General features: G+C 64.5%; 48 protein-coding genes (2 of these 48 cut by a window edge). 32 read left to right on the forward strand and 16 right to left on the reverse strand.

Translation table 11 applies throughout. The features are described 5' to 3' along the window. On the reverse strand, positions 1-141 hold the start of the coding sequence (locus ACIGJG_RS26815; protein WP_011300611.1) for a ParA family protein. It extends 627 nt beyond the left edge of the window; the window shows 141 of its 768 coding nt (coding positions 1-141); its start codon is at positions 139-141; the stop codon falls past the left edge of the window. Positions 142-303: 162 nt separating this feature from the next. After that, positions 304-1,215, reverse strand: coding sequence for a LysR family transcriptional regulator (locus ACIGJG_RS26820; protein WP_483673348.1), 912 nt, complete (start codon positions 1,213-1,215; stop codon positions 304-306). Between the two features lie 419 nt (positions 1,216-1,634). Here ACIGJG_RS26820 and ACIGJG_RS26825 point away from each other — a divergent pair, with 419 nt between their 5' ends. The 3 genes from ACIGJG_RS26825 (at position 1,635) to ACIGJG_RS26835 (ending at position 4,550) form a co-directional block, all read left to right on the forward strand. Continuing rightward, entirely contained in the window at positions 1,635-1,832 is a 198-nt protein-coding gene (locus ACIGJG_RS26825) for a DUF3311 domain-containing protein (RefSeq protein ID WP_041680228.1), read from the forward strand. Continuing rightward, the gene (mctP, locus tag ACIGJG_RS26830) at positions 1,829-3,331 is read left to right on the forward strand and encodes a monocarboxylate uptake permease MctP (protein WP_011300608.1); all 1,503 of its coding nucleotides are present in this window, start codon (positions 1,829-1,831) and stop codon (positions 3,329-3,331) included. Before ACIGJG_RS26825 ends, mctP begins: the two co-directional genes overlap by 4 nt. Before the next feature lie 142 nt (positions 3,332-3,473). Continuing rightward, entirely contained in the window at positions 3,474-4,550 is a 1,077-nt protein-coding gene (locus tag ACIGJG_RS26835; protein WP_483674046.1) for a porin, read from the forward strand. A gap of 126 nt (positions 4,551-4,676) precedes the next feature. Here the strand turns inward: ACIGJG_RS26835 and ilvB are convergent, their stop codons facing one another. Then, positions 4,677-6,542, reverse strand: coding sequence for a biosynthetic-type acetolactate synthase large subunit (gene ilvB / locus ACIGJG_RS26840; RefSeq protein ID WP_483673349.1), 1,866 nt, complete (start codon positions 6,540-6,542; stop codon positions 4,677-4,679). A 605-nt stretch (positions 6,543-7,147) separates the two neighbouring features. Between ilvB and ACIGJG_RS26845 the strand changes: the two genes are divergently transcribed. The 5 genes from ACIGJG_RS26845 to ACIGJG_RS26865 all read left to right on the forward strand — a co-directional run bounded on the left by ACIGJG_RS26845 (position 7,148) and on the right by ACIGJG_RS26865 (position 13,306). Then, positions 7,148-7,822 (forward strand): antibiotic biosynthesis monooxygenase family protein, encoded by a 675-nt coding sequence (locus ACIGJG_RS26845; protein WP_483674047.1) that lies wholly within the window; start codon positions 7,148-7,150, stop codon positions 7,820-7,822. Between the two features lie 96 nt (positions 7,823-7,918). After that, positions 7,919-9,544 carry an MFS transporter gene (locus ACIGJG_RS26850; protein WP_483673350.1) on the forward strand — a complete coding sequence of 542 codons (1,626 nt, stop codon included), beginning with the start codon at positions 7,919-7,921 and terminating at the stop codon, positions 9,542-9,544. Between the two features lie 12 nt (positions 9,545-9,556). Then, complete coding sequence (locus ACIGJG_RS26855; protein WP_483673351.1) at positions 9,557-10,633, forward strand: HlyD family secretion protein; 1,077 nt, start codon at positions 9,557-9,559, stop codon at positions 10,631-10,633. Next, positions 10,630-12,168 (forward strand): efflux transporter outer membrane subunit, encoded by a 1,539-nt coding sequence (locus ACIGJG_RS26860; RefSeq protein WP_483673352.1) that lies wholly within the window; start codon positions 10,630-10,632, stop codon positions 12,166-12,168. The genes ACIGJG_RS26855 and ACIGJG_RS26860 overlap by 4 nt, the downstream gene beginning before the upstream one ends. A 142-nt stretch (positions 12,169-12,310) precedes the next feature. Beyond that, on the forward strand, positions 12,311-13,306 hold the full coding sequence (locus tag ACIGJG_RS26865) for an SLAC1 anion channel family protein (RefSeq protein ID WP_011300601.1): 996 nt from the start codon (positions 12,311-12,313) through the stop codon (positions 13,304-13,306). A 77-nt stretch (positions 13,307-13,383) separates the two neighbouring features. On the opposite strand, the gene ACIGJG_RS26870 is transcribed toward ACIGJG_RS26865, so the two are convergent. From ACIGJG_RS26870 to mug, 3 genes are all read right to left on the reverse strand, one after another. Beyond that, positions 13,384-14,463 (reverse strand): GlxA family transcriptional regulator, encoded by a 1,080-nt coding sequence (locus tag ACIGJG_RS26870; RefSeq protein WP_245001858.1) that lies wholly within the window; start codon positions 14,461-14,463, stop codon positions 13,384-13,386. Between the two features lie 407 nt (positions 14,464-14,870). Continuing rightward, positions 14,871-15,449 (reverse strand): 3-oxoacid CoA-transferase subunit B, encoded by a 579-nt coding sequence (locus tag ACIGJG_RS26875; protein ID WP_011300599.1) that lies wholly within the window; start codon positions 15,447-15,449, stop codon positions 14,871-14,873. Between the two features lie 16 nt (positions 15,450-15,465). Next, positions 15,466-16,137: a G/U mismatch-specific DNA glycosylase gene (gene mug / locus ACIGJG_RS26880; protein WP_308813416.1), complete on the reverse strand. Its 672-nt coding sequence runs from the start codon at positions 16,135-16,137 to the stop codon at positions 15,466-15,468. A 359-nt stretch (positions 16,138-16,496) separates the two neighbouring features. Between mug and ACIGJG_RS26885 the strand changes: the two genes are divergently transcribed. Beyond that, complete coding sequence (locus tag ACIGJG_RS26885; protein ID WP_140950620.1) at positions 16,497-19,331, forward strand: 2-oxoglutarate dehydrogenase E1 component; 2,835 nt, start codon at positions 16,497-16,499, stop codon at positions 19,329-19,331. A 58-nt stretch (positions 19,332-19,389) separates the two neighbouring features. Here the strand turns inward: ACIGJG_RS26885 and ACIGJG_RS26890 are convergent, their stop codons facing one another. Beyond that, the gene (locus ACIGJG_RS26890; RefSeq protein WP_011300596.1) at positions 19,390-20,451 is read right to left on the reverse strand and encodes a VWA domain-containing protein; all 1,062 of its coding nucleotides are present in this window, start codon (positions 20,449-20,451) and stop codon (positions 19,390-19,392) included. 75 nt (positions 20,452-20,526) lie between these two features. Here ACIGJG_RS26890 and ACIGJG_RS26895 point away from each other — a divergent pair, with 75 nt between their 5' ends. The 4 genes from ACIGJG_RS26895 to ACIGJG_RS26910 are packed head-to-tail and all read left to right on the forward strand — an operon-like array spanning position 20,527 to position 24,588. Continuing rightward, positions 20,527-21,450 carry a S1C family serine protease gene (locus tag ACIGJG_RS26895; RefSeq protein ID WP_140950618.1) on the forward strand — a complete coding sequence of 308 codons (924 nt, stop codon included), beginning with the start codon at positions 20,527-20,529 and terminating at the stop codon, positions 21,448-21,450. Positions 21,451-21,462: 12 nt separating this feature from the next. Next, positions 21,463-22,476, forward strand: coding sequence for an AAA family ATPase (locus ACIGJG_RS26900; RefSeq protein ID WP_011300594.1), 1,014 nt, complete (start codon positions 21,463-21,465; stop codon positions 22,474-22,476). Beyond that, the gene (locus tag ACIGJG_RS26905) at positions 22,454-23,515 is read left to right on the forward strand and encodes a DUF58 domain-containing protein (protein ID WP_011300593.1); all 1,062 of its coding nucleotides are present in this window, start codon (positions 22,454-22,456) and stop codon (positions 23,513-23,515) included. The genes ACIGJG_RS26900 and ACIGJG_RS26905 overlap by 23 nt, the downstream gene beginning before the upstream one ends. Continuing rightward, positions 23,512-24,588, forward strand: a complete 1,077-nt coding sequence (locus tag ACIGJG_RS26910; protein WP_011300592.1) for a VWA domain-containing protein — start codon at positions 23,512-23,514, stop codon at positions 24,586-24,588. The genes ACIGJG_RS26905 and ACIGJG_RS26910 overlap by 4 nt, the downstream gene beginning before the upstream one ends. A 53-nt stretch (positions 24,589-24,641) precedes the next feature. On the opposite strand, the gene ACIGJG_RS26915 is transcribed toward ACIGJG_RS26910, so the two are convergent. Both ACIGJG_RS26915 and ACIGJG_RS26920 read right to left on the reverse strand, forming a co-directional pair. Continuing rightward, positions 24,642-25,124, reverse strand: coding sequence for a BON domain-containing protein (locus tag ACIGJG_RS26915; RefSeq protein WP_011300591.1), 483 nt, complete (start codon positions 25,122-25,124; stop codon positions 24,642-24,644). A gap of 241 nt (positions 25,125-25,365) precedes the next feature. Next, positions 25,366-26,250, reverse strand: a complete 885-nt coding sequence (locus ACIGJG_RS26920) for an isocitrate lyase/PEP mutase family protein (protein WP_011300590.1) — start codon at positions 26,248-26,250, stop codon at positions 25,366-25,368. 210 nt (positions 26,251-26,460) lie between these two features. Here ACIGJG_RS26920 and ACIGJG_RS26925 point away from each other — a divergent pair, with 210 nt between their 5' ends. After that, positions 26,461-26,682 carry a DUF3820 family protein gene (locus ACIGJG_RS26925; protein ID WP_041680510.1) on the forward strand — a complete coding sequence of 74 codons (222 nt, stop codon included), beginning with the start codon at positions 26,461-26,463 and terminating at the stop codon, positions 26,680-26,682. 142 nt (positions 26,683-26,824) lie between these two features. Here the strand turns inward: ACIGJG_RS26925 and ACIGJG_RS26930 are convergent, their stop codons facing one another. Beyond that, the gene (locus tag ACIGJG_RS26930) at positions 26,825-28,666 is read right to left on the reverse strand and encodes an ATP-binding protein (protein ID WP_483673353.1); all 1,842 of its coding nucleotides are present in this window, start codon (positions 28,664-28,666) and stop codon (positions 26,825-26,827) included. 260 nt (positions 28,667-28,926) lie between these two features. Here ACIGJG_RS26930 and ACIGJG_RS26935 point away from each other — a divergent pair, with 260 nt between their 5' ends. The 5 genes from ACIGJG_RS26935 (at position 28,927) to ACIGJG_RS26955 (ending at position 34,178) form a co-directional block, all read left to right on the forward strand. Beyond that, positions 28,927-30,963, forward strand: a complete 2,037-nt coding sequence (locus ACIGJG_RS26935) for a hybrid sensor histidine kinase/response regulator (protein WP_011300587.1) — start codon at positions 28,927-28,929, stop codon at positions 30,961-30,963. A 226-nt stretch (positions 30,964-31,189) separates the two neighbouring features. Further along, positions 31,190-31,813 carry a response regulator transcription factor gene (locus tag ACIGJG_RS26940; RefSeq protein ID WP_140950616.1) on the forward strand — a complete coding sequence of 208 codons (624 nt, stop codon included), beginning with the start codon at positions 31,190-31,192 and terminating at the stop codon, positions 31,811-31,813. 11 nt (positions 31,814-31,824) lie between these two features. Beyond that, positions 31,825-32,496 carry a hypothetical protein gene (locus ACIGJG_RS26945; protein WP_011300585.1) on the forward strand — a complete coding sequence of 224 codons (672 nt, stop codon included), beginning with the start codon at positions 31,825-31,827 and terminating at the stop codon, positions 32,494-32,496. 197 nt (positions 32,497-32,693) lie between these two features. Next, entirely contained in the window at positions 32,694-33,200 is a 507-nt protein-coding gene (locus ACIGJG_RS26950) for a hypothetical protein (protein WP_140950615.1), read from the forward strand. A 111-nt stretch (positions 33,201-33,311) separates the two neighbouring features. Next, positions 33,312-34,178 (forward strand): helix-turn-helix domain-containing protein, encoded by an 867-nt coding sequence (locus ACIGJG_RS26955; RefSeq protein WP_140950614.1) that lies wholly within the window; start codon positions 33,312-33,314, stop codon positions 34,176-34,178. Here ACIGJG_RS26955 and ACIGJG_RS26960 read toward each other — a convergent pair. The 3 genes from ACIGJG_RS26960 to ACIGJG_RS26970 form a co-directional block, all read right to left on the reverse strand. Beyond that, a complete protein-coding gene (locus ACIGJG_RS26960) occupies positions 34,175-35,458 on the reverse strand; it encodes a cytochrome-c peroxidase (RefSeq protein WP_140950613.1) in 1,284 nt (427 codons plus the stop codon). The two genes, ACIGJG_RS26955 and ACIGJG_RS26960, sit on opposite strands and share 4 nt — an antisense overlap. Then, a complete protein-coding gene (locus ACIGJG_RS26965; RefSeq protein ID WP_483673355.1) occupies positions 35,458-35,868 on the reverse strand; it encodes a FixH family protein in 411 nt (136 codons plus the stop codon). Before ACIGJG_RS26965 ends, ACIGJG_RS26960 begins: the two co-directional genes overlap by 1 nt. Positions 35,869-35,998: 130 nt before the next feature. Then, positions 35,999-36,742 (reverse strand): IclR family transcriptional regulator, encoded by a 744-nt coding sequence (locus ACIGJG_RS26970; RefSeq protein ID WP_011300580.1) that lies wholly within the window; start codon positions 36,740-36,742, stop codon positions 35,999-36,001. 128 nt (positions 36,743-36,870) lie between these two features. On the opposite strand from ACIGJG_RS26970, the gene ACIGJG_RS26975 reads away from it, so the two are divergent. From ACIGJG_RS26975 to ACIGJG_RS27000, 6 genes are read left to right on the forward strand one after another with little or no spacing between them, the layout of a single operon-like run. After that, on the forward strand, positions 36,871-38,490 hold the full coding sequence (locus ACIGJG_RS26975; protein ID WP_041680224.1) for an acyl-CoA carboxylase subunit beta: 1,620 nt from the start codon (positions 36,871-36,873) through the stop codon (positions 38,488-38,490). Positions 38,491-38,542: 52 nt separating this feature from the next. Beyond that, on the forward strand, positions 38,543-39,703 hold the full coding sequence (locus ACIGJG_RS26980; protein ID WP_224009247.1) for an acyl-CoA dehydrogenase family protein: 1,161 nt from the start codon (positions 38,543-38,545) through the stop codon (positions 39,701-39,703). 36 nt (positions 39,704-39,739) lie between these two features. Then, on the forward strand, positions 39,740-40,585 hold the full coding sequence (locus ACIGJG_RS26985; protein ID WP_483673357.1) for an enoyl-CoA hydratase/isomerase family protein: 846 nt from the start codon (positions 39,740-39,742) through the stop codon (positions 40,583-40,585). Between the two features lie 37 nt (positions 40,586-40,622). Continuing rightward, entirely contained in the window at positions 40,623-42,626 is a 2,004-nt protein-coding gene (locus ACIGJG_RS26990; protein WP_483673358.1) for an acetyl/propionyl/methylcrotonyl-CoA carboxylase subunit alpha, read from the forward strand. After that, complete coding sequence (locus tag ACIGJG_RS26995) at positions 42,623-44,422, forward strand: acyclic terpene utilization AtuA family protein (protein ID WP_011300575.1); 1,800 nt, start codon at positions 42,623-42,625, stop codon at positions 44,420-44,422. The genes ACIGJG_RS26990 and ACIGJG_RS26995 overlap by 4 nt, the downstream gene beginning before the upstream one ends. 52 nt (positions 44,423-44,474) lie before the next feature. Then, positions 44,475-45,473 carry a tripartite tricarboxylate transporter substrate binding protein gene (locus tag ACIGJG_RS27000; protein WP_011300574.1) on the forward strand — a complete coding sequence of 333 codons (999 nt, stop codon included), beginning with the start codon at positions 44,475-44,477 and terminating at the stop codon, positions 45,471-45,473. Between the two features lie 39 nt (positions 45,474-45,512). On the opposite strand, the gene ACIGJG_RS27005 is transcribed toward ACIGJG_RS27000, so the two are convergent. Next, the gene (locus ACIGJG_RS27005; protein WP_011300573.1) at positions 45,513-46,451 is read right to left on the reverse strand and encodes a patatin-like phospholipase family protein; all 939 of its coding nucleotides are present in this window, start codon (positions 46,449-46,451) and stop codon (positions 45,513-45,515) included. Between the two features lie 488 nt (positions 46,452-46,939). Here ACIGJG_RS27005 and fliD point away from each other — a divergent pair, with 488 nt between their 5' ends. Then, a complete protein-coding gene (fliD, locus tag ACIGJG_RS27010; RefSeq protein WP_483673359.1) occupies positions 46,940-48,406 on the forward strand; it encodes a flagellar filament capping protein FliD in 1,467 nt (488 codons plus the stop codon). Positions 48,407-48,473: 67 nt separating this feature from the next. On the opposite strand, the gene ACIGJG_RS27015 is transcribed toward fliD, so the two are convergent. Beyond that, positions 48,474-49,178: a YceH family protein gene (locus ACIGJG_RS27015; RefSeq protein ID WP_011300571.1), complete on the reverse strand. Its 705-nt coding sequence runs from the start codon at positions 49,176-49,178 to the stop codon at positions 48,474-48,476. A 216-nt stretch (positions 49,179-49,394) separates the two neighbouring features. On the opposite strand from ACIGJG_RS27015, the gene ACIGJG_RS27020 reads away from it, so the two are divergent. Next, positions 49,395-51,128 (forward strand): FAD-dependent oxidoreductase, encoded by a 1,734-nt coding sequence (locus tag ACIGJG_RS27020; protein ID WP_483673360.1) that lies wholly within the window; start codon positions 49,395-49,397, stop codon positions 51,126-51,128. Between the two features lie 46 nt (positions 51,129-51,174). Here the strand turns inward: ACIGJG_RS27020 and ACIGJG_RS27025 are convergent, their stop codons facing one another. Next, positions 51,175-52,911 carry a dipeptidase gene (locus tag ACIGJG_RS27025; RefSeq protein ID WP_483673361.1) on the reverse strand — a complete coding sequence of 579 codons (1,737 nt, stop codon included), beginning with the start codon at positions 52,909-52,911 and terminating at the stop codon, positions 51,175-51,177. 253 nt (positions 52,912-53,164) lie between these two features. On the opposite strand from ACIGJG_RS27025, the gene ACIGJG_RS27030 reads away from it, so the two are divergent. The 5 genes from ACIGJG_RS27030 to ACIGJG_RS27050 form a co-directional block, all read left to right on the forward strand. Then, positions 53,165-53,896, forward strand: coding sequence for a glutathione peroxidase (locus ACIGJG_RS27030; protein WP_483673362.1), 732 nt, complete (start codon positions 53,165-53,167; stop codon positions 53,894-53,896). 138 nt (positions 53,897-54,034) lie between these two features. Then, positions 54,035-55,435 carry a dihydrolipoyl dehydrogenase gene (locus ACIGJG_RS27035; RefSeq protein ID WP_011300567.1) on the forward strand — a complete coding sequence of 467 codons (1,401 nt, stop codon included), beginning with the start codon at positions 54,035-54,037 and terminating at the stop codon, positions 55,433-55,435. 274 nt (positions 55,436-55,709) lie between these two features. Next, positions 55,710-56,063 (forward strand): hypothetical protein, encoded by a 354-nt coding sequence (locus tag ACIGJG_RS27040; RefSeq protein WP_220630259.1) that lies wholly within the window; start codon positions 55,710-55,712, stop codon positions 56,061-56,063. A 23-nt stretch (positions 56,064-56,086) separates the two neighbouring features. Further along, positions 56,087-57,025 carry a hypothetical protein gene (locus ACIGJG_RS27045; protein ID WP_483673364.1) on the forward strand — a complete coding sequence of 313 codons (939 nt, stop codon included), beginning with the start codon at positions 56,087-56,089 and terminating at the stop codon, positions 57,023-57,025. Positions 57,026-57,217: 192 nt separating this feature from the next. Further along, positions 57,218-57,485 carry the 5' portion of a multidrug effflux MFS transporter gene (locus ACIGJG_RS27050; protein ID WP_483673366.1) on the forward strand. 1,001 nt of this gene lie beyond the right edge of the window, so only the first 268 of its 1,269 coding nucleotides appear in the window; its start codon is at positions 57,218-57,220; its stop codon lies beyond the right edge, outside the window.

Raw genomic sequence — 57,485 nt, forward strand, 5'->3', positions numbered from 1 at the left:
CAGGTACTGGGTCGAATTGCCTTGCGCGTCCAGATCGACGACAAGCGTGCGCAACCCTTCGCTGGCGCTGATCGCCGCGAGATTGCATACGATGGTCGACTTGCCCACGCCACCCTTCTGATTGAACACGACGCGCCGCATTTGCCCCTCTGGAGAAGATCGTTTCGGAGGCGAAAGCATACCTTAACAAGGTAGGGTGCGGGGGCAGCGGGACGGGGCTGTGGTTCGCACTTGCGCAGGCTGGCGATCACTGGTACTCGAGTGGACAGTTATCAAGGACGCCGGGACCGGCTAGCGGAGCGGTCACGCGTCAGTCTCCCGGATTTCGAATGCATTCAGCAATGCTCTTACCTTGGGTGGTACAAGCCTTCGGGCCGGAGTCAGCGCATATACCCTGAGCGGAGACGAAAGAAGTGCAGGGAACAACCGCACCAGTTCTCCTCGCTTGACCTGATCTTCGATGTATGCCGGCATCAGCCGTACGACGCCAAGACCTTCGATGGCGGTGCGCACGCGAATCTCAACATTCGGCGTCCGGATGGCCGGGCATACGGCTACCCGCCCGACTTCCCGCCCGTTTTCAAACAGATCCCAATAAGTATCGTCACCGTCCACGATCATGGGCCACGACCCGATATCGGGGAGTTGCCGCGGGAGCCCGCGCCTGGCAATCATCTCCGGCGCTGCGTAGAAAGCGCGTTCCATTGCCACAACGTGTTTGCTGACCAGCGAACTGTCGGGCAGTCTTGCATCGGTCTTGACGAACGCAATGTCGTATCGGTGCTCCAGCAGGTCGGGAATCCTCCGCGTATCGTCAATCTCGACCTTCAAATCCGGATGCGCCCTGAGCAGCTTCACCAGTGCCGGCGCCAGATGAATCCTGCCTGTTTCATACGGCGCTGCCAGTCGTAGCGTGCCTGATACCTGCTGCCGTGTTGACCGCGCATCGTTATCCGCTTCCCGAAGTTCATTCAGCAAAGGCGTGATCCGGTCATATAGCGTCTGACCCAGATCCGTTACGCGAATCTTGCGCGTGGTCCGGTCAAGCAGCCGATTGCCCAGCCGGGCTTCCAGGCGGGCCAGCGACAGGCTGATCGACGACTTCGGAACGCCGCTACGGTCACTCGCGGCAGTAAAGCCCCCGGCCTCGACGACCCGGCAGAAATTGTCCCAGTCGCCCCAGTCCACGATCTCATCAGGTTTCTTGTGCAGCATGGCCCCGTGCGGCACAGAGGGCCGCTCTAACTCCGACACATCCCGGAGGCATCACCCTCCGGTATTCCATGAATCCTATGAAGCGTCGCGCCTTTTCTGAAGGGGAACCAGTGCATGGATTGGGCCATTTTATTCGTGAATCTTGCCAAGGTTGCCGCGGGAAATCCTCCGCCTTGCCGAGTCCGTCGATTGGCCCGTATCTCGCAAACATTGGCCAGAGACTGGCCCATTTGCGTCGACCTGCGCGCGCTCGCTTCACTACCATTTGGATCAGCGATGCACGGTTGTGATGCATTGCATCGCGATCGAACTTGCGCGTGCCATCCCGTCAGGAAGGCATCGGATCGACGCCGTCGATTCCGATTCCCATCCCCCGTGCGCGCATCCGTGTCCGCTCAAGGAACTTCAGGAGAGCAACATTGAATACGCCAGATAAAGGAGGCCGCAGCTGGATCTGGGCGCTCCTGTTTGCCCCCTACATCGGCCTCTTGTGGCTGCCGTTTTATAACAGCGCTCAACCGGAATGGCTGGGCTTTCCATTCTTCTACTGGTATCAGTTCCTCTGGGTGCCGATTACCTCCTTGTTGCTGTACGTCGTCTATCGGAGGATGAAATGAGCGAGACACCCGCAGTCAATAGCGTGGCAATGGCGGTGTTCATTGCTTTCTTCGTCCTCGTCACAGTGCTGGGATTCGTCGCGGCGCGGTGGAAGCGGGGGGATTTGTCACAGCTTCATGAATGGGGACTTGGCGGCCGGCAATTCGGCACGGTGATCTCATGGTTCCTTGTAGGCGGGGACTTCTATACGGCCTATACCGTCATCGCGGTCCCTGCGCTGGTCTATTCGGTGGGCGCGTACGGCTTCTTCGCGATGCCCTATACGATCATCGTCTATCCGTTCGTGTTTGCAGTCATGCCCAGGCTGTGGGAGGTGTGCCATCGCAAGAACCACATCACGGCTGCCGACTATGTGCAGGGCGAGATCGGAGGACGATGGCTTCCGGCGGCAGTAGCGATCACCGGGATCATCGCCACGCTGCCTTATATCGCGCTGCAGCTGATTGGCATGCAAGTGGTGATCAAGGGGCTGGGCGTCGATGGCGAACTGCCGCTGATCGTTGCCTTCGCCATTCTCGCCGTGTACACCTATTCGAGCGGGCTTCGTGCGCCCGCGATGATTGCCTTCGTGAAGGACATCATGATCTATATCGTGGTCATTGCCGCGATCTCGGTCATTCCCAGCAAGCTTGGCGGCTACGGTGCGTTGTTCCATGCTGCCGACACCTACTTCAACGCCAAGGGCGGCGCCACCGGCATCATCCTCAAGCCATCGCAATTCACGGCGTACGCGACGCTGGCACTCGGGTCGGCGCTGGCGGGGTTCATGTATCCCCACACCATGACGGGGATACTGTCTTCGGGTTCCGCAAACACTGTGCGCAAGAATGCCATCGCGCTGCCGGCGTACACATTGTTGCTGGGCCTGATTGCCGTGCTCGGCTATATGGCGATTGCCGCCGGCGTGCATGTGTCATCCGCTTCGGATGTGGTGCCGGTGCTGTTCCTCAAGTTGTTTCCGTCCTGGTTCGTGGGTTTTTGCGCAGCCGCGATCGCCATCAGTGCGCTCGTGCCGGCGGCAATCATGTCGATCGGCGCGGCAAACCTGTTCACGCGCAATCTGTACAAGCCGCTGGTCGCGCCGAATGTGAGCCCCGAAAAAGAGGCTAAGAGTGCCAAGCTGTTTTCGCTGGTCGTGAAGTTCGGCGCATTGCTCTTCATCATCGTGCTGCCCACACAATACGCGATCGACCTGCAACTGCTCGGTGGCGTCTGGATTCTTCAGATCTTTCCAGCGGTGGTGTTCACGCTATACACACGACGCCTGACCGCGACCGGGCTGCTTGCCGGCTGGTTTGTCGGCATCGTCACCGGAACGGGACTCGCCATTTCCCTGGGCCTGAAGCCGGTGTATGCGCTGCATATTGGCGATGGTGTGTATCCGACCTACGTTGGCGTGATTGCGCTGCTGGTCAACATCGTCGTGTCGGTAGCCGTGTCGGCGCTGACACAAGCGCGTCGTGTTGCAGGCGAAGTTGGCACTGTTACGACGAGGTAGAGCATTTGCTTATGAGTCTGGATTGAAGTGAAGGCATGCCTTGGGCAGCGCCGTTCTGTTTCCTGTGGAACAGGGCTCAGGCAACCGGCGCTGCTCTTTTCGAGTTTTTCTGCGGTGTTTCGATAAAACGAAGTGGGGTTTGATGAAGAAGGTCTTTGCGGTACTGGCAGCATCCTTTGCCGCCAACGTCGTCTATGCCGAGTCCGGCGTGGCGCTCTATGGGCTGGCGGACGCGGGTGTCGAGTACGTCGACAATACCGGGCGTAACGGCAGTGGTCTCTTGCGGGTGACATCGGGAAATCTCTCAGGCTCGCGCTGGGGCCTGCGCGGCGTTGAGGACCTCGGCGGCGGGCTGAGAGCTGTACTCCAGCTGGAAAGTGGCTTTGATATCGATACCGGAAACTCCGGACAGAGCGGGCGCCTGTTCGGCCGTGACGCGCATGTGGGCCTGGAAAGCCGGTATGGCGCGGTGCATCTTGGGCGACAGCAGACATCCATGCGCGAGTTCGGCATTGTCTACGATCCCAATGTCATCGCCGACCGCTATGGCATGCTTTCGATTGCTCCTGAGTTCGGCGCGCGCGCCGACAATGCCATCAAGTATGTGGGCGCATTCGGAGGGCTGACCGCCCAGGCCTTCTATGCTTTCCAATCCAATGGCACCGAGGTGGCGGGCAGCAACGTCTACGGCCGTGATTTCGGCGCGTTCGTGAACTATGCCATCGGACCTTTCTCGGTTGGCGTGGCCTATGATGACGCCCATGTCGGCACGCCGGCAAACCAGGCGCCACTCATCAGGCGCGCTTCCGTGGCTGGCACCTATGCCGCTGGCGCCGCCAGGTTGTATGCGGGATATCGCCTGGCAAAGGCGTACGGCGGTGCGGCACTGCCTGGCGCGCAGACGGCCAACGCCGGCTCGAACTTGTATTGGCTGGGCATCGTGTACAAGCTGACGCCCGCCTTTTCGCTGACCGGTACCGCTTACTACCAGGACTTCCGGAAGACCGGATCGGACCCGTGGCAGTTCGCGCTGAATGGGGACTATTCGCTGTCCAAACGCACAGACCTGTACGTGTCGATGTCCTACGCGCTCAACAAGGAAAACTCGCAACTGGGCGTCAATGGCTTTAACAGTGGCACCGGCGCGAACGCGGTCTTCAATGTGCAACCAGGCAAGGACCAGTTCGGTGCGGTGATGGGTATTCGTCACCGGTTCTGACGTGCCTCGCCCCGACAGCGGGGCGTGTCCACGGCCAGTGCTTTCTGGGGAGTGGCTGACGGACGGGCAGGTGGCAAGTTCCTGCGGGTTCCGTTCTGTTCCACTTCCAATGGTCCGCGCAGGCGGCTAGAACATATCGGCGGCAGGGAGATGCGGCGCCCCATGTTCCGCCCCTTCCGGCCCGGATCGTGAAGGGATGAATGGTCCGGTGATCATGCTTGCGTAACTCTGGCCGGGTCCCACCATCGGGAATACGTCAGCGTTCTCGTCAACCATCACCTCCAGCAGGGCAGGGCCATCGAACTCGACGAAGGCCCTGAGCGCCGCCTCGACCTTGTCGGCGTCTTCCACGCGGCACGCAAACTCGAAGCCATCCGCCTGCGCCGCGAGGACAAAATCCTTGCGGTGGAGTGCCTTGTCGCTAACACAAAAGCGCCCCTCGAAGTACAGTCGCTGCCACTGCCGGATCATCCCGTCACCGCGATTGTTGAGCAGAAGAACCTTGACGGGTACCCCGTACGTCGTCGCGGTCTCCAGTTCCCCGAGGTTCATGCGGATGCTGCCGTCGCCGTCGATATCGATGACCAGCGCGTCGGGCCGCGCCAGTTGCGCGCCGATTGCCGCGGGCAGTCCGAAGCCCATGGTCCCCATGCTGCCGGATGTCAGGAAGCTTCTGGGTTCGCTGAACCGGAAGTACTGTGCCGCCCACATCTGGTGCTGGCCAACCCCAGTGCTGACAATCGCGCGCCCTCCGGTGATCTGGCCGAGCACCTCCACGACAGACTGTGGCTGGATCGCGGGACTGGTCCGGTCGTAATTCATGCGGTAAATCCGCTTCAGTTCGGCGACGTGATCGAGCCAGTCCGAATGCGACCGCTCGATCGGGCCATGTTCCGCCAGCGACGCCAACGCGCGCCTGGCATCGCCGACATGGCTCCAGTGCGCCCGCTTGATCTTGTTGATCTCCGCTTCATCGATGTCGATATGCGCAACGTATCGCGCACCGGGAGCAAACGCGTCGGGTCGTCCACCGGCAACCCGATCATCAAATCGGGCACCGACAGCAATCAGGAAGTCGCAATCCTCAACGGCATAGTTCGCACACGCGGCACCGTGCATGCCAAGCATGCCAAGATACAGTTCGTGATCCGCGGGCATTGCACCGAGTCCCATGAGCGTCGTCACGATGGGGATGCCATAGCGCTCGCTGAACTGACGCAATTCGGCCGTGGCACCGGCCGCTATGACGCCACCACCGACATACAGCAGTGGCCGCCTGCTTTGTCCGAGAAGATCGAAGAAGCGGGCGCGCTTCTTTTCGTCCAGGCGAGCGCCGTGCGCCACCTTGCGAAGACGTTCAGAGTAGCCGCGGAACTGCAAGGTGCCGGAACCGTGAAAGGTACCGGTCCAGTTCTGGACATCCTTCGGCACATCGACGACCACGGGACCGGGGCGCCCCGTGCGGGCAATCTCGAATGCCGTCCGCAGGGTGTGCTCGAGCTTTTCAGGATCCGTCACGAGGAAGACCTGCTTGGCGCAGGCGGACATGATGTTGAAGACGGGGGCTTCCTGAAAGGCATCGCTACCGATGGCTGCGCGCGGCACCTGGCCACATATCAGCACCACCGGGACGGAATCGCCATTGCAGTCGGCAATTGGCGTGACCGCATTCGTCGCGCCGGGCCCGGATGTCACCATGAACACGCCGACTTTCCCGCTGGCACGCGCATAACCGGCGGCCATGAAGCCGGCAGCCTGCTCGTTGGCGGGAACAACGAGCCTGATCTGGCGCGCGGGATCTTCCGCGTGCATGGCATTGAAGCGGAAAACGGCGTCATACGTCGGCAGGATGGCGCCTCCGCTATAGCCAAATACGGTATCGACGCCCTGTTCGCTAAGGACGCGCAGGATGATATCGGCGCCCGACAAGCGCTCGCGCGATGGCGCAGGCGTCAGGGGAAGTGAGGGGGCAAGTTCTGGATTTCGGGTCACGGCCGGATCGCATGGAAATTGGTGCTGGCAACATCAGCAGCCAGGATTTAACGGACAATTTCCCTTCCAACTCGAGAACAGCTTATGTTCGGCACCAGCTCGTGGACCATGGCTTCGACGGGTTCTCCGTACCTGCGCCTGCCCACCTGGCACGTTCCTGGTGTGCGCCTGGAAGAATTGTGAGGGTGACGTGCGTCATTGTGGCAACGACGGCGGCGCCGCGCTGGCCGAAGAAGTTCAGTTACTGGCCAAAAGTGACCGGATCCAGGCCATATGGGGACACGCCGGTCCCCGCCTCTTGCCAGCGAGTACGCCACTCGCGCACCACCACTCCGGGTCTGAATATCCAGCTATTCATGTCTTTTAACCCGGCGGAAAAAGACTATTGCATGCAGAGGTGGTTAAGAAGGATTTCAAACATCTGCTGGCAAGATTATCGAATAAGTTGGCCAGATACGGACTCGCTTCCTCCGCAAGAAAATCATTCCATCTCGTACATTGAATGCACCAACACCAGCGCGCTGCAATGCGCCGGAGAGGCGCAACGGAATGCAGGCGCACCCGCTGCGTCGTATCGTCCAGCCAACGAATTGAAGGAGTCGGCCGTGTTCTCTGCAATGCTTGAAGTCAATCCCATCCCCGAGCAATTCGATGCCTATCTTGGCATGGCGAAAATGCTCAGGCCCGAACTTGAGAAGATCGAAGGGTTTATCGACAACGAGCGCTATGAAAGCCTGACGCGTCCAGGATGGCTGCTCTCGCTGTCGAATTGGCGTGACGAAAAGTCGTTGATCCGCTGGCGTACCACAACCAAGCACCACAAGGTCCAGCAGGCGGCCCGTGACCGGATCTTTGCCGACTACCGCCTGCGCATCGGAGAGGTCGACACCGACACCCATCTGCCCATCGGCGAGCCCTTGCATCAGCAGCGTCTGGACGTGACCGAAGCAGGTGAAGGCAAGGCTGTGACACTGCTCGATGCCGATCGGTCGCGCTACTGGCTCAACGGGGCGAGCGCGGAGGCCGTTGCAAAATCGCTTGGGCTGGATGCGCAAGCGCGCGGGCTGCTTGCCTGGGATGTGTTCAAGGCACTGTTGTCACCCGAAGAAGTGATTGTCGTGCTGACGTGGCGCGACGAGGCCGCGGCCCTGGCGTTCGGGAAGAACGCCAGGCTGCCAGGCGACGTGCGTCTGAGGAGCATCCGCATCGTGCGGGAGTACGGCATGTTCGACCGACGCGAAGCGCCCCAATACTTCGAAGAGGTGCCACGCAAAGCTTGAAGTCGCCCACCGCTTCTTCCAGAGATTGCCGGCGTGACCCGCCGCAGAAAGTGGAATCTCCGGAGCCAAGACCCATCAAGTCGTCAGGGGACATTTATGACCACAGCGAATCCTTCAACCACTGCAACGGATGTGCCGCCCGTCGAGCAACAGACGCGCCCGGTCTCCGTGCAGGAGGAGGGGATCCCTTCGCATCCAAAGCCCGCGGGTGCCGCACTGTCGCTGCGCCTGGCGACCGGCCTGATCGGCGTCTTGCTCGCATCGTTGCTGGCCATCCTCAATGAGCAGGTGACCGCGCTGGCTTTGGCCGATGTACAGGGCGTGTTCTCGATCGGCCGTGACGACGGGACGTGGCTCACGACGCTGTTCGAAGCGGCCAATGTCGCAACGATGGTATTTGCACCCTGGTTCGGCATTACCTTTACGCTGAAGCGATTCACGATCGGCGCCGTGCTGGCCACGATGCTGCTTGGCGTTCTTTGCCCGTTTGCGCCGAGCCTCCAGGCGCTCTACCTGCTTCGCGTCCTGCAGGGTGTCGCGGGCGGCTGCCTGCCACCGATGCTGATCATCGTGGCATTGCGCTATCTTCCCCCGAAGATCAAGCTGTATGGACTCGCCGGCTACGCGTTGACTGCGACCTTCGGCCCCGCAGTCGGTACGCCACTTGCCGCGTTGTGGACGGAGTACGTCAGCTGGGAGATGGTCTTCTGGCAGATCGTGCCACTCGGTATTGCGAGCTGTGTGGCCGTCCGGTGGGGCCTGCCGGATGATCCGTACAAGCTTGAGCGGCTCAGTGCATTCAACTGGACCGGGTTGCTGACCGGATTCCCCGCAGTCGCCATGCTCGTAACCGGCCTCCTGCAGGGGGACCGTCTCGACTGGCTGAGCTCCGAGTTCATCCGCGTGATGTTCGGCGGCGGCGTAGTCCTTCTCATTGTGTTTCTCTTCAACGAGTGGTTTCACCCGCTTCCCTTCTTCAAGCTTCAGTTGCTCGCCCGCAGGAACTTCGCGCATGGGCTCATGACGCTGGCGGGTGCCGTGATCCTGCTGGTCGGCGTGGCAGCCATTCCCGGCCAATACCTCGCCAGGGTTCACGCATACAGGCCGCTGCAAACGGCACCGCTGTCGTTACTGCTTGCGCTTCCGCTGTTGATCACACTGCCGCTGACGGCGGCCGTGCTGAACCTTCGGCGCGTGGATTCCCGGTGGGTGATGACGGCTGGGCTGCTGCTCATGATTGCCACGTGCGCGCTGGGAAGTCTTATGACTTCCGAATGGATACGCGTCAATTTCTACTGGCTTCAGGCGCTGCAGATCATGGCCCAGCCAATGGTGATCCTGTCGATCCTGATGGGCGTCACCACGGGATTGCCTCCCACGGAGGGCCCGTTCGCCTCGGCCATGTTCAACTCGCTCAAGACGTTTTCTGCTGCCGTGGCAACGGCCCTGATCGAGGGGCTGGGTACCGGTCGCGAACGCTTTCATTCGAACATGCTGGTGGACCAGCTTGGCAACAATGCCGTCGTGGCAGGCCGGGGCGTCGATTCGGTGCACACCCTGGCTCAGCTCGCCCATCGTGTCCACGAGCAAGCGCTCGTACTGACCTCGGCCGATCTGTACCGCGTGATGGCCTGCGTTGCCATTGCCTTGCTGTTTCTCGTTCCGATATTGCCCGTGCGCATCTATCCGCCCTGGAGCACTACGCCACCCTCTTCACACTAAGGGAAGATCATCATGTCATCCGCTACCCGCCCGCCAATCAGGAATATCCGCCTTGCAGCGATCATCATCGCGGTCGGCATCGTTGCGTGGGCCTGCGCAACCCTCGTTCCAGGCTCAAGTGCGCAGTCCACCAATGATGCCTATGTAACGGCAGACTTCACGCTCGTAGCCCCACGTATCGCTGGCCAGATTTCCGAGGTGCTTGTGGATGACAACCAATGGGTCAAGGCCGGGCAGGTCCTGGTCCGTATCGATGACCGCGACTTCAGGGCGGCGCTGCAAAGTGCGCAGGCAGACGTTCTGGCGGCCAAAGCCATGGTGGCGAACTATGACGCGGAGATCGCCCGGCATCCGTCCCTGGTCGAGCAGGCACGGGCGAAGCTCCGGTCCGACGAAGCATCGGTCGAGTTTGCCCGCGCCAACGCGTCGCGCTACCGGAATCTTTCGGAAGCCGGAGCCGGCACCGAGCAGGAGCAGCAACGTGCGTCCAGTACGCTTGCCGAGCAGGTAGCGCAGCAGTCCCGCGACCGCGCCGCGCTGAGCACCACCGAACAGAACCTCATGGTCCTGAACACGCAGCGCGACAAGGCCGCGGGAGCCCTGGCGCGTGCCGAAGCCGCACTGGAACAGGCAAGGCTCAATCTGTCGTATGCGGAAATCCACGCGCCGGTGGATGGCAAGATCGGCAGGCGTTCGGCGCGTGTCGGTGCATACGTGACGGCAGGCGCTTCGGTCCTTGCCATCGTGCCGGTGTCGGACGCGTACGTGGTGGCCAATTTCCAGGAGAACCAGATTGCCGGCATGCGGCCGGGACAGAGCGCGCGCATCAAGGTTGACAGCCTGCCTGGCGTCGAGATCCAGGGCCATATCCACAGCCTGGCGCCCGCTACGGGAGTGAGCTTCGCGCCCATTGCCCCGGATAACGCCACGGGCAACTTCACCAAGATCGTCCAACGCGTGCCGGTCAAGATCACCATCGATCGCGGGCAGAAGGCCGCATCCGGATTGAGCGTGGGTCTTTCGGTAGAGGTGGACGTCGCCATTGCCCGTCGTGAAGATGTGCTGCCCCAGGGAGGTAACAGAGGATGAACGCCGCCGATTTCTCCATGCGGGCCTCGATCCTGGCGATACTGGCCTGTCTTGCACTGGCGGGGTGTGCCGTGGGGCCCGATTTCGATCGCCCGACGCCTTCTGCGCCAGATGTCTTCCATCGCATCCAGTCCGCCCAGGCAAGCAGCAAGGCTGTTGACGCGGAGTTCAACGTGGAGTGGTGGACGCTGCTGAACGATCCCCTGCTGAACAATCTCGAGAGCCGGCTGGTCGACGCGAATCTCGACGTGGCCGCGGCATCGGCGCGTTTGCGGCAAAGCCGCTCGACCCAACAGGTTGTCGGCGCGGCCCAGCTTCCGCGGCTTGACGGCGCCGCATCCTATTATCGCGAGCGCGGGAGTCCGAACGGCATTGTCTCGCTGTTGGGGGTCAGCCCAACGGGGAGCCCGCCGCAACCGGCGTCGGGTTCGTCGCCGCTCGGGGTTGCGCCGGTGCCAGGATCGAGCGGTTCCCCGCCCTTTGACCTGTACCAGTTTGGCTTCGATGCGTCCTGGGAAATCGACATCTGGGGCCGGGTGCGGCGCAGTGTCGAAGCTGCCGGCGCATTGACGGAAGCTTCGTTCGAGGACAGGAACGCCATCCTCTTGTCTGCCCGCGCCGAACTTGCACGGGACTATGTGGAACTTCGCGACCTCCAGTCGCTGCTGGAAATCACGAAGCAGAACCTTGAGATTGCTCGTGACACCGCCAGGCTGACGCAGGTCCGTGCACGCGAGGGCGTGACAACGGATCTCGATGTAGCCAATGCCGCAGCCCAGGTGGCGTCGATCGAAAGCCTGATGCCGACGCTGGAAGCGCGGCTCGAAGCTGCCATCAACGCCATCGGCTTGCTGCTGGCCGAGGAGCCTGGCGCGTTGCGGCAGGAACTTGCGGAACGGCGTGAAGTGCCAGAGCTGCCGGAGCGCGTGCCGGTCGGCTTCCCGTCGGAGATCGTGCAGCGCAGGCCTGACATCAGGCGAGCCGAGGCGCAGTTGCACGCGGCCACGGCATCGATCGGGATGGCCAAGGCCGACTTCTATCCGCGGATTTCGCTGAACGGAAGCGCCGGATTCCAGAGTCTGCAGCTTTCCAGCCTTGCCGACTGGGCCTCGCGCCAGTTTGTGGTCGGGCCGTCGATCACGTTTCCGATCTTCGAGGGCGGTCGACTCAAGGGAACGCTGCATCTGCGCGAGGCCCAGCAACAGGAGGCCGCTATCGCGTACAAGCGCACCGTGCTCGACGCATGGCGCGAGGTTGACGACGCGCTGGTCGCCTACGATGCCGAGCAGCGGCGGCGCGACCGGCTCGTGACGGTCGTGAGCGAGAACCAGCGTGCTCTCGCGATTGCGCAGCGGCGGTACAAGGCCGGAGCAGTCGATTATCTCGACGTGCTGAACGTGCAGAGACAGCTCCTGCGGTCGCAAAGCAATCTCGAGCAAAGCCGCGCAACGGCGGCCACGAACCTCATAACCCTGTGCAAGGTCCTCGGCGGAGGCTGGGAATCTGCGTACGCCAGGACCCCGACTGCGAACTGAGCGCGCGAGTGGCCAGAAACACGCAGAATCTGGCCACAATCCTGATCAAGTCGTTGGATCGGCACGCGATGTCCAAACCTATACTTGCCCGGGCAGTGCATGGCAACAGGTCCATGGCATGGACATTCGCTGAGGAAAATCGATGCATACCTTCCCATCACCCTCTGAACAGACGATTGAGAAAAACGAAATATCGGTGAAGAACCTTCCTGTGAACCTGTTTGCTTCGGTCATGGGAATTTCCGGGCTTGCCCTTGCATGGAGACAGACGGCAAGCCAGTTTGGCGTGAGTCCGATCATTTCCGATGTGATCAGCGTGGTGGCGGTGATCGCATTCCTGGTATTGACAGTCTCGTACGCTGCAAAGATCGCAAAACATCCCGATGCGGTAGTGAAGGAATTTTGCCACCCGATCGCTGGCAATTTCTTCGGGACGGTGCCGATCGCAATCCTTCTGATTTCTTCTCTTATCGGTCCATCGAATGAAGCCATCGCGGAAGTCGTCTGGACGGTGGGAGCGGTTGCGACGATTGCCCTCGCTTTCACAATCTTCAGTCGGCTTGTTCGTGGAAAGATCGATTCGGGACACGCCTTGCCTGCGTGGTTGATTCCGGGGGTGGCGACACTTGACATCGCCGTGGCGGGTGGAAGCATGCGCATGCCGTGGGCCCGGGAACTGAACATCGTTTCCCTTGGCATCGGAACCGTTCTTGCGCTGGTGCTGTTCACCATGATCATCTCGCGGCTGATTCATCATGAAAAGCTCGCGAGTCACATGATTCCGTCGCTGATGATTCTCATCGCGCCGTTCGAAGTGGGGTTCCTGGCCTATACGAACTTCACGCAAAGCATCGATGTGTTTGCGGCGATCCTGTTCTATTTCGGGCTGTTTCTGTTCTTTACCCTGTTTCTCAAGGTATTCCGTCGGAGCATTCCGTTTTCCGCTGGCTGGTGGGGGGTGAGTTTTCCGATCGCTGCACTGACCAATGCGACGTTGAGGTATGCGGATACGGTGCGCCTGTGGCCGATTACGGTGTTGTCCGTCGTTCTGCTTGCCTTTGTGTCCGGGGTGATCGTGATGCTTTCTGTCCGGACGTTGCGTGTCGTCTTCAACGGCGAGCTGCTGTCCGGGCGGTGACTGGCATCCGTGGCGTTATTGGTGCGAGCTGGTCTGACGCATCCCGTCAGCACCAGCCCGCGACGGTCGACGCAGGCTCAATGTGCCGCAGCGGCAAGCGCATGCGACGCCGGGCGTCGGTGATCCTCGCGTCGTGGCTGGTGTGGCAGCGAAGCAGGCTGGCCGTGGCCGTGGTAGTGCGCCATATTCTCGGACTGGCCCTCGGTTTCCTGAAGGCGCTGCCGATATTCCTTCGGTGTGATATCAAGGCGCCGCGAGAAGATCATCCGCATATGTGTCGAGCTATGGAATCCACTCCTGAACGCGATGGTCTTGAGCGGCACATCGGTCTGCTCGAGCAGCTTCTTTGCAAAATCCACGCGCACCTGCTCCACGAAGACGGAAGGCGAGACCTTGGCGTGTTTGGCGAAGACGCGGCTGAATGTCCGGCGGCTCACGCCAACGGCATCGGCCAGTTCCTCGATGGAGAAGGCGTCCGCAATGTGATCGTCCACGTACCGCCGGGCCTTGCTGACGATGGAGTCCTCTTCGGGTCCCACGGCAAGGTACGGGCTGTACTGGGACTGCCCTCCGTCGCGGCGAATATAGACGATCAGCCGCTTCGCGACTTTTACCGCCAGGGCGTGACCAAAGTCTTCAGCAAGCAACGCGAGGCAGAGGTCGATGCCGGCGGTGACGCCGCCGCACGTGAACAGGCTGCCGTCGCGGACAAAGATCTTGTCCGGCCGCACGAACGCACGAGGGAAATGGTCCTGGAGCCGCTTGGTCTCGGACCAGTGCGTCGTGACTTCCCGCCCATCGAGGAGCCCGGCATGAGCAAGCAGGAATACCCCGTTGCACACGGCACCGAATCTTTGCGCTTTCAGCGACTTGTCATGAAGCCAGGTCAAGAACTCCGGGTCCGGCTCCATCCCGGGAGCGCGCGGCCCGCCCGCAACCAGCAGAAGATCGCAATCGTCGTGGTAGTTGCGATAGTCAACAGGCACGCTGATCTGCATACCGTTTGAACACATCACGCTGGTGGGGCGAACACCGACCAGTGTGACTTCGTAGCGCTTATGGGCAGGCAGCAGGTGGTTGGCTTCCGCAAATACGTCCATCGGGCCGGCCACGTCCAGCGCCTGAACCCCATCAAACACGACAAGAGCAATTTTCATCTTCATTTACGTCACATTGGCAGCAGCCACTTGTGTTGCGTAGTGGTACGGGCAATCAAATCCCCATCGTGCAGCCCGGCGAAAAGATGCCGAACTGCGGTCGATGCATGCGGTAAAGTCTATGCGAAGGAAAGCAGGGAAGAAGCCGCCTCGCCCGAACGATGGTACTTGTTTCCGCTCTGGAAGATTACCGGGCGATATTGCAAGTCATTCTTCCGGAAAACGAGAGTATGGAGAGAGAACTCTCTCTCCGATTCTATTTTTGGCTTTCGGGGGATCGGGGTGCAGCAGGCGTGATTGTTGCGGCGCGTCAGGGACGGCTGGTGATGAGCGGCGGAATGACCATCAGATCCATCCGTTGACTGGCGCGGATATCCGCGCCATCCGTGATACGCCGGGTGGCGGCGTCAAGCGAACTGAAGCGATTTCGGCTTCTCAGTTTCGGCCGGCGCTACGCCAACCGCTCCTTCGACAAAGGCCATGCCTTGATCGGTGACATCGATGACAGCCTGGTCCGAGATGACCCTGTAGGAGACGCCGTCGCCCCGGCTGCTCGTCAGGAGATCGGTGATGTCCTTGATGCTGCGAACGCCTCCAAGCAGCAGTACGACGTGCTTTGCGCCGCATCCGATTGCCCACCTGGCAATGTCGATACCGTTTCCATGTGCGCCGCTTGCGTCGAGGATCGCCAGATCCATGGACAGGCTGGTCATTTCCGCGAAGGAGTCCGTGGAATGGTAGATCTCCCTGGGTCTGGCTTCGGTGCATTGTCCCTGGCTGCCGGCAATGAATCCTGCATCCATGAAATCGTCAGTTGGATAGTGCATGAATCCAGGAATGCCGTCGTGGACATGCAGCCAGACTTCAGTTTCGGCCGGAATCCGACTGGCCACCGCCGCGGGCAGGCCCGGGCCCAGATAGACAAAATCCCCATCGTTGATCTGCGTCGTCGCGCGCTCAACCATCTCGTTGGTGGTCCATACCATCCCGCTTACCTCCTGTTCATTTCAGGCTATCGACTTCCGCACACTGTGGGGACTCCCCGTAGCGGATCTGACTTTCCACGGACGCACGGAACTCGCCATACGCGTCGACAAGACCGGCGAGACTGAACGCCCGATTTCGCCCGCTCGGGTTGGGCAACACCCAGACCCTTGCGCCGCCCATGCGCCGCCGCTGCGGGCCCCACGGGACAACACGCTGGCTCGTCATGGCCGCATAGGCAGCCTTGCCGAGGAACGCAACGCAGGCAGGATGGAAGCGCTCCAGCTTGATGATCAGGCGCACCGATGCATCGACATATTCGTTGTGGGAGAGTGCGGCCGCGCTGGCAGTTGGCCGGCTTACCGCAGTTGTCAGACCGTATCCGTATGACAGCAATTGCCGGTCGTCCACGGGTTCGAGCTCCCGGTCGGTGATGCCTGCGAGATGAATCACGCGCCAGAACCGGTTGCCGTGTCCTGCGAAGTGATGGCCGCTCGCCGCAGCCCGCAGCCCGGGATTGAGTCCGCAGAACACTGCCGAGAGCCCCGGCTTCATGATGTCCGGCAACGGGCCGGACGGTCCATGCGTTGGCGCTAGCTGTGGATGCTTCATTCCTGTTGTCCTTGGCGCTCGCCCGGCACAACCAGTAACCGGACAGGTCTTGCTGCCTGCGGCATCGACCAGATGCATGCAGCGGTGTTCCGACTATAGGGAAGATGCGCGATCCGGTGCGTCGCAGATGGGTCGGAAACTGGCCATAGTTTGTCGATTGCGGGCCAACGGCGCTTTCTGCCGCGTCCGCACAAGCGTATGTGCTGCCGAACGGAACCTGGCCGTTATGCGGAAAGGGCCGGGGCTCCGGGCACGATGGCCCAAAACAGACAGGACTTGTCCTCAGACAGGAACAGGCCGGCCGCCGGTGAAAGTCCGCTGTACATAGACTGAATCTACGAGCGAAGGACAGGCATGTACGCGGTGGATGGGCCGGGGACGTGGTTGCCGTCTCACGCGATCTTCTGGCAAATGCGGGCAGGCGCCCGGTTGAGGACATGGCTACCCTTATGATTCGAGATCGAAATACCTCCTTCCTGTTTGGAGGCAATGCCCCGTATGTGGAAGAACAATACGAGGCGTACCTGAAGGATCGGGCATCGGTGTCCGACGAGTGGCGCGGCTACTTCGATGCCCTGCAACAGATGCCTGCGGTCGATGGATCGAATGCCGGCGATGTTGCGCATGGTCCCATCGTGTCCCGCTTTGCCGAGCTGGCAAAAAGTCCACCGGCGGTCGGGCATCCTGCGGGCGCTGGCCATGCCTCCGTACGCAAACATCTCGCCGTGCAGGCCTTGATCGCGGCTTACCGCATGGCCGGTTCGCGCAATGCGCATCTTGACCCGCTGCGCTGGACGGTGCGGGTGCCATTGCCGGAGCTGAGCCCTGGCTACTATGGTCTGTTCCGGTCGGACCTGGATGCCAGGTTCTTGCTGTCCGACGCGAATTTCGCCGACGAAGACATGACGCTTCGTCATCTGATGCAGGCGCTGGAGGAAACGTATAGCGGCACGCTCGGCGCCGAGTTCATGCACCTTGCCGATCCGAAGCAGCGCAGCTGGTGGCAGATGCGTCTGGAATCCACGCGTGCCAGGACCCACCTGGACGACGGTAACAAGCGGCACATCCTTGAACGCCTGACGGCAGCGGAGGGACTCGAAAGGTATCTCCACGCGCGCTACGTCGGGCAGAAGCGCTTTTCGCTCGAGGGCGGCGAATCCCTGATCGTATTGCTGGATGAACTGGTTGCCTATGGGGCCACGCAGGGCATCCGCAGTGCGATCCTCGGCATGGCGCATCGTGGGCGGATCAATGTGCTGGTGAATGTTGTCGGCAAGCCTCCGGCCGCGCTGTTCGACGAGTTTGAGGGAAAGACCGCTGACCGGCTGCCGGCCGGCGACGTCAAGTATCACAAGGGCTTCACCGGCACACTGCGGACGGCATCGGGACCCGCCGAAGTGACGCTGGCCTTCAATCCGTCGCATCTGGAGATCGTGAACCCGGTGGTCCAGGGCATGGCGAGGGCGCGTGCGGAAGTGCTGGGCCTTGGCATGGGCGCGGTGTTGCCAGTGGAGATCCATGGCGACGCATCGATCTCGGGGCAGGGTATCGTCATGGAGACGATGAACCTCTCCGGTACGCGCGGCCATGGCACCGGAGGCACGGTGCATGTGGTGGTGAACAATCAGGTCGGCTTTACCACCTCCGACCCGCGCGATGCCCGCTCTACGTTCTATTGCACCGACATTGCCAAGATGATCGAAGCACCGGTGCTGCACGTGAATGGTGATGATCCCGAGGCCGTGGTCGCCGCCACGCGGCTCGCGGTGGACTATCGCATGACGTTCGGCAAGAGCGTGGTCATCGAACTGATGTGCTTCCGGCGGCACGGTCATCAGGAGCAGGATACTCCGGCCATCACGCAGCCACTAATGTACCGCTCGATCGCGGAGCATCCGGGCGTGCGCGCCATCTATGCGGAAAAGCTCGTCGACGAGGGCGTTGTAACCGCGGCGGATGTGGAACGGTACGCGCGGGAATATCGTGCGCGCCTGGATGCCGCGCAGGGCGGCAAAGACGACAAGCCGTCCGCTGATATGCGGCTTGAAGCCTCGTCGCCGCAGGATTCTGGCAACAGCAAGACACAGCCCGGATACGCTACGCCTGGGCGCGAAATGCTAAAAGGCCTTGCCCTGAAGATCACCGATATACCGGCCGGGCATACGCTGCATCCGCTGGTTGCCCGCGTGATCAGCGCGCGCCGGGAAATGGCAGAGGGCGCGCGTCCCTTGGACTGGGGCATGGCCGAGCACCTGGCCTTTGCGTCGCTGCTTTCCGCCGGGGTAGGCGTGCGGTTGAGCGGGCAGGACAGCGAACGCGGTACCTTCGGTCATCGCCATGCCGTGCTCCACGATCAGAAGCGCGAGATGCGGGGTCAAGGCACCTATATTCCGCTGGACCATGTATCCGACGACCAGGCGAGGTTCTCGGTCACCAATTCCATTCTTTCCGAAGCTGCGGTACTGGCGTTCGAATACGGCTATTCGCTGTTCCGGAAGGACTCGCTGGTGCTGTGGGAAGCCCAGTTTGGCGACTTTGCAAACGGCGCGCAGGTCGTCATCGATAACTTCCTTTCCGCCGGAGCCGCCAAGTGGGGCCAGCATAGCGGCGTGACGCTGCTGTTGCCGCATGGCCAGGAAGGGCAGGGTCCGGAACATGCTTCGGCACGGCTTGAACGCTACCTGCAACTCTGCGCGCAGGAGAATATGCGCGTGTGCCAGCCGACGACGCCGGCGCAGATGTTCCACCTGCTGCGTTTGCAGGCCACGCGGAATGACCGTATCCCGCTTGTCGTGATGACGCCGAAGTCGCTGCTGCGGCACCAGGAGGCCGTCAGCACCCTGGACGAACTCGCCACTGGCGAATTCAGGGAGGTTCTGGCTGAGGGCCGCTCCGAGCAAGAAGAGGACAGGATCACCCGCCTCATCCTGTGCTCGGGAAAGGTCTATTTCGACTTGCTGGCTCGTCGGCGGAAATCCGGGAAAGACAACATCGCGCTGCTTCGCGTGGAGCAACTGTATCCGTTCCCCGAGCAGCAGATTGCCCGGGAGCTTGATCGGTATCCGTATCTGAAAGAGGTGATCTGGTGCCAGGAAGAAGCCAGAAACCAGGGCGCCTGGAGCTTTGTGGTGGAGCGGCTGCAAGGCATCGTTGAAGATCCGCTGGTGCTTCGCTATGTCGGGCCCGAGGCGGCAGCGTCGACGGCGCCGGGTTATGCGTCGATGCACGCGGCTCGCCAGGAAAGCACTCTGCACGAAGCCATCGATGCGTAGCAGGGCCACGGACCAGTCCGGTGACGAGGCCGCGCCACCGGATGATGCAATGCATCAATCACCGCCGGAACCACAGCATCGACAGCGCGCAAGCCGACACCAGCAGCAGCACTGATGCCGCCGCGAGCAGGGCACTGATCTCGGTCTCCCGGCGCTCTAGCGCAAAGCGGGCGCTGAGCTGGCGATATACCTGGCTCAGATCCGCTGCCGATCCTGCCTGGAAGTACTCCGCGCCAGTGATCGTCGCCACGGCGCGCAACGCGGGTTCATCGAGCTGCATGTAGTAGGACAGGCTCGTTTCCGGTGCATTGCCCCCTAGCGTCCCGAAGCCCACGGTATAGACACGCACGCCGCGCTGGGCTGCCATGCGGGCGGCGTCGACGGGGTCGGGGCCGACCGTGCGGCGGCCGTCGCTGAGCAGGATGACCGCGCCATGCCGGTAGGAGCCCGGTTGTGCGCTCTGCGTCGCCTGCTCGCGCTTGCGCACGGCGTCGGCCGCCGCGGCTTCGTCCAGCGGTACGGCCCGGCGCGTGGAGAAAACCGGTTCGTCGGCGAACAGTATCGCTTCAAGGTCTATGCCATCGTCCGGGAACAGGACCGCTAGCGCCTGGATCAGCCCGCTGCCTGTCGCCGTGCCGCGCTGGAGCTGGAACCGGTCGATCGCGTCCAGCATGTCCTGCCGGTTGCTGGTGGGCCGCAGCACCACGGTCGCAGTGCCAGCGAACGAGACGATGCCAAGGCGCACGCTGGCCGGCAGTCCGACGATGAGGTCGCGCGCGGCCTGCTGCGCGGCGCTGATTCGCGTGGGCGCAACGTCGGTGGCCTCCATGCTGCGTGAGACGTCCATCGCCAGTACCAGCGTGATGGTGTCGGACGGCAGCGTGACGGTGGCCGTCGGGCGTGCGCAAGCCAGCAGCGCTGCGCCGAGTGCGACCAGGAACAATGCCGGGGGGATGTGACGCCGCAACCGTTGGCGGCGGCCGATGGCCGCGCGCGGCAGGGCCAGGCTGGCGTAGAGGAGGGCAGTCTTCTTGCGCCGTGCTAGCAGGTACAGGTAAGCGGCTGCCAGCAATGGGAGCGCGAGCAGCAACCAGAGCATTTGCGGCCAGAGAAACTGCATGCTCTGCTCCTTGGCGCGTGGTTAAGAGGATGGTACTGTATTTTCAAGGGCGGCACGGGACCTCGGGAGTTGGCGATGAAGCGTGTGGCGATCTACAGATGGATCTCGGCCGGGCTGGCGCTTGCCGCCGTGGCAGTGCTGGCCTTTGCCTGGCATTTGCGACCGTCGCAGCGCGTGATTACGCAGGCCGATATCGACGCGGCGGTGCTGCACACGTTGCAGACCAAGAGCCTGCCGTCACGCACGGCCCGCGCGGCCGAGGCGATTCGCGAGTCGGTGGTGGAGATCCGCAGCTTTTCGCCTGCAGACCCCAGTGAGGAAGCGGCGTCCGCGCCGCGTGCGCGGCGTGATGCGCCGGCCACACGTCCGAAATCCTCCCAGCCATCTCGACGCAAGCCGCACGACGAACTCGCCAAGGCCGCTCCGCCCGCAGGCACGGACGTACCGAAAGAGAAGCGTGAAGCGAGTCACATCGGTTCGGGCGTGGTCATCACCGAAAGCGGGCTCGTTCTGACCAGCTATCACGTCGTTGCCGATGCCAAGCGTGTGGAGGTCATGTTCCACGACGGCCAGACTTCCGAGGCTTCAGTGCTTCAGGCCATCCCCGAAAAAGACCTTGCCGTGGTCAAGCCGAAGTCCATCCCCGACGACCTGCCGGCCGCGACGCTGGGCTCCAGCCGCAATCTCGCGCCGGGTGCGGAGGTCGTCGCGGTCGGCTTCCCGTTCGGCATCGGGCCGTCGGTGTCGGCGGGCGTCGTATCGGGCCTTGATCGCCAGTTCATTTCGCCGGACGCCAGGCAGAGCCTGGACAACCTCATCCAGTTCGACGCCGCGGCCAACCCCGGCAATTCCGGCGGGCCGCTGATCAATATGGATGGCGAAGTGGTGGGAATCGTCACGGCCATCCTCAATCCCAACAAGAGCGGTACATTCCTTGGCATCGGTTTTGCGGTGACGATCGAAAGTGCCGGCGTTTCCATCGGATCTTCTCCTTTCTGAAAGCGGAGGCCTATGAACGAGCAAGCCCGTGGCGCCATCGACAGCGCCGATCTGATGGAGCGCCTGCTGTACGAGGTGAAACGTGTGGTCGTCGGTCAGGACCACTTTCTCGAACGCGTGCTGGTCGCGATACTGGCCGGCGGCCACCTGCTCGTGGAAGGCGTGCCCGGCCTGGCGAAGACGCTGACCGTCAACACGCTGGCCAGGACGATGAGCGGATCTTTCAAGCGCATCCAGTTCACGCCGGATCTGCTGCCGGCCGACCTGGTCGGCACGCGCATGTACAACCAGGGAACCGGCGAGTTCTCGACGGTGCGTGGCCCGGTCTTCGCCAACCTGCTGCTCGCGGATGAAATCAACCGCGCGCCGGCCAAGGTACAAAGCGCGCTGCTGGAAGTGATGCAGGAAAAGCAGGTGACCATCGCCGGCGAGACCCATCGCGTCCCGGCCCCGTTCCTTGTCATGGCCACGCAGAATCCGATCGAAACCGAGGGTACCTACCCGCTGCCCGAGGCACAGGTCGATCGCTTCATGATGAAGGTGCTGGTCGGCTATCCGAGCGAGGAGGAAGAAGTCGTCATCGTCAATCGCGTGACAGGCCCCCGGATCAGCGTGAGCCCGATCGCGACGCCGGAGCACCTGACCGGCCTGCAGGACGAGTGCCGCAAGGTGTACGTCGATCCGTCGCTGGTGCAGTATGCGGTGCGCGTGGTGGCGGCGACGCGCAAGCCGTCTGGCTACGGTCTGGAAGAGATCGAGCGCTACATCACCTTCGGGGCCAGCCCTCGTGCCACGATCGGCCTGATCGAAGGCGCCCGCGCGCTCGCGTTCCTGCGCGGGCGCAACTATGCGGTGCCCGAAGACGTGATCGACCTCGTGCCCGACGTGTTGCGCCACCGGCTGTCGTTGTCGTACGAGGCGATGTCGGACGGCGCGACCGCCGACCAGCTCATCAGCCGCATCCTGCAGGCGCTGCCGGTTCCGGAGCGCCCGCTCGAAGCCCATGTTCGAGCGACTGCGCGCTAGGCGCCGGCGCGGCGCGGAGACGGCTGCATCTGTCGCATCTGCCGCCACGCCTGCCGGTCCGGCCCTTGTCAGTGTGGGCACAAAGCGGACAGAGAGCCTGCTACGCCGCCTCGAATGGACCGTAGTGCGGCGCCTCGACGGGCTGCTGCAGGGGGATTACCGCACGCTGTTCCGGGGCTTCGGCCTCGACCTTGCCGACTTGCGCGAGTACCGGCCGGGCGACGATGTGCGGCATATTGACTGGAACGTGACGGCGCGGCTACAGACACCGCACGTGCGCGAGTTCCAGGAAGACCGTGATCTCTCCGCGTGGTTCGTGCTCGATCTGAGCGGGTCGATCGAATTCGGTTCGGGCGAGGTGCGCAAGCGCGACCTGCTGAATGACTTCACAACCGTGATGGCGTTGCTGCTGACACGCTACGGCAACCGGATCGGCGCCGTGCTGTACGGTGGGTCAGCGGACACGGATGCGTCCATGATTCCGCCGCGCTCGGGGCGGCGCCAGTTGCTGCACCTGCTTGACCGCATGCACGCCACGCCGGCCGCGTGCCCCGGCGAGACACGGCTGCGCGACCTGCTGGAGCGCGCGCGCGCTGTCGCAAAGCGGCGTTCGGTCATGTTCGTCGTGTCCGACTTCATCAGTACGCCAGGCTGGCAGACCTCGCTCGGCATGCTGGCGCGGCGTCATGAAGTCGTGGCCGTGCGGCTGGTCGATCCGCTCGAAATGGCGTTGCCCGACCTCGGACTCGTCGTGCTGCAGGATGCCGAAACCGCGGAGCAGATGTTTATCGACACGCATGATCCCGCGTTTCGCAAGCGCTTTGCGGCAGCCGCCGAGGCGCGCGAGGCCGAGTTGCGCCTGGCGTTCGCGCGCGCTGGCGTGGAATGCCTGACGCTGTCGACGTACGCGCCGATGGACCTCGCACTGTTGCAGTTCACGCGTGAGCGCCGCTTCCGGCAAGGGGCCGCGAAAGCGGCGCCGGCGACGAAACCGGCGACGAAACCGTCGACGACAGCGCCACCGAGGAACGCGGCATGACAGACGCCATCGACCGGCTGCCTCTGTTCAGCTTCCTGTGGCCCGACATGCTGTGGCTGCTCGGCCTTTTGTTCGTGCTGACTGCAGGCTATGTCTGGTTCGACGCGCGGCGGCGTCGGACAACAGTCAGCCATCCGGCTCTCAAATCGATCGGTTTTGCCATGACAGGCGGGACTGGCTGGCGCCGCCATGTGCCCGCGGTGCTGGCATTGCTGGCGTTGGTCGCGCTGATCTTTGCCATTGCCCGTCCGCAGGCCGTGATGACGCTGCCGTCGCGCATCAAGACCGTGATCCTCGTGATCGACCTGTCGGGCAGTATGCGCGCGCAGGATGTCCGGCCGAGCCGTATCCGCGCGGCGCAGCAGGCGGCCAGGGTGCTGCTTGATGCCCAGCCGGCGGGCGTCAGCGTCGGTGTGGTGGCCATGGCGGGTACGGCAGCGCTGGCGCAGGCGCCCAGCCACAGCAAGGACGATGTGGCGACTGCGATCGAAGGCCTGAAGCCGCAAGGAGGCACCGCGCTGGGCAACGGCCTGCTGATCGCGCTGACCACGCTGCTGCCACAAACGACCAACGATGCAGAACGTCTCATGAACGGCGGTGACGTCGCCCAGCCCGGCAAGCCAGGCAAGGCGGCTCCGGGCGAGTTAGACAACGGCGAGCCGGTCAGGCCCGGATCGTACGCGTCCGGTGCGATCGTGCTGTTCTCCGACGGTGAAAGCAATTCGGGTCCGGGCGCGGTACAAGCCGCGCAGCTCGCAGCCACGTACGGCGTGCGCGTCTATACGGTTGGCGTGGGCACGACGGAAGGCGTCGTGCTGTCGGCCGATGGCTGGTCGGCGCGCGTGAGGCTGGACGAAAAGGTGTTGAAGCAGGTCGCCGACACCACCGGCGCCGAGTACTTCCGGCTTGAGGACACCGCTGCGCTGAAGAAGGTGTATCGCGCGCTCAATACCAGGCTCGCGTTCGACAAGCGCGATCAGGTCGAGGTCACGGCTTTCTTTGCCGCGATCGGCGCGTTGCTGGCGGCGTGCGCGGGACTGCTGTCCCTGTGGTGGTTCGGACGGGTGATGTAGGGCTGGCCGGGGTCGGAAAAACCCCGGGACAGTCTTCGATCGCGTATCAGGGATCAACCCTGCAAGGCAGGAATATTGCCGGCTTCCTCATGGATGGTCAGCTCGTCCGCGAGGTCCGTGACGCCGGGCACGGCCCACACCGTCGACAGCACGGCGTCATGCTCGCCGGCCAGGATGTGGCCGCTGAGGCAAGCGCACCCGCCGCTCACATCGACCTCCACCGCGCCCGGGTGGCTGAGCACATGGCCCAGTTGCGCACGGATCCGTTCGCCGATCTGGTAGTCGCTCGTGTCGACGTCACGAAGGCTCACGGTCACATGTGGCCGCACCCTGGCGGCAAGGCCCCGCGCATGATCGAGGACGCGCTTGGCCTGTGTCTGCGCGTAATCGGTCAGGTCATGCTTCCCGGCTGCTGCCTTGTCCCGCAATTGTGCGCGTCGCCGGGCGCCCTGGTGCGGATCGAACAGGTACATCAGCGCGGCCCCGGCCACGGCGGCGAGGGCGAGGTTGGTCAGGTTGCGGTTTTCATTGGGCATGTTGGGGCTCCTTCGATTTCGGCGGGGATGCGGCAGCCTTGCGACTACTGCGTCCTCGCCCTGTTGCAGGGTGCGTGCCCGGATGCCAGGTGGCTGGCAGGCCACGGGAAGACGGGGCAGGGCAGCAGTGTCGCCACCATGGCCGCACATTCTTACCGGGCCATGTAAATGATCGCCTCTGCACCGGCTGTCAGACGGAGGCGCACATTCGGGCGCTTCGCAGGCGGATGATGTCCCCTACTCACTCATCCGTCTTGTAGCGAGCATCGAGTTCGTCGTACATCGGCTTCCTGACGAGCCGCTGGCGCTCGCTGAATGGCACGACGATGGCGGGATCCTCGTCCATCTGGCCGTTTGCCTGCAGGTTGCCGAGTGCCTGCTGCATGCCGCGCACGGCGCCTTGCAATGCGGCGTTCGCGTAGAGCACCAGGCCGTAGCCAAGCCGCTCCAGCGCGTCGAGCCCTTGCACCGGCGTTTTTCCGCCGATCACGATATTGATCAGCAGCGGCACATCGAACAGCCCCGGCAGGCGCGCGATCTCGCTTTGACCCTCGATCGCCTCGAAGAACAGGATATCGGCGCCGGCTTCGGCAAAGCGGTGTCCGCGATCGATCGCATCCTCGATGCCGTGCACGGCCGCGGCATCCGTGCGCGCGACGATCTGGAAGTCGGGGTCGTCGCGCGCGTCCGTCGCGGCCCGGATCTTGGCCACCATCTCGTCCGTGCTCACGACATCCTTGCCGGCAAAGTGCCCGCATTTCTTCGGCATGACCTGGTCCTCGAGCTGGATCGCATCGGCGCCCGCGCGCTCCAGGGTGCGTACGGCCTGGCGCACGTTCAGCGCGTTGCCGAAACCGGTATCCGCATCGACGAGCAACGGCAGTTCCACCGCATCGCGGACCCGCGCCGTGTGCTCGGCGATATCGCTGAGCCCGATGAAACCGAGGTCAGGCAGGCCGAATGACATATTGGTGACACCGGCGCCGGTGAGGTACACGGCCTTGAAGCCGAGGTCTTCGATGACCCGCGCACTCATGGCGTTGAAGGCGCCGGGGATGAGCAGGGCATTCTTTGACGCGGCCTGCTGCCGGAATGCCTGTCTGCGGGAGGAAGCGGATGAAGTCATGTGGGGTTCTCCGGTGAGGCGGCGTGTCGTCGGCAGCCTGACAGCCGCGCAATCAGGACAGGTCGAATCGGTGAGGCGCGATCATGCGGATGTGCCCGACGCGAGTCCGGATAACGGCGGGCATCTGGTAGCGTACACCGCAGTGCGACCCGCGGTGGTGTATACCTTGCCGATATAATGCCCGCCGCTAACTTCCATTCGCTACCGATCATGCTGCCCGACGGAGAACTCCTGCTACTGCTCGTCACGCGCGAGATGCCTTTCGGCAAGCACAAGGGAACGCTGATCGCCGACTTGCCTGGCAACTACCTGAACTGGTTTGCAAGGGAAGGATTTCCGCCTGGCCAATTGGGCCGCCTGCTGGCGCTGATGCAAGAGCTGGATCACAACGGGCTGCGGCACCTGGTGGATCCTTTGCGCGGGGCGCGTTGAAGCGTCCGGGCCTGCGATGCCTGGCAAGCGTCAAGGCGACGTAGTCATCAATCAAGGCTTGTCTCGCTGCACCCCGCAGGCGAGTTTGTGTAGGTGGCGAATGCCAGTTCCGCCAATGTCTTGGCCGCAATTCAGGCCAGTATCAGGGGCCGTCCCCGGCCCGCTCGCATTGGACATTCATGGCACGACAGACCTCGCACCATCGATCCGGCGCATGCGACGCGCGCACCGGCTCTGCGCCGGCCGTGGGCCATGGCAACGGCATCTGTGCCGTCGCCGGCAGCCTGCGACCCGCACAGGCATACGCGCGCACGGCTTCGCCGAGTGCCGCCAGGCCGACCGGCTTGACCAGCACGCCATCCATGCCAGCCGCCAGCGCGGCTTGATGGTCCTCGGGCACCGCGCTGGCCGTGCAGCCGATCACCGGAATTCGGGCGGGCGCGTCGCGGCGCGCGCGCAGTGCGCGGGCAAAGGTCTGGCCATCCATGACTGGCATCGCACAGTCGCAGATCACGAGGTCGAATGGCCCCTGGGAGGCCGTCGGAGACTCGGCCAGCCGCTCCAGCGCCTCGCTGCCATCCGCGGCCGTGTCCACGCGATGGCCCAGATGTTCGAGCTGCCACTTCAGTAGCAGGCGGTTCGGCGCATGGTCGTCCACGACCAGCACGTGCAGCGAATCAGTGGCAGCGGCACATGCGGAAAGGGCCGCCGGCTCGGGCATGACCGGCAAGCAGGCTGTGCGCAGCCGCAGGGTAACCCGCACACTTGTGCCAGCCCCCGCGCGGCTTTCGAGACGGATCTGGCCGCCCATGGCCGCGACCAGCCGGCGGCAGATGGCCAGGCCCAGCCCGGTGCCGCCGGATTGTGGCCGCGATCGGTCGTGTGCCTGCTCGAACGGCTGGAACAGGCGCGCCTGGTCGGCGTGCGCGATGCCAATGCCGGTATCGGCGACCGTCAACACGATCTCCTGCTTTCCCGCATGCACGGGGCCGCCGTGCAGATGCACGCGTACCTCGCCCTTGTCGGTGAAGCGGATGGCGTTGGAGACCAGATTGCCAAGTACCTGCTTCACACGGAGCGGGTCGACCATATGCGCCGCCGCGATGCCCGGGTCGATGACCCGCACCAGCGGCAATGGCTTCTGCGCGGCTACCGGGCCGAGCATCTGCAGGACTTCCTCCACCAGCGCCGGCAAGCTGGCGGGAACGGGATGGACGCGCAGCTTGCCCGCTTCCATCTTCGACAAGTCGAGAATGTCATCGATCAATGCGAGCAGTGCCAGCGCGGAATCGTGCGCGGTGGACAGCATGCGGCGCTCGTCGGACGGCATCTCGGGCCGTTTCAGGGCGAGCTCGATCATGCCGGCCACAGCGTTCATCGGTGTCCGGATCTCATGGCTGACCGAGGCGAGGAAGGTGGACTTGGCCCGATTTGCCGCCTCGGCACGCGCCTTGGCTTCGGCCAGCTGGGCGAGCATGTCGTGGCGCTCGGTCAGGTCCACCCAGCCGCCGGCCAGTGCCGTCACGGTCTTGCCGGGGCCTTGCAACGGTGCAACCCAGTTCAGCACATGCCGCTTTTCGCCCTGGATGTGCAGGCAGCGGTCCTTGCTGAGCGCGCGGCCGGAGGCAATGACGTCGCGGTAGTCCTCGGAGAGTTCAGCGGCGTCTGTGATCACGCCGGCGAGCTGTTCCGGCATGTCCGGCGGCAGGCCTCGCAACGATGCGCGTGACGCGCCGACCAGTTCCTCATAACGCCGGTTGCAGGTGATGAGCCGCTGCTGGGCGTCGCGCACATAGACGGGCAGGGGAATGCTGTCCAGCACCGCCGTGTGCAACGTCAGGCGCTGGCGCAGCCGTGCCGTGCAGGCCTGGCTGCGGGCGAGCTGGCGCCGCAACACGCGTACGCGCGCTGCGAATAGCGCAGAAGCGAGCAGCAGCGTCAGGCTCAAAGCCAGCCAGACGATTGGCGGGGGCAGGGCGGACAAATTCAATGCAGGCGACGGGCATGGAGGACAGCCCTGCACGGCATTGCGATTGCGGGGCGCGATCCATGACTCTATGGATGCGCGTATCGCCGTAGTTTCAGACGCGTCGGAGTCTGGCTGGAGAAATTTCCTATTCAGTCGGCAGCCACGCTGGCCGAATGTCGTCGCGGCCACCGGGCCGAGCGGCTGGCAAGCCACCGGGCAACGCTATCATTGTCTTGCCCTGCTCGTCTGTTACCTGTCCGCGATGGAGTTTTCCGATGCTGACCGCGCCAACCCCGATCACTGGCCTGCTGGCCGCCTGCGTGGTGCTCATGGCCGCCTGCCTGCTGCACTGGCACCGGCGTCTGCGAACGATGGGCAGCCAACGCGATGTGCTGGCCGCCATCATTGACGCTGCGCCATATCCGATGGTGGCGCGCGACGCACGCGGGCGCTTCGTCGCAGTCAATGTGGCGCTTGAGGATTTTCTCGACATCCGCCGCCAGACAATGCTGGGGAAGACCATGGAAGACGCTGGCGTGCCGCCCAACATCGTGGCTGCCGTGGCATCGCCGATCGCTCGCGCGCGGGCGTCAGGCCAGCGGGTCGACGAGACGCTGCGCGTGCGTGATGCCGCCGGCGAGTGGCATGACCTGCTCTTCGCCACGCAGCCGCTGCGCCTGCCGGACGGCACCGAGGCAGGCACCGTTTCCGCGACCATCGACATCACCGCCCAGCTCGCAGCCGAACAGGCCGCCCTCGAGGCCAAGCGCGTGCTCGATGAGATTGCCGACGCCTTGCCCGTGGCGTCGTTCCAGCTCTGCGCGGAGCCGGGTGGCCGGTACTGGTTTTCGTATTTTTCCGCGAAGGCGGAACGGTATCGCGGCTGGTCCGCCGAACGGCTGCTCGCCGTGGTCGATGGCGAATACCCGTCGATCCATCCGGAGGACCGCTTGAAAATGGCCGACGCGTTGCATCAGTCCGCTGCCGCGCAATCGGCCGCGCAGTTTGAACTCCGGATTCTTGTCGACGGCGAAACGCGGTGGCTGCGCTTGTTCGTGGGCGCACCGGCGCGTGATCCATCCGGCCAGTTGCGCTGGAGCGGTTATGCCGGCGACGCGACCGACGAACATCGCCAGCTCGAAGCGCTGGCGGCGGCCCGCGCGGCCGCGGAAGGCGCCGCACAGGCGAAGGCGCGCTTCCTGGCCACGATGACGCACGAGATCCGCACGCCGCTGGCAGCGGTCATCGGTGCGCTGGAACTGTTGCGCGGCAGCCCGATGAGCGCGCAGCAGGCCAGCGAGGTCGCGCTGGCCGACAATGCGGCGCGCCTGCTCATGGAAATCCTCGACGGCATCCTCGACTACAGTCGCCTGGAGGCCGGGCAACTCGCGTTGGAGTCGCTGCCGCTGGATCTGCGCGCCCTCGTCGAGTCGGTGATGCAGGTGCACAGGCCCGCGGTCGCGGCAAAGCAGCTCGCGTTTGCGTTCGAAGCCGATGCGCGCGTTGCCGTGGCCTTGCTAGGCGATCCCACGCGGCTCAAGGAGATCCTGCTCAACCTGATCGGCAATGCTGTGAAGTTTACGGCGCAGGGCGGCATTACGGTGCGATTGGACTTGCTCGAAGACATGGAGGAGCACCAGCGTGTGTCGCTCAGCGTCGCCGATACCGGCGTGGGTATCGACGCCAGACAGCAAGAGCAGCTGTTCGCGCCATTTTCGCAGGCAGATAGCTCCATTTCGCGCCGTTTTGGCGGCAGCGGGCTGGGCCTGGCGATCTGCCGGCGCCTGGCGGAACGGATGGGCGGCACGCTGACGCTGCAAAGCCAGCCTGGGGCCGGCACTACGATTGTGCTGTGTGTGACGTTGCCAGTGGCCATGAGCCCAGTGCCCCAAGGGGTCGCCGGCCGCGCTGGGCCGCCGCCCCCCTTGGAACCGCTGGACGTGCGCAAGGCCATCCTGGTAGTGGAAGACCACCTGCCGTTCCAGGTCATCATGCGCCGGCAACTGGAGATGCTGGGGCAGGATTGCACGGTGGCATCCGGGGGCGAAGCGGCGCTGGAGCAGCTCCGGCAGCAGCGTTTCGCGCTGGTACTGACCGATTGCCAGATGCCCGGCATGAACGGTTTCGAACTGGCCAGCCGGATCCGGGCATCCGGGCCGGGCGCCAATGCCGACGTGCCGATCGTCGCGCTGACGGCGTCTGCCGGTGCGGAAGTGGCCCGGCAATGCCACGACGCGGGCATGGACGCCTGTCTCGCCAAGCCCGTTCGCATGGACGACCTGCGCGCATGCATTGCCCGATGGGCGCGGTAAGGCGCATCATGAGGTGGCTGTCCGGCGCCGTTGCAGTGCGCAGGCGATGCCGGTGGGTGCAGGATCCTGCTCGTGAAGGTCAATCGGGAAAAGTCGTACCAGCGCTCGGAAATTTCCTGCGCCGGCGCGGAAAAATGCTGAGCACAATGATGTGCCAGACCATAAATGCCTGCCGGATCATTCCTCAGGCAATGTGCCCAATGCCATTAGCGATGGAGTGTTTGCCGTGGCCACAATCCTGATCGTCGACGACCATCCCGCTGTACGCGTGGTGCTGAAAACGCACCTGTCGCAGGTCCTCGGCGTGACGCATGTGCTGGAAGCGGACAATGGCCAGGCTGCCGTCGAGATCGTGCGCCAGTATGCGCCGGACGTCGTCATCCTTGACCTCGACATTCCTCGCATCAACGGCCTGGACGTCATTCCGCGCCTCAAGGCCATCCAGCCCAGCGTGCGCATCCTGGTGATCTCCGGCCAGGACCAGAACACCTTTGCGCCGCGTGCGCGGCAGGCCGGCGCCAACGGCTATGTCAGCAAGACCCAGGAATTGCCCGAGATCGTGCGGTGCGTCGAATCCGTCCTGGCCGGGTATTCGGTCATGCCGGACGTCGATGGCGGACGCGCCGATGGCGTGGACGAAACCCGCCGGCTGGGAAGCCTGTCTGACAAGGAACTCGTGATCATGCAGATGCTGGCCAAGGGCATGTCCAACAAGCAGATCGGAGAGGTGCTGTTCATCTCCAACAAGACGGTCAGCACGCACAAGACCCGCATCATGGAAAAGCTGGGCGCGCGGTCCCTCGTCGACGTGATCGATTTCGCGCGGCGCCACCACATTGCCATCGGCTGATGGAGATTCCCATGCACAGCGCATTCATCCTCGCCACGTCTGGCAGCGCCTGGATCGAACCGGCCACGCAGTATCTCAGCGATGCGGGTTTGCCGGCGCAATGCGTGACGGCCACGGAAGCCGAGGCGGTGCTGGCAGCTGCCGTGCCGCGCGTCATGCTCGCCCCGCCCGAGATTGTCGCCACGCCGTTGCTGCAGCGCGCGCGCCGGCAGGGCGCGCTGCTGGTATGCGTCGGCCGCGCGCAGGAGGACGTATCGTCACTGTGCGACGACGTGCTGACTGACCCCGTGACCGAAGAGGCTCTGTTCAGGTTGCTGGCGCGGCATCAGTACGTGGCGATTTCAGTCAGCGACCGTGCCGGTCTGGCCAATGCCATCGCAAGCCAGACCTTCGGCGATGCAGCGCTTGCCGCTGAACTGGTGGAAGCGCTTGCCACATCAACGGAATCGGACCTTGATCGCCTGCAAGAGGAAGACGACAGCCTGGAAACGTGGCGCAGCGTGGCGCACCGCGTGAAGGCGTCGGCGCATCTGGCCCGCTGCGAAGGCTTCCAGCGGCTCGCGCAACGACTGGAAACCGTGGCGCGCGGCGGAGACGTCAGGCTGACGGGCGCGCTTGCCGAAGTGTTCGTGCCGACCGCGCACGAATTCCGCGCCATGCTGCTTGCAAGCGCCTGCAAATAGCAGAGAAGCTATTGATTGCCGGAATGCCCGGTAATGCACCGTAATTCCCCCGATTTAAATATCCGCGGCGGGAATTATTATTGTTTGAATTCCGTGCGGCAATAAAGAAGTCATCAGAATTAAAACGCGAATATCATGTGCGCGCGGAATGAATGACGGAGTCTGGGTTTCCATCCACGCTTGTCTGGGGACGGGTCATGAGCCATGCCTTGGCGACCATGCCGGAATCATCGTTCTATTTCCACCTGGCCGGAGCGGCGGTGCTGGTGCTGGTGGTCGGCATGGCGCGCGCGGTGTGGTTTGTGTATTCGCGGCACGAAGGGCGGCGCGAGCGCGCCATGTGGCTCGCTGCCGCTGTCACGCGCTGCGGGCTGGCGCTTGGCGCAATGTGGACGGCCATCGTCTATGGCAGCGGGGCCTGGGAGCGCGCCGGTGCCCACAACTGCCGGCGCCTGCCCATGCCGGATGCTTCCGCCCGGTATGAAGCGGAGTACTGCTACCTTTCGCAGCACAAGGTGCTGGTGCGTGTGTACAGCGCGCGCCGCAACGTCGTGCTGGCCCAGCGTACCTTCCCGAGTTCGGGGCCAGTCCGCCTGCACTGGGATCGCAGCGTGCTGGTGTTCGACGCAGCGGCCACCGAAGGCAAAGGCCGGCTCGTGCTGCCGCCTTCGCTGCGCGACCGGCTGATGGCCCGGTTGCCCTGAATGCCGCCGTGCGCTCCGGGGCGCGTGCCATGCGACACTTGCGCCGGCGCGGGAAGCTTCCACGAGGAGGCAAATCCGCTGAACCATCGGAACCCGACAGCATAACCAGGCATGACGCGACGCGATTCCCCACCGAGCCCGACCGCCCCGGTGAACACAGAGAACAGTGTGCCGCGCCCGGGGATAATCCCAGCGCGATACCAGGGCGATTACATTGCCTGGAGTGGAGGCTGCCTGTTCATCGGTTCCGGAGGCGGTCCGGTCGCGCCGCACTCGCACTACGCGATCCAGCTGGTGATTGGCGCGCCTTCGGGTCTTCAGGTCCAGTCGGGCCATCGCGGATCACTTGTCGATTGCCATGGCGCACTGGTGCCGTCCCGCGCGGTGCACAGCATCGATGTCTCGTCTTGCGACTGGAGCGCGGTGCTGTTCATCGAGCCCGAGACACAGGAGGGCCGCGCGTTGTCTGCGCGGATGGGTGGGCAAATCGAGTTCCTGGAGAAGGAGGCGCTCGCCGGCATGGATTCGGCGCTGGAGCAGGCGTGGCGCCGGACCCGGACTGCCGACGCCGTGCAGTATGCCGCGCAGGCCCTGGTGAGTTCGCTCTCGCGGACGATTCCGCACGTGCCGTCCGATCCGCGGGTACTGGCGGCGATCGAGCATCTCCGTGCTCAGGATGGCAATACGCTGGCGCTCGAAGACGTGGCGGCGGTGGTGCACCTGTCCCCGAGCCGGTTCCGCCATGTCTTTGTCGAAGAGACCGGCATGCCGCTACGGACCTACCAACTCTGGCGCCGGCTGCTGAAGGCTTGGGAAATCCTTATGCGCGGCGACAACCTCGCCAATGCCGCGCACGCCGCGGGTTTTGCCGATTCTGCCCATCTGTCGCGCACGTGCCGGACCATGTTCGGCCTGGCCCCGTCCGCGATGCAGATGAAAGGGCCGCTGAGCGAGCGGCTTCGCGCGCCGTCTTCCTAAGTGGGCTGATCAATGGTGCCGGTCAGGGTGCCAAGAAATGCAGCCAGGTCTTCGACGTCCTGCGGCGACAGCCGGATCGCCTGCCGAGATCCCGGTGCCTCGCCAGCGGGTGCCAGTTCGCTTCTTCCGATCGCCGCAGCCGGGGCTTTCACGTAATGCCGCAGCACGTCGGGCAGCGTCTTGATTTGCCCGGCATGCATATAGGGCGCCCGATCCGCGACGTTGCGCAGGCTCGGCGTGCGGAACGCGCCAACGTGGGCAGGATCGTCTTTCGCCAGGAAGTTCAGCTCCGCGCACTGTTCGGGGCTGGCATCGCTGAATGGGCCAAGGCAATTGAATTCATCACGGAGCAGCTTCGGGATGGCATCGGCACGCCCGCGCTCAGGATGTTCGGGACTCAGCGGTGGTATGCCCGTGTTGTGGAACGCGTGGTCGCTCAGCGTCGGTCCGTTATGGCAGGTAATGCACTGGCCCTTGCCCAAGAACAGCCTGAGTCCGCGCACCTCCTGCGCAGTGAGCACGTCCTGCCCGCCACGATCTGCCGCGAGGGTGGCTACAACATAGCGGTCGAATCGCGAAGGACCATATCGCACGCGGCTTTCATACGCGGCAATGGCCTTGCCCATGTTGGCGAACACGCGATTCACCTGTTCCCGCGTGGCGGGCGGCAGGGCAGCCCAGGCCGACCGCTCTTCCTGCGAGCCCAGTGGCGAGGCATCGGCCGGAAGTACTGGCATGGCCGGCAGCGGCCCGAAGACCTGTGCGTACTGCGTCGCATACTTTGCCTGCAGGATCCGGACAAAGCGCACACGATTACCGCCATGCTCGGCGGCATCTTCCATGGGACCCAGTGCCTGCGACCACAGGCTGTCCTTGCGGCCGTCCCAGAACAGGAATGGCGCACCGGACGCGCCCATCACCGGCATGGTCCGGCGCGTGCCTGTGGCAATGCCAAGCCCCACGGGCCGTCCATCCTCGAACTGGCCGTTCGGCTGATGGCAGCTTGCGCACGAGACACGGCCATTGCGGCTCAGGCGAGCGTCGTTGAACAACGCGTGGCCAAGGCTGGCCGCGTTGCCGCTCCCTTCGTAGGCATTGGAAGGGTCGGCGGCGCGCGGCGTGGATGGGTCCAGTTGCAGGCTCGCCAAGGTCCGCAGGTCTTCTGGCAGCCAGGTATCGCGCAGCGCGGCTTGCGGCGCGGATGCCGACACGCGCAAGGCGAGGGCGATTGCCATCAGTGCGCCGGCAATCGCCATGCCGGTCTTGAGGCGGGACTTCATCAGCGGCGCTCCGAACCCGGATCGACGACGATGTTGAACGCCACCGTGTCGGGGCCTGGCGCCGCGCGAATGCCGAGCTTGAGGTCCCACCATCCGCTCATGCTGAACTTCATGCCCTGCAGCAGGTAGGTGCCTGCCTCGGCCCCGCGCGTGACGCGCGGCTGTGTGGGGTAGCCGTGGCCGTGCTGCGGCATGCCGCCGGCAACAGAGAACTGGGCGTCGTTGACCGGCCGGCCATCCGGCATGGTCAGCCTGACCGTCCAGGCATGCATCTGGTTGATGGCGGGTGCAGGCGTCGGCGCGATGATCGCGACCCGGTAGCGGCCCTCGTCAGTCGACTTGTCGCGGGACAGGTCCAGGTCCTGCGGCGGCGTACTGCAGCCGTAGCCGGCAAAAAGCATCGAGAACATTGCAAGTGCGGAGAGGGAGCGAGACATGATGGGACGATGGAAGCTGTTTCGGTCCGCTGATTGTCCGGACCGGTGCTCGCCCGCGCTTGAACGAAGAGGCTGTTCCCGCAGCCTTTTCATTCAAGCCGCCTCACTCCCCCACAAACATCCCGCCGATGATCCGCCCCATCTCATGCCGGCGCGCCACCGGCATGCGTGATGCCGCCGACACAATGCTGATGGCCGCGTCGGCGTGCATGGCCATCGGCAGCGCATAGCCGACACCGGCCACGCCATCGGCGCCCGCCAGCGCGTAGCCGCACGCGCGGCTGCGTTCGACGCCGCGCATCAGCTTCATCAGGCTGCGGCCGCTGGCTTCGTACTCGGCCCGGTGGCGCTCGTAGTGCGCGCGCACGGCGTCGTTGTCCAGGCGCGCCAGCAAGGCCATGCTGCCGGTGCCCTGGCCCAGCAGGCGCGAGCTGCCCGTCAGCATGTGGAAGGACTTGATGCGGTGGCTGCCTTCCTCGGTATGCAGGCAATGGCCGTGATCGCCGATGCGCACGATCAGGAATACCGCGTCGCCGGTCAGCCGCGCGAGCGCCTTCATCTTGGTCACGAGCACACTGCCGGGCGGCGGGCGGTTCATCGCGCGCAGGCCGAGCGACATGGCCGTGGTGCCCAGGTACAGGCGCTTGCTGGCCGACTCGCGCTCGATATAGCCGGCCGCCTCCAGGAAGCGGGCCATGCGGTGCGCCGTCGTGCGGTCGATGTCGGCCTTGATGGCCAGCTCCGGCAGGGTTAACCCGGTTTCATGGTGCTCGGCGAGCAGCTCAAGCAGGGCGAAGGCGCGGGTGAGGCTCTGGACCCCACTGGGCGTAGATGGCTTGGCAGGCATGCGCGGGCGGCGTCCGGTCGGGGAGCATTGGGTTTGGCGTGCACATTATGCACAATCTGAGCGATTAATGTTGTCCCGCGGGGCGCGGTGGTTTGCAATCCTCCCATCACGCCAACCAAGCCAGCGCCATGATTCCCATCGAGACACGCATCGACCCGTCCTCCGACTCGTTTGCCAGCCAGCGCGCCGGCATGCAGGCCCTGATCGACCGCCTGCACAGCCTGGAGCAGCGTGCCGTGGCCGCCTCCGAGCGCGCGCGCCCGGCCTTCGCCAAGCGCGGCGCGCTGCTGCCGCGCGAGCGCATCGGCCGCCTGCTCGACGCCGGCGCGCCGTTCCTGCCCATTGCCACGCTGGCCGGCTTCGGCATGGACGACCCGAACCATGAGACGTCGATTCCCGGCGGCTCGCTCGTGGCCGGCATCGGCATCGTCTGCGGCGTGCGCTGCATGGTGCTGGCGACGGATTCGGGCATCGATGCCGGCGCCATGACCGAGGCCGGCAATATGAAGCTCATGCGCTGCCAGGAGATCGCGCTGGAAAACCGGCTGCCGTTCATCCACCTGGTCGAATCGGCCGGCGCCAACCTGCGCAAGTACCGCGTCGACAAGTTCATCCGCGGCGGCAGCATCTTCTACAACCTGGCACGCCTGTCGGCGGCCGGCCTGCCGGTGATCACCGTCGTGCACGGTTCGTCCACGGCCGGCGGCGCCTACATGCCGGGCCTGTCGGACTACGTGGTCATGGTGCGCAATCGCGCGCGTGCGTTCCTGGCCGGCCCGCCGCTGCTCAAGGCTGCTACCGGCGAGATTGCGACCGACGAAGAACTCGGCGGCGCCGACCTGCACGCCACCGTCAGCGGCCTGGCCGAATACCTGGCCGAAGACGACGAGCATGCGATTGCCACCGCGCGCGACATCGTGGCGAGCCTCGACTGGCCTGACGTGGCACCCGCTCCGGGACAGCCGGCCCGTGCGCCACGCCTGGACCCGGCCGAACTCGACGGCGTAATGACGCTCGACATGAAGCGCCCCGTGGACATGCGCGAAGTCATCGCGCGCATCGTCGACGATTCCGCGTGGCTGCCGTTCAAGCCCGACTACGGTCCCGGCACCGTCTGCGGCCATGCGCGCATCGAAGGCCACGCGGTCGGCTTCATTACCAACAACGGCCCGATCGATCCGGCCGGCGCGACCAAGGCCGCGCAGTTCATCCAGCTCTGCAACCAGTCGGGCACGCCCATCGTGTTCCTGCAGAACACCACGGGCTTTATCGTGGGCCGCGCGTCGGAAGAGGCGGGCATGATCAAGCACGGCTCGAAGATGATCCAGGCGCTGTCCAACTCGACCGTTCCGCAGATCACGATCTACTGCGGATCGTCCTTCGGCGCCGGCAATTTTGGCATGTGCGGCCGGGGCTTCCATCCGCGCTTCTGCTTTTCGTGGCCCAATGCGCGCACCGCGGTAATGGGCGGCGAGCAGGCCGCCATGACGCTGGAGATCGTGGCGCGCCAGCAGGCCGAGCGCAAAGGCAAGGCCGTGGACGAAGCGCAGCTCGCGGCGCAGACCGCCGAGATCGTCGCCAACTTCGAACGACAGGCCAGCGCTTTCGTGACCAGCGGCCTGCTGCTGGACGATGGCGTGATCGATCCGCGCGACACGCGTGCCGTGCTGGCCTTCGTGCTGGCGACCGCCCGCGAAGCAAACCGGCGCGAACCGCGTGCCGTGCAGTTTGGCGTGGCGCGCCTCTGAGCCATCAACGAACATCCTAGCCTGTAGCTAACAAGAATTCCTGGAGACCAGCATGCTGTACACCGAAGACCACCGCAATATCATGGACAGCATCCGCCGCTTCGTGTCGGCGGAGATCGATCCGCACGTCGATGAGTGGGAAGCCGCCGAAATTTTCCCGGCGCACGAACTGTTCAAGAAGATGGGCGACCTCGGCTTCCTGGGCATCACCAAGCCGGTCGAATACGGCGGCCTTGGCCTTGATTTCTCGTACGCCATCGCTGCGGCGGAAGCACTGGGCTATGCACGTGCACAAGGCATCGGCATGGGCGTTGGCGTGCAGTGCGACATGGCTACGCCGGCGCTGACCGCATTCGGTTCCGACGCGCTCAAGCGAGAGTTTCTTGCGCCCGCCATTGCCGGCGACATGGTGTGCTCGATCGGCGTCTCGGAAGCGGGGGCGGGCTCCGACGTGGCATCGCTCAAGACGCGCGCACGCCGTGACGGCGACGACTACGTCATCACCGGTTCCAAGATGTGGATCACCAACGGCACGCAGGCCGACTGGATCTGCCTGCTGTGCAACACGTCCGACGGCCCCGTGCACAAGAACAAGTCGCTGATCGTGGTGCCGCTCAAGGAGAACGGCAAGCGCGTGAAAGGCGTGGAAATCCAGAAGATCAAGAAATTCGGCATGTGGTGCTCCGACACCGCGCAGATCTTCTTCGACGAAGTGCGCGTGCCGGTGCGCAACCGCATCGGCGAAGAAGGCATGGGCTTTATCTACCAGATGAAGCAGTTCCAGGAAGAGCGCCTGAACGGTGCCGCGCGCCGCCTGGCCTGTACGGCGCTGATCGAAGAAACCGCCGAGTACCTGCGCCAGCGCATCGCGTTCGGCAAGCCGCTGCTCGACAACCAGTTCATCCAGTTCAAGCTGGCCGAACTGAAGACCGAAATGGAAGCGCTGCGCGCGCTGGTGTATGTGGCCACGCAGACCTACATCAACGGCGGCGAAGTGACCGAGCTCGCTTCCATGGCCAAGCTCAAGGCCGGTCGGCTGTCGCGCGACGTAGCCGACTGGTGCATGCAGTTCCAGGGCGGCATGGGCTACACGTGGGACAACCATGCATCGCGCGCGTATCGCGATTTCCGCCTCGGTTCGATCGGCGGCGGCGCGGACGAGGTGATGCTGCAGGTCATCGCCAAGCAGATGGGCCTGATGTCGCGCGGCTGAGCGCGTGTCCTTCCACATTTGACGAGACACACTGCCATGCCCGACACCTCGCAGAACGACGGCGTAATCGTTCGCCGCTCCGGCGGCGTGCTGTTCGCCACGCTGAATATTCCCGCCACGCGCAATGCGCTGGCACCTGAAGTCGTGGCGGCGCTGGCCGCGGCGGTGGAACAGGCGGAGACCGATCCCGAAGTCCGCGCGCTGGTGTTGCGCGGCGCGGGCGGCATCTTCAGCGCCGGCGGCAACGTCGGTAATTTCCAGGCGCGCCTGCAGGCCGACGCTAGCCAGGAAGACCCGGTCGCCACGCGCAACCGCCAGTTCGGCTATTTCATGGAGCGCCTGTCGGTGCTGCCGGTGCCGGCGATTGCTGCCGTGGATGGTGCTGCGATGGGCGGAGGCATGGGCCTGGCGTGCGCGGCGGACATTGTGCTGGCCACGCGCGATGCGCGCTTTGCGCTGTCGGAAACCACGCTGGGCATCATTGCCGCGCAGATCGCGCCGTTCGTTGTGCAGCGCCTTGGTGCGGTGGCGACGCGCCGCCTCGGGCTGACCGGTGAGCGCGTCAGCGGCCAGTCGACGGTGGCCATCGGGCTCGTCGATCAGCTTGCCGAAGACAGCGCCGAGCTTGACGCGCTGATCGCCGAATGGCTGACGCGCGTCGGCCGCTGCGGGCCGAACGCGAACCGCGTGTTTAAGACGCTGGTGGGCCGCTGCGGTCGCGAGCCTGTATCGCCGCTGCTCGACGAGGCCTCGCACCTGTTTGCTCAATGCATGCGGCAAGAAGGCGCCGAGGGCGTTGCTGCCTTCCGCGAGAAGCGCGACGCCAGCTGGGTCGCGCGCTTCGATGCCGACACCGTCCGCGCGGCGCAGGCCGTCGCCTGAGATTTCAAAGACTCAAAGAGATTCACGGGATTCCCTCATGTCCGCTACCCGCCGACCCTTCCATACGCTGCTCGTCGCCAACCGCGGCGAGATTGCGGTGCGCATCATGCGCACCGCGCGCCGCCTCGGCCTGGCCACGGTGGCTGTCTATTCCGAGGCCGACCGCCACAGCCCGCACGTGGCCGCAGCCGACCGGGCCGTCTGCATCGGCGCCGCTGCGCCGCGCGAGTCGTACCTGAACATTGCCGCCATCATCGATGCCGCGCGCCGCAGCGGCGCCGATGCCGTGCACCCCGGCTATGGCTTCCTGGCCGAGAATGCCGAATTCGCTGAAGCGATTGCGGCCGCCGGACTCGTCTTTGTCGGCCCGCCGGCGAAGGCCATCCGCGCCATGGGCAACAAGGCCGAGGCCAAGCGCCTGATGCTGGATGCCGACATGCCATGCGTGCCCGGCTATCAGGGCACAGCGCAGGACGACGCCACGCTGCTCGCGCAGGCCGGCCAGATCGGTTTTCCGCTGATGGTCAAGGCGGCAGCCGGTGGGGGCGGGCGCGGTATGCGTCTGGTGCGCGATGCCGCAGGTTTGCCCGGTGCGCTGACGAGTGCGCGTTCGGAAGCCGAGACCGCATTCGGTTCCGGCGAACTGATCCTCGAACGTGCCGTGATCGCCCCGCGCCATGTGGAAATCCAGGTGTTCGCCGACACCCACGGCAACGTGATCCACCTCGGCGAGCGTGACTGCTCGGTGCAGCGCCGCCACCAGAAGGTCATCGAAGAAGCGCCGTCGCCGGCCGTCGGCCCCGCGCTGCGCGCGCGCATGGGTGAGGCTGCCGTGCGTGCCGCGCGTTCGATCGGCTACGTCGGCGCCGGCACGATGGAATTCCTGCTCGATAGCGAAGGCAACTTCTACTTCATGGAGATGAACACGCGCCTGCAGGTCGAGCACGCGGTGACGGAGGCCATCACCGGTTTCGACCTCGTCGAGTGGCAACTGCGCGTGGCGGCCGGCGAGCCATTGCCGGTCACGCAGAACGAAGTGCAGTTGAACGGCCACGCGATCGAAGTCCGCCTTACCGCCGAGGACGTTGCCGCAGGCTTCCTGCCGCAAGGCGGTCCGCTGATGCGCTGGCGACCGCCTGCCACGGGCCGCGACGTGCGTGTGGACCATGCGCTCGAAGAGGGCGGCGCGATTCCGACGCACTATGACTCGATGGTGGCCAAGCTCGTGGCGCACGGTGCCGACCGCGAAGAAGCGCGGCGCAAGCTGCTGCGCGCGGTGGAGGATTGCGTGCTGCTCGGCGTGCCGTCCAACCAGGCGTTCCTGGCGGACTGCCTGGCTAGCGAGGCCTTTGCCGGCAACGACGTCCACACCGGTTTCGTCGAGACCCATATGCAAACCGCGCTGCAAGCCACGGTGCCGCCGCAGCATGTGGCAGCAAGCGCTGCGCTGGTGGCCGCTGGCGTGCTGGAAGGCGGCAGCCGGCCGGCGGCGCTGGCACGCGCGGCGGCCAGCGTAGCGCTGGATGCTGCGGGACAGTCGTGGCAGGCCATGCTGCGGGCCGGGCGCGATGGCTGGCATGTCAGCCTGCGCGAGCGCGACAGCGAAGCGCCGGGTCGGGAATGTGTGCTGCGCATACTGCGGGCCGATGCCGAGGCGGGCACCGCGCTGGTGGAGTGCGACGGCGTCGCCTATCCGCTGGTGTTTGCCACGGACAAGCATGCGCTGCACCTGTTCCAGGCCGGCCGTGCGTGGAAGTTCCAGCGCCACGATCCGCGTCGCCGCCGCGACGCAGGCGATGCCGACGGCATGCTGCAGGCGCCGCTGACCGCGCGCATCGTGGCCGTGCATGTGGCAGAGGGCGATCGCGTGCAGGCTGGTCAGCCGCTGGTGGTGCTCGAGGCCATGAAGATGGAACACATCATTGCCGCGCCGTTTGCCGGCGTGGTCGCGGAACTGTCGGCTCGCGCAGGTGGACAGGCCAGTGCCGGCGCGCTGCTGGCGCGCGTGGAAGCTGACGACGCTGAACAGGAGAAGGCATGAGCGATACCGCCAAGACCGTACGCATCGGTGGCGCCTCGGGCTTCTGGGGCGACTCCGCGATCGCCACGCCGCAGTTGCTGGCCGTGCCCGGCATGCAATACCTGGTCTACGACTACCTGGCCGAGACCACGATGTCGATCCTGGCGCGTGCGCGTGCAAAAGACCCGGCATTGGGCTACGCCACCGACTTCGTGAATGCGGCGATGGCGCCGAACCTTGGCGAGATTCTGCGCCGCGGCATCCGCGTCGTCGCCAATGCCGGTGGCCTCAATCCGGAAGCCTGCCGTGACGCGCTGCTCAAGGTCGCCGCGCAGCAGGGCTTGTCGCTACGCATCGCCGTGGTGACCGGCGACGACGTGCAGCCGCACTTCGCGCAATGGTGCGCGGACGGCCTGACCGACCTGGCAGGCCAGCCGGTGCCCACGACCGAGCCATGGTCGGCCAATGTCTACACCGGTGCGCAGGGCATTACGCGAGCGCTGGCGCTGGGCGCGGACATCGTCATTGCCGGACGCTGCGTGGACAGCGCTGTGGTGGTCGGCGTGCTCGCGCACGAGTTCGACTGGGACTGGACCGACTGGGACCGCCTGGCTGCCGGCACGCTCGCTGGCCATGTGATCGAGTGCGGCGCGCAGGCTACTGGCGGCCTGTTCACGGACTGGCAGCGCGTGCCGGGCTGGGATCGCATGGGCTATCCCGTCATCGACTGCGCGCATGACGGTAGCTTCGTGCTGAGCAAGCCCCAAGGCACGGGCGGACTGATCGATCCCGCCGCAGTGGCGGAGCAGGTGCTGTACGAGGTCGGGGATCCGGCCAACTACCTGATGCCCGACGTGACCTGTGACTTCCGCACGGTGCGCACCGAACTGGCCGCGCCGGGACAGGTGCGCGTGTCCGGCGCACGCGGCCGGGCACCGGGTGGCCACTACAAGGGCAATGCGACGTGGCAGGACGGCTACCAGATCAGCCTGATGATGGCGATCCGCGGCATCGACGCACCCGCCAAGGCACACCGTACGGCCGATGCGCTGCTCACGCGCACGCGCGCCATGCTGGCCGAGCGCGGCCTGCCTGACTACAGCGAGACAATCGTCGAGCTGCTCGGCTGTGAATCGCAATACGGCCCGCATGCGCGCGAGCTGCCGACGCGCGAGGTCGTGCTGCGCATCGGCGCACGGCACGCGCAAGCCAAGGCGCTGAGTTTCCTGCAGCGCGAATGCTCGTCGGCCGGCACGTCGATGGCGGCGGGCACGCGTTCGTCGTTCTCGGGCCGCGTCGACATCCAGCCCGTGGTCAAGGTGTTTTCCTTCCTGGTGCCGAAGGGCGACGTGCCAATGCGCGTGGCGTTCGAGGACGGCGAGATCGTGCTGTCCAAGGCCGCGCAGTGTGGTGACGCTGCCGCCCCGGCGGCTGTCGACATGCCGGCACTGCCGCCGGTGCCCGACCAGCCCCGCGTGCAGCGCCCGCTGGTGGCATTGGCCTATGCCCGCAGCGGCGACAAGGGCGACGACGAGAACATCGGCGTGATCGCGCGGCGGCCCGAGTACCTGACGCTGCTGCGCGAGCAACTGACGCCGCAGGCTGTACGCGCGTACTTTGCCCATCTCGTTCACGGCGACGTCGAGCGCTTCGACGTGCCGGGCCTGCATGCGCTGAATTTCCTGATGCATGGCGCGCTGGGCGGCGGCGGTGTTGCAAGCCTGCGCTCCGATCCGCTCGGCAAGAGCTACGCACAGATGCTGCTGGACTTCCCGCTGTCGGTCCCGCAGAGCTGGGCGCAAGACATCGCTAACTGAATCGCAGAACCGATTGCGCCGGCCACAGGCGCACATCCGACAAGGAGGAGACATGACACAACGCAAGCCCAACGGGCGCATCCGCAGGCTGCTGGGACTGGGTCTGTTCGCAGGACTGATTGCGGGCACGGCGCCGGCGGTCGCCCAGGGCGACAACTGGCCCAGCCGCCCCGTACGGGTAGTGGTGCCATACACGCCCGGCGGCGTGTCCGACGCTGTCACGCGGCTGGTCATGCAGAAGCTGGCCGAGCGCATCGGCCAGCCCGTGGTGGTGGAAAACCGTCCGGGTGCGAATGGCATGATCGGCTCGGACAACGTCGCCAAGTCCGCGCCGGACGGCTATTCGCTGCTGGTTGTGGTGGCCGCGCATGCGATCAACCCGAGCCTCTATCCGAAGATGAGCTACGACCCGATCAAGGACCTGACCGGTGTCAGCCTGATCGGCCGGATTCCGCTGCTGCTGGTGTCGAGCGCCCAGCTGCCCCCGACCAACGTCAAGGAACTGGTGAGCTGGGGCAAGGCCCATCCGGACAAGATGACTTTTGCGTCCAGCGGCAACGGTTCGGGCGCGCATCTGGCCGGCGAACTGTTCGCGCAGACCACCGGCGTGAAGATGGTCCACGTTCCGTACAAGGGCATTTCGCCGGCGTTGCCTGACCTGTTCTCGGGGCAGGTCGCCATCATCTTCGATTCGGTCCAGACCATGATGCCGCAGGTAAAGGCCGGCAAGGTCCGCGCGCTGGCGATTTCGAGCCCGACGCGCTGGCCGGCGGCACCGGACGTGCCGACGATGGCCGAGGCCGGCTATCCGAGCGTGACGGCCAGCAGCTGGATCGGCCTGATCGCGCCGGCGAAGACGCCGCCAGCGGTGCTCGCAAAGATCTCCGCCGAGATGGACGCCGTGTTGCGCCAGCCCGATGTCCGCGTGCGGCTGATCGACTACGGCATCGACCCCGTGGGCGGCAAGGCCGACCAGTTCCAGGCCTTCATCAAGGATGAATCCGTGCGCTGGGGCGAGGTGGTGAGGAAGGGCGGCGTGAAGGTGGAGTAAGCCGGTGGGGCCGGTCCGATGCCCGTGCCGGCCCGTTTGCTACAGATGCCGCTCGGCAGGCGGAGAATGATCGTGATGCTGGTGCGACGCTGGGTGCAGGTCCGCGCTGCAACTCGGCGATTCCGCATCATGCGTGTGCGGGTGCAGGGCGCCCGGCACATTCTGGCTGTCCAGGCCATTGCGAGACAGCCACAGCGCCGTCGTGCCGGCCGCCCGGTCGATCAGCTCGCCGCAGCGCGAGTAGTCATAGGGTGAGATATCGAGCGGGCACAGCGGTGGCACCACGGAAATATGTGCGTGGTTGCTCCAGTGCTGCAGGTCGTGGACAAGCTGGCGCGCCACCAGCAGCGAAAGCGCATTGAACGCGTGTTCGAGCGCCCCGCGCGGCGGACGCCGCTCTGAGCACGTGAAGCCTGCCGGCAGCACGATCACGCGCGTGGCGCCGAGCCGGATCGCGGTGGAAACCGGGGTGTTGTTCGCGACGCCTCCGTCGATCAGCGTGCGTCCTTCGAACTGCACCGGCGGGAACACGCCGGGAATCGCCGCGCTGGCGAGCACGGCCTCGACGATGCCGCCGCTGGAAAGCAGGACTTCCGCGCCGCTCTGCATATCGGTTGCCACCACATGCAGCGGCAGCGCGGCACTTTCAAGGCGCGCGTCGCCAAAGTTGCGGTTCAGCAAGGTGCGCAGGCCAAACGCATCCACGAGGTAGCCGCGGCTGCCGCCCAGCATGCCCAGCACGCTGCGCCACGACCAGGGCATGATCTCCGCGCGCCGGATCGCGCGCCACAGTTGCTCCAGTTGCGCGGCCCCTTCGCGCCCCGGGTGGCACGCGAAGTAGGCTCCATTGATGGCCCCGGCCGAGGCCCCGATTACGAGGTCGGGCGTCAGGCCCCACGCCACCAGTTCGCGCAGCATGCCTACCTGGATCGCGCCCAGGCTGCCGCCGCCGGCAAAGACAAAAGCGGTTTTTTCCATGGTATGGGTGCGGCGCAATCCACGCCGCGCTTGTGCTCGGGCTGAAATCGTCCTGAGCAAAGCATAGGCGACACTGGCGCCGGTTGGCAGGGCGGGCTTCGCGAAACCGGCATGCAGGCAACGCCGGCGGTGTCATGTGCCGGAGGCGGTTGTATCTCGATTGCGCAATTAACCGACATGAGTTTTGATCCCGACTTCGGGGCGACCTGTGGTCGCACAAACTCTTGCGTCAGATCGGTGGTGAGTCGGGTATTGCGCACACCATTTGTACCATAGAGCTTACAAAGCCATGGTTTGTGTAACGAAGTAAACAAGCCAGCAGGATTCAGGGTACGGGGCAGTATCAGAAAGATTACGGTTTATTAAATAGGGCAGAAATTGCCGCCAGTTGAAGAGAGTTGGTCGAAATGCCCACTGCTATGGTGGCTCGCGGCCAATGTCTGGACATTGCAGCCGCACCTATCCAAGCAACCGTTGCAGGAATACGCATGACAACCATATCGAATCTGGGCGTCGGCTCAGGTCTCGACCTGAGTTCCCTGCTGGATCAGCTAACGCAGTCTGAACAGGCGCCGCTGCAAGCGATCCAGGACCAGGAAACCAGCTACCAGACCAAGCTGTCGGCCTACGGACAGCTCAAGAACGCGCTGACCGCCTTCCAGTCGGCCGCAGGCAAGCTCGGCCAGCCTGACTTCTTCAACGCGACCAAGATCTCCTCGAGCAGTACCGACGTGCTCAGCGCCACCAGTACCACCGGCGCCGCGCAGGGCACGTACTCGGTCAACGTCACCGCGCTGGCGCAGGCCCAGTCGCTCGTCGGTGCCGGGCAGGCCAAGGAGGACGCGACGATCGGCACAGGCACGATCCATATCGACTTCGGCACCATCAGCGGTGGCACGCTGGATACCGACAGCACCAGCGCCACATACGGCAAGTACACGGGCGCCACGTTTGCGGCCAAGGACGGCAGCACTGGTGTCGATATCAATATCGACAGCACCCATGGCACGCTCGAAGGCGTGCGCGATGCGATCAATGCGGCCAATGCCGGTGTGACCGCGACCATCCTGAACGACGGATCGGGGTCGCCGTACCGCCTGGTGCTGACGTCCAACGACACGGGCGAGGCTAACAGCATGCGCATTTCCGTGACCGGCGACAGCACGGGCGCGCTCACCGGCCTGGTGGCCAATGATCCGGCGGGCACCCAGAACATGGAGCAGACCGTCGCTGCGCGCGATGCCCGGCTCTCGGTCAACAACATCGACATCCAGAGCGCCAGCAACGACGTCTCGGCCATCCAGGGCCTGACCATGTCGCTGTCGCAGACCGGCACGTCGGTCGTCAGCGTGCAGCGCGACAACACGGCCATCCAGAACGGCATCCAGGCCTTCGTCACGGCCTACAACAGCCTGCAGAGCACGGCCACGAGCCTGTCGGCCTTCAACCCGACCGCGGCACAGGGCCAGCAGGCCGCCCCGCTGACGGGTGACGGTGTGCTCCGCAACATCCAGACGCAACTCCGCTCAGCGCTCAATATGCCGGAGGCCGGCGGCCAGGACGCGTTCACGATGCTGTCCCAGGTCGGTGTCAGCTTCCAGAACGACGGCACGCTGACTTTGGACGCCAACAAGCTGTCCAAGGCCATGAACAGCAATATGGCCGGGGTGGAGACACTGTTCAGCAACAGCGACGGCAAGACCGGCTACGGCAACAAGATCAGCAGTCTGGTCGGTGAAATGACCGGAACCGAAGGCGAGCTGACTTCCGCGACCGATGGCATCAACAGCACGCTGAAGGACCTGAGCTCGCAGTACGACTCGACGCAGAACATGGTCAACGACACGATCGCAAACTATCGCCAGCAGTTCACCCAGCTGGACACGATCATGGCGCAGATGAAGAACACCAGCACTTACCTGACGCAGCAGTTCAGTGCGTCGAGCAAGAGCTGACAGGAAGACTACGAAGAGGATCTTCGGGGTCTTCGCGGGCCGGGGTTTGACTCGGCCCGCGCCTCGGTCAGGCGCCCAGCGCGTCCGGGTCGATGCCGAGCTGGCTGGCCATATGTTCGACCAGCGCTTCCAGGCGCTGTACCCGGTTCGAAAGGTCGCGTTGTTCGGCACGCAAGCGCTCGAGTTCAGAGGGCGCGACAGATTCGTCAGCCAGGGCCGCTCCGGCGGCGGCAAAGCTGTCTACATTGATTTCCCCGCCGAGCAGGTGCATCCACCGATGCTCGCGCTCGCCCGCCGCACGGGGGAGCTTCACCACATAGGGCGGCTCATGTTCGGCCAGTTCGTCCAGGAACCCCTCAACGGACGAGATGTCCGCGAACGCGTGCAGGCGCACCGTGTTCAGGCGTAGTTCGGCCGCGGTCTGCGGCCCGCGCAGCAGCAGCATGGCCAGCAGCGCGGCCGACTGCGAGGGCACGCCCAGCACGCGGTTCATATTGTGTTCGAAGCGCGGCACGCGGCTGCTGCTGCCTTCGAACACCAGGCTCAGGCCTTTCAGGCCATCGATCGCCACGACTACCTCCGCTTCCGTGACATTCATGACCGGCGCACGCGCGGTCTTCTGGTTGCAGCCCGCGGTGAGCGCATTGAGCGACAGCGGGTAGGTATCGGGCACGGTGTGCTGCTTCTCCTTCAGCACGCCGAGTACGCGTCCTTCGATCGGGGTCAGCGCGCGGATCGGCTGGCGGGAGGGGGTGTCAGGCGTGGAGCTCATGGAGAATGTGTCGTGGTGCCGCGGCGGAGTGCCGGCAAGGCGGACATTCAAACGCAAGCCGGCGCAATGTGCAACTGCCCGTCCCCAAACCTGCCGCGGCGCCCTCGCTTTCGCGCGGGCGCCGACTACTATCGATGAGGTGCAACGACCGGTTGGGCGTTGATGCGCCGGAGTGCGCGAAAGCCGACAAATTCTTTTTGCTACGGGGAGGCCAGTATGGCGCAGGCGGACCGGACGGAGAGCGTTGAGGGGCAGGGCACCGAGGCCACGGCAAGCCTCGATGCACCGTATTCGACGCTGGAAAGCCGATGGCACCAGATGTTTCCGACGCTCACTGGCGACGAAGTCGAACGGATGCGGCACTTTGGCACGCCGCAGCGCTGGCAAGCCGGCGAACAACTGTTTTCGGTCGGGCAGGTGGGCCGCGGCATGTGCGTGGTGGTCAGCGGCTGTATCCAGATCATCCGCCGCGACGGGCTCGGGCATGAGCACCGCATTACCGACCTCGGGCCGGGCATGTTTTCGGCGGAAGTGGGCACGCTGACCGGGCGCCCGTCGCTCGTGGACGGCCGCGCGGTGACCGATTCCGAAGGCTTCGCGATCCCGCCCGACAGGCTTCGCGCCTTGCTGGTGGCGGAGGCTGATCTTGGCGAGCGCATCATGCGCGCGCTGATCCTGCGCCGCGTCGGGCTGATCGAGTCCGGCAGCGGCCCGGTACTGGTCGGTCATGGCGCCGAACCGCTGCTGCTGGCGCTGCAGGCGTTCCTGCGCCGCAACGGTCACCCGTACACGGTGATCGACATGGACGTCGAGCGCGACTGTTCCTGCCTGAGCGAGTTCGCGAACGCGCCGGCTTCGGACTTCCCGCTCGTGATCTGCCCGGACGGCCGCGTGCTGCGCGCGCCCGATGAAGGGCAACTGGCCTCGTGCCTCGGCTTGCTGCCCGAATTCGATCCGACCCACGTCTACGACGTGGTCGTGGTGGGCGCAGGTCCCGCCGGCCTGGCCACGGCCGTATATGCCGCGTCCGAAGGGTTGTCGGTGGCGGTGATCGACTGCCGCTCGCCGGGCGGCCAGGCCGGAGCCAGCGCGCGCATCGAGAACTACCTCGGGTTTCCCACCGGTATCTCGGGCCAGGCGCTGGCCGGGCGCGCGTTTGTGCAGGCCCTCAAATTCGGCGCCCACATTGCGATCCCGCTGGAAGTGAAGGCCCTGCATTGCGGTTCGGATCCGATCCGGCTCGAACTGGCCGATGGCCGCATGATTTCGACGCATACGGTGGTGATCGCCACAGGCGCCCAGTACCGCCGGCCGGCCATCGATGCGCTCGAACGTTTCGAGGGGCGGGGCGTGTACTACTGGGCCTCGCCGGTGGAAGCCAAGCTGTGCAAGAACGAGCCGGTGATGCTGGTCGGCGGTGGCAACTCGGCCGGACAGGCGGCGGTATTCCTGGCCACGCATGCGGCGCATGTCCACATGCTGGTGCGCGGGCAGGGGCTGGCGGCCACCATGTCGCGCTATCTGGTCGACCGTATCGGCGGGCTGCCCAACGTGCAACTTCACACCCGTGCCGAAATCCATGCGCTCGAAGGGGACGGGTGGCTGTCCGATGTCCGCTACCAGGCGCCCACCGAGAGCGACGGGCTGGTATCGCTGCCGGTGCGCCACCTGTTCCTGTTCATCGGCGCCGATCCCAATGCCTCGTGGCTGCGCACGTGCAACGTGGAGACCGACGACAAGGGCTTCGTGCGCACGGGCGGTGGGACGCTGGGCTGCGCGTCGGCCGTGCCGTATCCGCTGCAGACCAGCGTGCCGGGCGTGTTCGCGATTGGCGACGTGCGCTCGGGCTCGACCAAGCGCGTGGCCGCTGCAGTGGGGGAAGGGGCCTCGGTCGTCGCGCAGATCCACAACTACCTCGCCGGCCTGACGACGGCGGCACAGGCCGCCTGAGCCGCTGCCGCGCGCGGTGTGGCACGGCTTGCCGGCATGCCTTGCTTTACTGCATCTTCCCGAGGTTCCCGATCCTCACCATCATCTCGGTGAACATCTGCAGGTCCAGGTCCAGATCGGGCACTTCCTTGTACTCCTTCGCATTGTGCGCGGTGTACTTCTTGCCGGGCATGGCCGGCCCGAAATTGATCGCATTCGGCAGCAGCTTGGCCGTGGTGCTGCCCGCCGTAGCCACGGGTTTGGCTTCGAGTCCGGTGGTGTCACCGAAGATGTTGAGCAGCGTGGAGAGCCACGCGCCCTTGGGGTCGCGCGCCATCCAGTTGCCCTGCTCATGCTTGACCTCCACGGTCGAGCCAGTGGAGGCCGCCCACTTGTAGATGCGCTGCAGCACCTTGCCGCTGAGCGCCTCGGGCGTGCTGCCGCGCGGCATGCGCACATTGGTGGTGACTTCGATGAATTCGCCTTGCTCGCGGATCTGGTTCGGCGACATGGTCAGCGGGCCCATGAACGGGTCGCGATAGGCCAGTCCCATCTTCTCGCCCAGGTAGCCCAGGCCATACAGGTCGACGATATAGTGCGCCGCGCGCAGGTAATGGTTGTCGGTGAGCGGCACGCCCGATGATTGCAGGAACAGCGCCAGCCGCGGCAGCGGGTTGACGCCTTCCTCGGGCCTTGAACCGTGTGCCGACACACCGGTCACCTTGACCACCACTTCATCGCCGTCCCGCTTGACGTCGATGGCGAACTTCCCGCCCTGCGGCGCGTACTTGCGGATGAAGGCCGCACGTGCGTTATCGAACGCGGACAGGACCGCTGCAGGATTGCCGCCCCCGATGCGCGCGGTAGCACTCTCCGGCACGGTATTGGCCGACGCCGCGCCACGCATGGCAACGATGGTCGCGCGCTTGCTATCGGTGGCCTGCACGGGAAACAGGACGCGAAGTGCGCCGGAACCCTTCTCCGCCACGACAGCCGGATACTTGCTGTCGAGCACGATGTTGTAGTCGGGCAGCGCGTTGTGTTCGCGGTAGTACTTGATGCCGTCGCCACCGGTTTCTTCGGTAGTCTCGATCATCAGGCGTACGCTGCGCTCGAGCGGCACGCCGCTTTCCTTGACCGTCTTCATGGCGTAGAGCGCGGCGGCAATCGAACCCTTGTCGTCGATGGTCCCCCGGCCATACAGGCGGTCCCCGACGCGCGTGACGGAGAACGGATCGAGCTTCGTGCCATTGTCGAGCACCCAGTCTTCGGCGGCGGCTGGCACCACGTCGGCATGGGTCAGGATGCCGAAGATGTCGGTGCCGGTGCCGGGCAGCGTGACCTCGAAGACGCGGTTATCCACGTTGCGGTAGACCAGCCCGAAAGACTTCGCCATACCCTCGACGAGCTTGCCGAACTCGATGATCGCGGGGTTTTCGTGCTGCGGCATCTTGTCATCGCGAACGGTGCGCAGCGCGACCATCTTGCCCAGCGTGTCGATGACCGCTGCCTCGTTGTGTACCCGGTTGTAGACCCCGAGCAAACGGCCGATGTTGACGAGGTTGTCGCCGCTGAGCGGCAGCCCGCCCTGCCACGCCGCTACGGCAGGCGCCACGGCAGGGGCGGCCTTGGCCGCGTTGGCCAGGAAGGTTTCCAGACTTTCCTGCGCGCCGGACTTCTGCGAGGCGATCAGCGCGTCCAGGGCGGGCTTGCGTAGCGTTTCGGCGCCTGCCGGACAGGCGAGCGAAAGCGAAAGCGAAAGCACAAGCGCGGAGAGGGCGGATCGGGTGGTAGGGCGGCTCATCGGCGCTGGGGGATGCGAAAGGAGGTCGACAGATGGCCGCATGATAGGGCACTTGTCTATCCCATTGTAAAAAATAGGGGTGCCTTATGTGGCACCTATAACTGTCCATAAGGGAAGTCTATCTGTCATTGATAGTAATGGTTAATGGCGTCGGTTTAAACGATGAATTGTACAAATCACATTGGGATCGCCAGAATCGGGTCCATCGCTGCAACACGCAGCAAACCACTGAAACCACCAAGGAGTGATCCCGATGCTGCAATCCCGTGAAGGCCAACGCGTTCCCAATGTCGCTTTCCGCATCCGCCAGGACAACGAGTGGAAGACTGTCACCTCCGGCGATCTGTTCAACGGCAAGACCGTCGTCGTGTTCTCGCTGCCCGGCGCCTTCACGCCGACCTGCTCGTCGACCCACCTGCCGCGCTACAACGAATTGGCGCCGGCATTTGCCCAGCATGGCGTGGACGAGATCTTGTGCGTGTCGGTCAACGACACCTTCGTGATGAACGAATGGGCCAAGGACCAGGAGTCGCAGAACATCACCATGATTCCCGATGGCAACGGCGAATTCACCGAAGGCATGGGCATGCTGGTGGACAAGGCCGACCTGGGCTTCGGCAAGCGCAGCTGGCGCTATTCGATGCTCGTCCGTGACGGCGTGGTCGAGAAAATGTTCATCGAGCCGAACGAGCCGGGCGACCCGTTCAAGGTCTCCGATGCCGACACCATGCTGAACCACATCGCCCCCGACGCCAAGCGTCCGGACCAGGTGGTGGTGTTCTCGAAGGCAGGCTGCTCGTTCTGCGCCAAGGCCAAGCAGCAACTGTCCGACGCCGGCTACGAGTACATCGAGGTGCCGCTCGACAACAAGGTGCGCGGCAAGGTGCTGGGCGCCGTGTCCGGCGAGATGACCGCGCCGCAGGTCTTCATCAACGGCAAGCTGATTGGCGGCGCCGCCGCGCTCGAGCAGTACCTGGGCCAGTAATCCCCGTATCACGACCGCCCGCGCGGTCCGGCAGTCGCCGGACCCGATGGCGCCGCGCTGCCCGCGCGGTGCCATCCAGCCCGCCGATTGATGTCCGATCGATTTCAAGAAATCTCAAAAGGAAAGGAACCGTTCACCATGAAGACCATCCAGACCGACGTCGCTGTCATCGGAGCAGGTACCGCCGGCCTCGCCGCCTACCGCGCCGCCATCGCGGCCGGCAAGCGCGCCGTGATCATCGAAGGTGGCCCGTACGGCACCACCTGTGCCCGCGTGGGCTGCATGCCGTCCAAGCTCCTGATTGCCGCCGCCGAAGCCGCGCATGAGTTGCGCCACACGGCCCCGTTCGGCGTACACGTGGATGGCCAGATCCGTATCGATGGCCGCGAGGTCATGGCCCGCGTACGCAGCGAGCGCGACCGCTTCGTCGGCTTCGTGGTACGCGGCGTGGACGGCATTCCCGAGGCAGACCGCATTCGTGGCTACGCCTCGTTCATCGACAACACCACGCTCGAAGTAGCGGCCGACGACGGCAACATCACCGTGCGTGCCAGCCGCGTGGTCATCGCCACGGGGTCGCGGCCGGTGCTGCCGGCACCGTTCAAGGTGTTCGGCGACCGCCTGATCGTCAACGACGATGTGTTCGCATGGGAAGACCTGCCGCGCAGCGTGGCCGTGTTCGGGCCCGGCGTGATCGGGCTGGAGCTTGGACAGGCGCTGTCGCGCCTTGGCGTGCGCGTGCGTGTGTTCGGTGTGCGCGGCTCGCTCGGTCCGCTGACCGACCCCGTCATACGCCGCTATGCGGACGAGACCTTCCGCAAGGCGTTCTATCTTGATACCGAGGCCAGCGTCACGGAGATGGCGCGCGAAGGCGATCTGGCCCGCATTACCTATATCGACCGCGAAGGCAAGTCCGTCGCGGAGACCTTCGACTACGTGCTCGCCGCGACGGGTCGCGAGCCTAATGTGCGCGGCCTGGGCCTGGAGAACACCGGCCTGGAACTGGATGCGCGCGGCGTGCCGGTGTTCGATCCCGTGACGCTGCAGTGCGGCGTATCGCCGGTGTTCATCGCCGGCGATGCCAACAACATCCTGCCGCTGCTGCATGAAGCCGCCGACGAGGGCAAGGCCGCCGGCGAGAATGCCGCGACGTACCCGCGGGTGTTGCCGCTGGCCCGCCGCGCGCCGCTCGCCGTGGTGTTCTCTGACCCGCAGATCGCTATGGTGGGCAAGCGCTTTGCCGACCTGGCCGAGGGCAGCTTCGTCACCGGCGAAGTCAGCTTTGAAGACCAGGGCCGCAGTCGCGTCATGCTCAGGAACCGTGGGCTGATGCACGTGTATGCCGACAAGGCGACTGGCCAGTTCCTGGGTGCCGAATGGACGGGCCCGCGCGCCGAGAACATTGCGCACCTGCTGGCGTGGTCGTATCAGCAGGGGCTGACCATCGCGCAGATGCTGGCAATGCCGTTTTACCACCCGGTGGTGGAAGAGGGGCTGCGCACGGCGCTGCGCGATGCAGCGGCGAAGCTGGAGGGCTGAGGCGATCGGCGGCCGCCGGCCGGCAGCCGGCCTACGGCCTCCGGCCAGCCGCGCCAGCGCCGTGCACTCAAACGTACTCAGGCGGGTTACCATCAATGCGGCCGGGGGCCAAGGGTGAGGCTCTCCGGCTCAGTCGATGGTCTCCGGCAGACACGTGCCGGGCGCTTGCCAACGATCGCGCATCCACGCGCGGCGAGATACCACGGTATATTGACTGCGACTGAGTCTGTGCCTGCCGCACGTTGCGGTGTACCCGTACATCGAGGAGACTTCCATGTCGCTGCGCCGCCGTCTGTGCCAACTCGCCTTGCTCGCCGGTCTGGCGCCGCTGTCTGGCGGCCATGCCCAGACACAGCGGCCGTCTGCGCCGGACCCCGCAATCAATGACGCCATCTCCGATGCCGTACGTGAAGGGTCGCATCGGTTCCAGCCTACCCCCAGCCAACCGCTTTCGCGCGACGAGCAGTGCGACCGGCTTGCCGAACAGATCGGCCAGACCCCGCGCCGCAGTTACCGCCCTTCGAACGCGCCGGTCGAGAACAGCCAGGGCAACGATGTGGCCACGGTCGAGCGCGACCGGACCCGCAGGCAGTTGCAGAAGGTGTATCAGGAGAAATGTACGCGGTAGTGCTTGCGTTCGGATGAAAGCCCATGACTGGACTTGCGATGACGCCAGCGAACGGCAGACGGTACGCGGCAACACAGATCCTCGCGATCTTTGCCATCCTCGCATTCTTCGGCGCTAGCCCCTGCGTGTTCGCGCAGGAAACCGGCAATGCAGCGCGCCTGCGCGACAAGTACGCGAGCCTGACCGAACAGTTGAGCCGCAACCCGTTTCAGCGCCAGCTATACCTGGCGTCAACGGAAACCGACTCCACGCTGACCGGGGATATCTATGCGGTGGTCGACTATCCCTTCGCCACCGTCAACGGCTCGCTCAATGATCCGGCGCAGGGCCCTGCCAACTGGTGCGACGCGCTGATCCTGCACCTGAACGTGAAATATTGCCGGGCATCGACGAGCGGAAATGGCCCCATCCTTACCGTCAACCTGGGCAGAAAGGTCGAGGAAAAACTTTCCTCCACGTACCGCGTGCAATTCACCTACCGCGTGGCGGCGACGGGGCCCGACTACTTCCAGGTGAGGCTCGACGCGGACAGCGGCCCGATGAGCACGCGCGATTACCGCATCGTGCTGGAGGCCACTTCGATTTCCGCCAGCCGTACCTTCGTGCATCTGACGTATGCATACAGCTATGGCATGGCCGGGCGCATGGCGATGAAAACCTATCTGGCGACGCTGGGCAGTGGCAAAGTGGGCTTCACCACCACGCGTGATCCATCGACCGGGAGGACCGAATATATCGGCGGTGTACGAGGGCTTCTGGAGCGCAACACGATGCGTTACTACCTGGCCATCGACGCGTATCTGGCAACGCTGTCCGTGCCACCCGCCAAACGCCTTGGCCAGCGCCTGGCCAGCTGGTTCGATGCCACCGAGAAATATTCGCGCCAACTGCACGAGGTGGATCGGGATGCGTACATGACGATGAAGCTAAACGAGTATCAGAGGCAGCAGACCGCGCAATGACAGAGGAACCAGCGAACAGGCCATCGAGTGCTGGCTTGCAGCGGATCAAACTAGACTAAATTGATTGGCGTTAACCCTTGTGTGGCATGAATTGCCATTCTTTTGGCGCGATTTGTGGCTTTTGAAATGCTTCGCGCCAATACCATTGGGTCCATACATTGCGCTGCCTGGCAAAGGGAGACCCGAATGGAAATGAAGGGCAGCAGAGCTGATGAACGGGCAGCACCCGGTGTGCTGACCGCGCAGAGCGATCCACAGCCGAAGGCCCTTCCTGGCATTGCCGCCATGGCGGCCATTGCAGCGGGATTGTCGATGCTCGGGCAGTTTGCCATCGCGACCTATCTGCCCGCCTTCGCGATCATGAGCGATGCGCTGCACGCGACGAACGCGCAGGTCCAGCAGTCGCTCACTGCCTATCTGCTGCCCTTCGCGCTGATGCTGCCGTGGCACGGCGCCATCT

It is taken from the genome of Cupriavidus sp. C1SS-2L (genome assembly GCF_057073735.1).

Excerpts from the sequence above, each read along its gene's own strand:
- ACIGJG_RS26820 (WP_483673348.1), bottom strand. The coding sequence starts at position 1,215 with ATGCTGCACAAGAAACCTGATGAGATCGTGGACTGGGGCGACTGGGAC.
- mctP (WP_011300608.1), top strand. The coding sequence starts at position 1,829 with ATGAGCGAGACACCCGCAGTCAATAGCGTGGCAATGGCGGTGTTCATT.
- ACIGJG_RS26835 (WP_483674046.1), top strand. The coding sequence starts at position 3,474 with ATGAAGAAGGTCTTTGCGGTACTGGCAGCATCCTTTGCCGCCAACGTC.
- ACIGJG_RS26850 (WP_483673350.1), top strand. The coding sequence starts at position 7,919 with ATGACCACAGCGAATCCTTCAACCACTGCAACGGATGTGCCGCCCGTC.
- ACIGJG_RS26855 (WP_483673351.1), top strand. The coding sequence starts at position 9,557 with ATGTCATCCGCTACCCGCCCGCCAATCAGGAATATCCGCCTTGCAGCG.
- ACIGJG_RS26860 (WP_483673352.1), top strand. The coding sequence starts at position 10,630 with ATGAACGCCGCCGATTTCTCCATGCGGGCCTCGATCCTGGCGATACTG.
- ACIGJG_RS26865 (WP_011300601.1), top strand. The coding sequence starts at position 12,311 with ATGCATACCTTCCCATCACCCTCTGAACAGACGATTGAGAAAAACGAA.
- ACIGJG_RS26870 (WP_245001858.1), bottom strand. The coding sequence starts at position 14,463 with ATGAAAATTGCTCTTGTCGTGTTTGATGGGGTTCAGGCGCTGGACGTG.
- ACIGJG_RS26875 (WP_011300599.1), bottom strand. The coding sequence starts at position 15,449 with ATGGTATGGACCACCAACGAGATGGTTGAGCGCGCGACGACGCAGATC.
- mug (WP_308813416.1), bottom strand. The coding sequence starts at position 16,137 with ATGCATCTGGTCGATGCCGCAGGCAGCAAGACCTGTCCGGTTACTGGT.
- ACIGJG_RS26885 (WP_140950620.1), top strand. The coding sequence starts at position 16,497 with ATGGCTACCCTTATGATTCGAGATCGAAATACCTCCTTCCTGTTTGGA.
- ACIGJG_RS26890 (WP_011300596.1), bottom strand. The coding sequence starts at position 20,451 with ATGCAGTTTCTCTGGCCGCAAATGCTCTGGTTGCTGCTCGCGCTCCCA.
- ACIGJG_RS26895 (WP_140950618.1), top strand. The coding sequence starts at position 20,527 with ATGAAGCGTGTGGCGATCTACAGATGGATCTCGGCCGGGCTGGCGCTT.
- ACIGJG_RS26900 (WP_011300594.1), top strand. The coding sequence starts at position 21,463 with ATGAACGAGCAAGCCCGTGGCGCCATCGACAGCGCCGATCTGATGGAG.
- ACIGJG_RS26905 (WP_011300593.1), top strand. The coding sequence starts at position 22,454 with ATGTTCGAGCGACTGCGCGCTAGGCGCCGGCGCGGCGCGGAGACGGCT.
- ACIGJG_RS26910 (WP_011300592.1), top strand. The coding sequence starts at position 23,512 with ATGACAGACGCCATCGACCGGCTGCCTCTGTTCAGCTTCCTGTGGCCC.
- ACIGJG_RS26915 (WP_011300591.1), bottom strand. The coding sequence starts at position 25,124 with ATGCCCAATGAAAACCGCAACCTGACCAACCTCGCCCTCGCCGCCGTG.
- ACIGJG_RS26920 (WP_011300590.1), bottom strand. The coding sequence starts at position 26,250 with ATGACTTCATCCGCTTCCTCCCGCAGACAGGCATTCCGGCAGCAGGCC.
- ACIGJG_RS26925 (WP_041680510.1), top strand. The coding sequence starts at position 26,461 with ATGCTGCCCGACGGAGAACTCCTGCTACTGCTCGTCACGCGCGAGATG.
- ACIGJG_RS26935 (WP_011300587.1), top strand. The coding sequence starts at position 28,927 with ATGCTGACCGCGCCAACCCCGATCACTGGCCTGCTGGCCGCCTGCGTG.
- ACIGJG_RS26945 (WP_011300585.1), top strand. The coding sequence starts at position 31,825 with ATGCACAGCGCATTCATCCTCGCCACGTCTGGCAGCGCCTGGATCGAA.
- ACIGJG_RS26950 (WP_140950615.1), top strand. The coding sequence starts at position 32,694 with ATGAGCCATGCCTTGGCGACCATGCCGGAATCATCGTTCTATTTCCAC.
- ACIGJG_RS26955 (WP_140950614.1), top strand. The coding sequence starts at position 33,312 with ATGACGCGACGCGATTCCCCACCGAGCCCGACCGCCCCGGTGAACACA.
- ACIGJG_RS26960 (WP_140950613.1), bottom strand. The coding sequence starts at position 35,458 with ATGAAGTCCCGCCTCAAGACCGGCATGGCGATTGCCGGCGCACTGATG.
- ACIGJG_RS26965 (WP_483673355.1), bottom strand. The coding sequence starts at position 35,868 with ATGTTCTCGATGCTTTTTGCCGGCTACGGCTGCAGTACGCCGCCGCAG.
- ACIGJG_RS26970 (WP_011300580.1), bottom strand. The coding sequence starts at position 36,742 with ATGCCTGCCAAGCCATCTACGCCCAGTGGGGTCCAGAGCCTCACCCGC.
- ACIGJG_RS26975 (WP_041680224.1), top strand. The coding sequence starts at position 36,871 with ATGATTCCCATCGAGACACGCATCGACCCGTCCTCCGACTCGTTTGCC.
- ACIGJG_RS26980 (WP_224009247.1), top strand. The coding sequence starts at position 38,543 with ATGCTGTACACCGAAGACCACCGCAATATCATGGACAGCATCCGCCGC.
- ACIGJG_RS26985 (WP_483673357.1), top strand. The coding sequence starts at position 39,740 with ATGCCCGACACCTCGCAGAACGACGGCGTAATCGTTCGCCGCTCCGGC.
- ACIGJG_RS26990 (WP_483673358.1), top strand. The coding sequence starts at position 40,623 with ATGTCCGCTACCCGCCGACCCTTCCATACGCTGCTCGTCGCCAACCGC.
- ACIGJG_RS26995 (WP_011300575.1), top strand. The coding sequence starts at position 42,623 with ATGAGCGATACCGCCAAGACCGTACGCATCGGTGGCGCCTCGGGCTTC.
- ACIGJG_RS27000 (WP_011300574.1), top strand. The coding sequence starts at position 44,475 with ATGACACAACGCAAGCCCAACGGGCGCATCCGCAGGCTGCTGGGACTG.
- ACIGJG_RS27005 (WP_011300573.1), bottom strand. The coding sequence starts at position 46,451 with ATGGAAAAAACCGCTTTTGTCTTTGCCGGCGGCGGCAGCCTGGGCGCG.
- fliD (WP_483673359.1), top strand. The coding sequence starts at position 46,940 with ATGACAACCATATCGAATCTGGGCGTCGGCTCAGGTCTCGACCTGAGT.
- ACIGJG_RS27015 (WP_011300571.1), bottom strand. The coding sequence starts at position 49,178 with ATGAGCTCCACGCCTGACACCCCCTCCCGCCAGCCGATCCGCGCGCTG.
- ACIGJG_RS27020 (WP_483673360.1), top strand. The coding sequence starts at position 49,395 with ATGGCGCAGGCGGACCGGACGGAGAGCGTTGAGGGGCAGGGCACCGAG.
- ACIGJG_RS27025 (WP_483673361.1), bottom strand. The coding sequence starts at position 52,911 with ATGAGCCGCCCTACCACCCGATCCGCCCTCTCCGCGCTTGTGCTTTCG.
- ACIGJG_RS27030 (WP_483673362.1), top strand. The coding sequence starts at position 53,165 with ATGCTGCAATCCCGTGAAGGCCAACGCGTTCCCAATGTCGCTTTCCGC.
- ACIGJG_RS27035 (WP_011300567.1), top strand. The coding sequence starts at position 54,035 with ATGAAGACCATCCAGACCGACGTCGCTGTCATCGGAGCAGGTACCGCC.
- ACIGJG_RS27040 (WP_220630259.1), top strand. The coding sequence starts at position 55,710 with ATGTCGCTGCGCCGCCGTCTGTGCCAACTCGCCTTGCTCGCCGGTCTG.
- ACIGJG_RS27045 (WP_483673364.1), top strand. The coding sequence starts at position 56,087 with ATGACTGGACTTGCGATGACGCCAGCGAACGGCAGACGGTACGCGGCA.